Raw genomic sequence first — 55,303 nt, forward strand, 5'->3', positions numbered from 1 at the left:
CGAGGTAGGGCTCGGCGAGCGCCGCGGTCCGGTTCTCGGCGACGCCGTCGACCATGATCTTCACGGTCGAGGTGTCGAAGCCGCGGGCGGCGTTCCGGTCGCGGCGCCGCACGAGGTCCGCGACGAGCGTCGGGACGGTCGCGAGCGTGACGTCGCGCGGGATCCACAGCGCGCCCGAGACGCGGGCCGCGAGCGCGCCGTCCTCGATCAGGCTCCCGTAGGTGCCCGAGGAGTCGACGTGGCCGCCGTAGTCGCCCACGATCGCCTCCTGCCACGCGGTCACGCCCGCCCGGAGCAGGGCGTCGGCTCCCACGGCGAGGCCCGCGCGCAGCTCGTCCTCGGTGCGGGCTGGCAGGTGCGCGGAGACGAGCGCCATCGCGCCCTCGTGAAGCGTGCCGGTCGGGCGACCGTCGGCGTCGCGCTCGATCCGGCCGTCCTCGGGGTCGGGCGTGAAGGCGTCGATGCCGGCCGCGCGCAGCGCGGCGGTGTTGACCCACGCGCCGTGGTGGTCGGCGTTGACGAGGAACGCCGGCACGTCGCCGGTCGCCGCGTCGAGCGCCGCCGCGGTCGGGGTGCCGCCGTCGTAGTCCGCCATGTGCCAGCCGCCGCCGACGATCCACGCGCCGTCATGGACGGCGGCGTACGCGGCCACGCGTGCGAGGCACGCCTCGGCGCCGTGCGCGCCGCTCACGTCGAGGCCGAGCGACTCGAGACCGCCCATGGCGGTGTGGACGTGCGCGTCGGCGAAGCCCGGGTGGACGAGGCCGCCCGCGGCGTCGACGACCTCGGCGCCCGCCGCATCGTCCCTGGCCGCGAGCGCGTCGCCGTCGCCGAGCGCGCGGATGCGCCCGTCCACGACGAGCACGGCGTCGCCGTCGAGGCGCGCGCCGTCCGACCACAGGACGCCGTCGCGGATGAGCAGCGCGTCGGTCATCGCGTCACCATCCCGCCGCGTCGAGAGCGTCCGCGGCCACGGCGTCCGGAGTCCTGCCTGCGCCGTCGACGACCGCGTCCTCGACGGCGAGCGCCTCGAGCTCGCCATCCATCTCCACCGTCCGCGTCCGCGCCCATCCCAGCCATCGCTCGGAGAACTCGCGCCCCTCGAGCCGTCGGATGCGCTCCTCGGCGGGCGCCGCGAGGCGGACCACCGTCACCTCCGCGGGACCCGCGGACGTGCGGAAGGCGCGGGCGACGCGCGCCGGGTCCTCCGCATCGTCCATCACGAGCGGCAGGAGGACGTCGCCGTAGCCGCGTGCGCGGTAGAGCGGCGCGACCGCGCCGAGCGCGTCCCACAGCAGCCCGCGGTTGACGGGGTCGGCGGGTCCGGCGGGGTAGGCCTGGGTGAGGGCGTCGGCGTCGAGGTGCGCGGTGCGCGCGCCGCGCGCGGCGAGGAGCTCGTGCGCGGCGGCGGCGACCGTGGTCTTGCCCGCGCCGAGCGCGCCGGTGAGGACGAGCACCCGCGTGGGCAGGTCGAGGGCGTAGCAGACGGAGTCGGGCTCGTCCTTGTACTCGCCGTACGAGGCGATGCGGCGGTAGCCCAGCCGGTCGTAGAGAGCGAGCGCCTCGGGCTGCCCGGTCCCGGACTCGAGGACGATGCGGGTCGCGCCGGCGCGACGCGCGATCGCCTCCGCGGCGCCCATCATGACCTTCGAGTGGCCGTGGCCGCGGTGCCCGGGCCGGACGAACAGGCGCTTGAGCTCGAGCGAGCCGGCGCCCGTGGGGTACGGGGACCAGCGCAGCACGATGCTCGCGACCGGCTCGCCATCGTCGGCGTAGCCCACGAGCGAGGCGACGAGCGTCGCGAAGGAGGTCTCGAGCACGAGGTCCGGGGAGTCGTAGCGGCGGGCGAGGTCCTCCTGCTGCTCGGCCCACAGTGCGTGCGCGTCGGGGTGGTCGGGCGTGACGCGACGGACCGTGATCATGGGCTCAGGCTAGCGACGCGCCCGGTCCTCACCCGCCGACATTCCGCACGGAGTTGGCCGCGACACGCCGCGGATCGCGCGGGAGAATGGGCGGGAAGGCGGCGTGCCGGCTCGGAATCCGTGCGCACTGTCGGGCGTTGGCAGGCACGGACGTAGGACACGTCAACCAGAGGAGGCGCGCGTGCGCAACGTCGGATTCCTGTCGTTCGGGTGGTGGTCCGCCGCCCCGGGCTCGAAGGTGCGCACCGCCGGCGACGTCATGCAGGACACGATCCGGCTGGCCGAGGCCGCCGAGGACGCCGGCATCGACGGCGCGTGGATGCGCGTCCACCACTTCGAGCAGAACACCTCGTCGCCGTTCCCGCTGCTCGCGGCCATGGGCGCGCGGACGTCGCGGATCGAGCTCGGCACCGGCGTCATCAACATGCGTTACGAGAACCCGCTGTACATGGCCGAGGCCGCCGCGACCGCCGACCTGGTCGCGGGCGGCCGTCTGCAGCTGGGGGTCTCGCGCGGGAGCCCCGAGCCCGCCGCCGACGGCCCCGCGGAGTTCGGCTACCCGCTCGGCTTCGGCGACACCCCCTCCGCGGACGCGTCGCGCCGCATCGCGCGCTTCCGCGAGGCGATCGCGGGGGTCGGCATCGCGCCGGCCGGGCCGCGGGCCCACGTGCGCGCGGGCGAGCTCCTGCCGATCCAGCCGCACTCCCCCGGGCTGTCGGGGAGGATCTGGTACGGCGCGGGCGGCATCGAGTCAGGCCGGCGCACGGGCGAGCTGGGCATGCACCTCATGTCGTCGACGCTCGTGCTCGAGGCGACCGGCGAGCCGCTCGGCGTCGTGCAGGCGCGCCAGATCGAGGCGTTCCGCGAGGCGTGGCGCGAGGCCGGCCACGAGGGCGAGCCGCGCGCGTCGGTGTCCCGCAGCATCATGCCGATCGTCGACGAGACCACCGACACCTACTTCCATCCCTACCTCGAGCGGGACCGCCTCGGCGGCAACCGTGACCAGATCGGGGAGATCGACAACACCGTGTCGACGTTCGGCAAGACGTACGTGGGCGACCTCGACAAACTCGAGCGCGAGCTGCGCGAGGACGATGCGGTCATGACCGCCGACACGCTGCTCGTGACGATCCCCAACCAGCTGGGGGCCGACTTCAACCGCGTCACCTTCGGCGCGCTTGCCGAGCTGCGCGACCGGCTCGCGCGCTGAGCGCGCGTTCCACCCTTGAGCCAGGGACGATGCGCCGCTAGCGTCGGGGCATGATCACGGCCCTGGAGCGGCTCGCCGCGCCGCTCGCCGCCGCGTCCACCCTCGCCCTCGCGGGGGCGGGCGCGTGGTTCGCCGTCGATGCGTGGTCATCGCTCGACCCGGCGTGGCGGCCCGCCGTGGCGGCCTGCCTCGTCGCCGGCCTCGCCGCATCGGTGCTCGCGCTGATGTGGGCGGTGCGCGGCGAGTGGCTCCTGGTGGCACCGGCCGCGGTCGTGGCGCTCGTGGTCCCCACCGGCTTCGCTTACGTCGGCAACGCGCTCACGCTCGCGCTCGCCATCGTCGCGGGCGTGCTCGCCGTCGCGACCCGCGCCCGGCGGCGTCAGCCCGCGAGGTCGACCTCGCTGTAGTGCGGCACGGGCGGCAGCTCGACGTAGAACGGGTGCAGCAGCCGGCGCCACTCCTGGTAGTCGGCGGAGCCGCGGAAGCCCGTCTCGTGATCCTCGAGGCTCTCCCACTCGACCGTGAGGAGGTACGTCGACGGGTCCTCGATGCCTCGCTTGAGCGAGTGGGTGAGGCAGCCGCGCTGGCGCGCGATGATCGGCGAGGCCTCGCGGAAGGCCGCCTCGTACTCGACCTCGCGTCCGGGGTGGACGCGGAGGACCACGGACTCGGTGATCACGACAATCCTCCGAACGACACTGGTCTACCCCTGACGATCACGGATCTCGCGGAACCGACCACCACCGACCACGTGCGGGCGGGGGCGCCGGCGGCGAAGGCGGGATCAGGCGGTCGCGAGCAGGTTCTTGATCGCGGAGGTGAAGAACGCGAGGCCGTCGGTGCCGGTGCGGCCCGACTCGCGAGAGTCGGGGCCGAAGCCCGCCTCGACCGCGTGCTCGGGGTGCGGCATCAGGCCGACCACGTTGCCGCGCTCGTTGGTGATGCCGGCGATGTCGCGGCGCGAGCCGTTGGGGTTCCAGCCGACGTAGCGGAACGCGACGCGGCCCTCGGCCTCGAGCATGTCGAGCGTGTAGTCGTCCGCGACGTACTGGCCGTCCTGGTTCTTCAGCGGGATGACGATCTCCTCGCCGTCCCGGTACTCCGAGGTCCAGGAGGTCTCCGCGTTCTCGACGCGCAGCGTCTGGTCGCGGCAGATGAAGTGCAGGTGCTCGTTCTTGATCATCGAGCCGGGCAGCAGGTGGACCTCGGTGAGAACCTGGAAGCCGTTGCAGATGCCCAGGACCGGGAGGCCGCCGTTGGCGCCGTCCACGACCTTCTCCATGATGGGCGCGAAGCGTGCGATCGCGCCGGCACGCAGGTAGTCGCCGTACGAGAAGCCGCCGGGCAGCACCACCGCGTCGACGTCCTTGAGGTCGCCGTCGTTGTGCCACAGCGGCACGGCCTCGGCGCCGGCGAGGCGCACCGCGCGGGTCGCGTCGCGGTCGTCGAGCGTGCCGGGGAAGGTGACGACGCCGATGCGCGCGGTCACGCCGGCTCCTGCGCGACCGTCACCTCGACGACGTCCTCGATGACGGGGTTGCTCAGCAGCGTCTCGGCCGCCTGGCGGACCTTGGCGAGGACCTCGTCGGTCACCTCGCCGTCGACGGTGAGCTCGAAGCGCTTGCCCTGACGGACCTGCGCGACGCCGTCGAACCCGAGGCGGGGAAGGGCGGCGCCGACCGCCTTGCCCTGCGGGTCGAGGATCTCGGGCTTGGGCATGACGTGGACGAGGATCGTGGCCATGGCGTGGATTCTACCGGCGCGCGGGGGCGCACGTACCCTTGGGGGTCGCCCGAACGGAGAGCCCATGACCGACCTCGTCACCGCAGTCGCGCCCGACGCGATCCTCGAGCACGCGCTCGTCACGCTGCGCGTGGTCCTCGAGTACCTCGGCACGATCGCGTTCGCGATCTCCGGCGCCGTCGCGGCGAGCCGCCGGCGCATGGATCTCGTGGGCGCGGTCGTGCTCGCGAGCCTCGTCGCCGTCGGCGGCGGAACCATGCGCGACCTCCTCCTCCGCCAGCCCGTCTTCTGGATCGAGAACCCCACGCTCGTGCTCGTCGCCGTGGCGACGGCCCTCGCGATCGCTCCCGCCGCGCGCCGCCGCGACCTGGGCGCGTTCGCCCGCCACCGCATCGTCGAGTACTCCGACGCCGCGGGCCTCGCGATCTTCGTCGTCATCGGCACCGGCATCGCGCTCGACGTCGGCGCGAATCCGGTCGCCGCGATGATCGTCGGCGTCGCCAACGGCGTCGGCGGCGGCATCCTGCGCGACCTCTTCGCGGCGCAGGTGCCCGAGGTGTTCTGGAACGGCCAGCTCTACGCGACCGCGGCGCTCGGCGGCGCCTTCACGCTGTGGGCGCTGTGGGCGCTGGGCCTCCCGCCCGAGGTCGTGTTCTGGGTGCCGCTGCTGGTCATCCTCGCGTTGCGAGCCCTCTCGCTCACCCGCGGCTGGGGCGTGCCGTCGGTGGCCGTGGTCCAGAAGCGCGAGCTGCAGACCGAGAGCCACGCCTGAGGCTCAGCAGACCCAGGTGTACTCGATCTCCTGATCGGTGAGCCACGTGCGGATGTCGCCGCTGTCCGAGGCCCAGTAGGCGAAGCCACCCTCGTAGACGGTGAGCGTGCCCACGTCGTCGCCCGGGCCCGGCTCCGCGACCGCGGGCAGGACGATGCGCATCGTCCCCCCGCCGAGGCCGCCGCCCCGCGTCGCCAGCGCGGCGACCTCGGGGAACTCGTCGAGGTTGGAGGGCGTGAACGGGTACCAGGTGGTGCCGTCGACCGTGAGGGGCTCGTTGCCGCACGCCGGGTACGCCTCGACACCCTCGACGGTCTCGACGACGGCGCCGGGCACGCCGAAGTCGGCGCCGTTGCGATGGTCGTAGGGTCCCGGCGCGCACGCGCTCAGCAGCGCGCCGAGCACGAGCGCGCCGACGACCGCGAGCACCGCCACCTTCGGCATGCGTCCCATGCAGGGAGAACGTACTGGACGGACGCTTCGTTGGGGAGGGTCGCTCAGTGCTTCGCGAGCCGGTCGAAGGCCTCGACGTAGCGGGCGCGCGTGCGCTCGACCACGTCGTCCGGCAGCGCGGGCGGCGGCACATCCGACCTCTTGTCCCAGCCCGACTCGGGCGAGGTCAGCCAGTCGCGGACGAACTGCTTGTCGAAGCTCGGCTGCGCGTGGCCCGGCTCCCACTCGTCGGCCGGCCAGAAGCGGCTCGAGTCCGGGGTGAGGACCTCGTCGCCGAGGATGATCGCACCCGAACCGTCGCGGCCGAACTCGAACTTCGTGTCCGCGAGGATGATGCCCTTCGCCGCGGCGATCTCGTGGGCGCGCATGTAGAGCGCGAGCGTGAGGTCGCGCAGCGCGGTCGCGTCCTCCTCGCCGACGAGCGCCACGACGGCGTCGAAGTCGACGTTCTCGTCGTGCTCGCCGACCTCGGCCTTGGTCGCCGGGGTGAAGATCGGCTCCGGCAGGCGCGAGCCGTCGACTAGGCCCGGAGGCAGCGGGATGCCGCACACCGTGCCGCTCGCGTTGTACTCGACGAGGCCCGAGCCGGTGAGGTAGCCGCGCGCCACGCACTCGACGGGAAACATATCGAGGCGCTTGCAGACCATCGCGCGCCCCTCGACCTCGGCCGGCACGGGCGCCTCGACGGTGTGGTTCGCGACGATGTCGAGCACCTGGTCGAACCACCACAGGCTCAGCCCGGTGAGGATGCCGCCCTTGCCGGGGATCTCGGTCGGGAGCACCCAGTCGTACGCGCTGATCCGGTCGGACGCGACGACGAGGACCACGTCGCCGCGCGGGTGCGGCTCGACGGGCTCGTAGAGGTCGCGCACCTTGCCCGAGTAGACGTGGCGCCAGCCCTCGAGCTCGAGGTGCTGCGGCGGCGTCGCGTGACCGGGCATCAGGCGGCCCCGTCCGCGTCCGCGGCGGCCTTCGCCGCGATGTCGCCGCGGTGGTGGCTGCCCGGGAGGACGATGCGGTCGACGCCCTGGTAGGCGCGCCCGCGAGCCTCGGTGAGGGTCGAGCCGAGCGCCGTCACGCTGAGCACGCGACCACCGCTGCTCAGCAGCGTGCCGCGGTGGTCGAGGCTCGTCCCGGCGTGGAGGACGTGCACGGTGCCGACCTGCTCGGCCTCGTCGATGCCGGTGATCGGGTCGCCCTTGCGCGGCGTGTCCGGGTAGTTCTGGGCCGCGACGACGACGGTGACCGCCGCATCGTCCCGCCACTCGAGGGGCGGCAGCTGGGCCAGGCGGCCCTCGGCCGCGGCGAGCAGGACGCCGGCGAGCGGGGTCGCGAGGCGCGCGAGGACCACCTGGGTCTCGGGGTCGCCGAAGCGCGCGTTGAACTCGACCACGCGGACGCCCTTCGAGGTGAGCGCGAGGCCGCAGTAGAGGACGCCGACGAACGGCGTCTCGCGGCGGGCCATCTCGTCGACCGTCGGCTGCGCGACGGTGCGGACGACCTCGTCGACGAGGTCCGCGGGAGCCCACGGGAGCGGCGAGTACGCGCCCATGCCGCCGGTGTTGGGGCCGGCGTCGGCGTCGTACGCGCGCTTGAAGTCCTGGGCCGGCTGGAGCGGCACGACCGTCTCGCCGTCGCACAGGCAGAAGAGGCTGACCTCGGGACCGTCGAGGTAGTCCTCGACCACGACGACGCCGCCCGCGCCGAGGATGGCCTCGCCGTGCGCGAGCGCGGCGGCGCGGTCCTCGGTCACGACGACGCCCTTGCCCGCGGCGAGGCCATCGTCCTTGACCACGTAGGGGGCGCCGAAGGCGTCGAAGGCCTCCTCGAGCGCGGCGCTCGAGGTGCACACGCGCGGCTCGGCGGTCGGCACGTCCGCCGCGGCCATGACCTCCTTGGCGAAGGCCTTGGAGCCCTCGAGCATCGCGGCCTTGGCGCTCGGGCCGAAGACCGGGATCCCGGCGCCGCGCACGGCGTCCGCGACGCCCGCGACGAGCGGCGCCTCGGGGCCGACGACGACGAGGTCGGCCTTCACCGCACCCGCGAGCGCGGCGACCGCGACCGGGTCCGTCGCCTCGACGCCGTGCAGCGTGGCGGGGGTGCCGTCCGTGGTGCTCAGCGTCGCGATGCCCGGGTTGCCGGGCGCGGCGTGCAGCTGCGAGACCGCGGGGTCGAGGGACAGGGCGCGGGCGAGGGCGTGCTCACGGGCGCCGGAGCCGACGAGAAGGATGATCACGCGTGCGAGTCTAGGCGGTGCGGGGTGGGCGTCGGGTGTCGGGAGCGGCCTGCCGCCCGCCCCCCGCCGCCTGCCACCTGCCACTTGCCACCTGCCACCTGCCACCTGCCACCTGCCACCTGCCACCTGCCACCTGCCACCTGCCACCTGCCACCTGCCACCCGCCACCTGCCACCTGCCACAGCCATGGTCTCTCTCGCGTATTTCACGTCGGTGTGAAACAAGCGGCCTGCGCGGGGCCGCGGCGTGCGGGAGAGCGCCGCCGGGCCGACGCCTGTTTCACTCAGGAGTGACATACGGGAACGGACACACCCTCGGGCTCGCGGGTCGGGCCGCGCCAGCAGCTCGGGTCGGATCTGCGACTCGGCGGACCCGAGGGTTCTCCCCAGGCCGTGGCGGGCGTGCCGCGCCCCGCCTACCGTCGGCTCATGGACCTCGGCACGCGCGATGTGGATGCGGCGCTCGCCGCGCTCGCGCACCCGGTGAGGCGATCGATCCTCGAGTGGCTCGTGCCGGGCCCGGCGGCTGCTGGCGACCTCGCCGCATCGGCCTGCGCGGCCTTCGGGATCTCCCGCACGCGTGCCTCCCAGCACCTGGGCGTCCTCGCGCGCTCCGGCCTGGTCATGGTGTCGGTCGACGGCCCGTGGCGGTGGTACGCCCTGTCCGACGGATCCGCCGACGACCTCGACGCCTGGCTGCGCCGCCTTCGGCTCAGCACCTGCCGCGCACCGCGACGTTCGATCTGACCTCAGCCCTTGCGGGCTGACCATGCGTTCAGTAGCGTGAACATGTGGTCAGCACCGACGACCTCACGGCCCGCGCCAAGATCCGGGACTGCGCGCTCGCCCTCTTCGGGGAGCGCGGCCCGGACTCCGTCACGGTGCGCGACATCGCCGCGTGCGCGGGCGTCTCCCCCGCGCTCGTGCTCCACCACTACGGGAGCAAGGACGGCCTGCGCGAGGCGGTCGACGCGCACGTCGCCGGGATCTTCGACGGCCTGTTCGACCAGAGCGCCGAGAACCTCGACGCGATCGCGTCGGGCGGCGAGCGCGCGGCGGCGAGCTTCGCCGAGGTGCTGCTGGGCGGGCTGCCCGCCGGGTCCGCCATCCCCGCCTACCTGCGCCGGCTGCTGCTCACCGGCGACCCCGTCGGTCAGCGGCTGTTCCGCGAGTGGTTCGAGATGACCAGGGAGACGATGCGCGCCCTCGAGTCCGCCGGCGGCGTCCGGTCGACCGCGGATCCCGACGCGCGCGCCGCCTTCCTGCTGGTCAACGACCTCGCCGTGGTGCTGCTGCGCGACCACCTCGCCGACGTGCTCGGCGTCGACCCGCTCGCGCCCGACGGGCTGGCGCGCTGGGCCGCCGGCACGATCGACGCCTACTCCACGGGCGTCCTCACCCCCACCTCGCGAGAGGAACCGTCATGACCTCCACCGCCGTCACCACCGACCGGAGCGTGCGGCTCACGGGCGTCACCAAGACCTTCGGCGAGGGCGACGCGGCCGTCCACGCCCTCCGCGGCATCGACCTGGAGATCGCCTCCGGCGAGCTCGTCGTGGTCCTCGGCCCCTCGGGGTCGGGCAAGACCACGATGTGCAACATCATCGGCGGGATCGAGTCCGCGACAGCGGGCGGCGTCACGATCGCGGGCGAGGACATCTCCGACCGCCGGCCCGCGCAGCTCGCCGGCTTCCGGCGGGACCACGTCGGGTTCATCTTCCAGTTCTTCAACCTCATCCCCACGCTGACGGCCCGCGAGAACGTCGAGATCATCCTCGCGCTCACCGGGAAGAGCGACGGCCGGAGCGTCGACGAGCTGCTCGAGGCGGTGGGCCTCGCCGACCGCGCGGACAGCTTCCCCGCCCAGCTGAGCGGCGGCCAGCAGCAGCGCGTCGCCGTCGCCCGGGCGCTCGCGACGGATCCCGACATCCTGCTCGCCGACGAACCCACCGGCGCGCTCGACCTCCCGACCGGACGCCAGATCCTCGGCCTGCTCCAACAGCTCAACCGCGAGGGCCGGACGGTGGTCATCGTCACGCACAACTCGTCGGTCGCGCGCATCGCGCACCGCGTCGTCACGGTGGTGGATGGCGCGATCGAGTCCGCCGAGGTCAACCCGGCGCCCGCGGACGCCGCCGACGTCACCTGGTGATCGCGATGCGCGTCACGACCCGCAAGTCGCTCCGGGACCTCCGTCGGTCCCGCGCCCAGGTCGTCGCGGTCGCGGTCACGATCCTGCTCGGCGTGATGATCTTCGTCGCCACCGCCGGCGCCTTCGAGAACCTCACCGCCTCGTACCACCACACGTACGAGCGGCTCGCGCTCCCCACCTACATCGCCACGGGCGGCGACGTCGCGGCGGTCGCGAGCGCGGCGGACGATGCGGGCGCCGCCGCCACCGGCACTCGCGCCCAGTACGACCCGCCGATGCTCATCGCGGGCACCAAGCTGCTCGGCCGGGTGGTCGGCATGCCCGCCGGCGACCAGCCGGAGCTCGGCGCGATCGACGTGACCGAGGGCTCCTACCTGAGCGCGGGAGCCACCGACGAGGCGGTGGTCGAGACGCACGCCGCCTCGACGTTCGGCCTGGCCCCCGGCGACACGCTCCAGGTCTACGCGGCCGACGGCTGGCACGAGGTCACCGTGGTCGGCGTCGCCGTCTCCGCCGAGTACATCTGGCCGGCCCGAAGCCGCCAGGACGCCGTCTCCGATCCGCACTCCTTCGCCGTTCTCTACCTTCCGGAGGACACGGTGAACGCCTGGTTCGGCCCCGACAACCAGGCCCTCGTCGCGATGCCCGACCGGCTCACCGCATCGTCCGACAACGCGGTCACCCGGGCGATGGACGATGCGGGCGCGACCGCCATCCAGGCGTGGGAGGACATGCCGTCGCAGGCGACCCTCAACGAGGACCTCGACGGCTTCGACGAGATGTCCAAGGCCTTCCCGGCGCTGTTCCTCACCGCCGCGGGCGTCGCGTCGTACGTGATGCTGTCGCGGCGCATCCTCATGGAGCGACCCATCATCGCGACGCTCATGGCGGGCGGCGCGCGCCGCGGCCGGGTGCTGCGGATGTACCTGCTCCAGGGGCTGATGATCGGCACGCTCGGCGGTGTCGTCGGGGTGCTCCTCGGCGCTCTCGCCAACGGCGCGGTCACGTCCGCGTACACGTCGGCACTGGGCGTCCCCGACACGATCGTGGAGAACTACCCCTGGATGATCGCCAGCGGCGTGGTCTTCGGCGTGCTCGTCGGGCTGCTCGGCGCGCTCTTCCCCGCCCTCGCGGCGTCGCGCACCGAGCCCGCCGCGGCGATGCACGCCGCCGCCCCGCTGCGTCCGCCGGGGCCGTGGAGCAGGCTCGTGGCGCGGCTGCGCTGGATGCCGGTGCCGGCGCGCATGGCGCTCCGCGACATCGGGCGCAGCCCGCGCCGCACGATCGCGACGATGCTCGGCGCGGTGCTGTCGATGGTGCTGGTCCTCGCGTCCGTGGGCATCATGACGACGATGGTCCACGCGCTCGAGACCCAGTACGACGTCATCGACAACCAGGACGCGTCCGTCGCGGTCTCGGGCGGGACCGATGCGGCGGCGCTCGAGGCGGTCGACGGCGTCGATGCGGTGGAGGCCACCGTCGTGGGCCAGGTCACCGCGCGCGCCGACGGGACCGGCTACGCGACCGTGCTGCGGGGGTTCCGGACCGACACCGAGATGCACACGTTCCTGCTCGAGGACGGCACGACGACGACCCTGCCCGCCTCGGGCATCCTCGCCGGGGTGGGGCTTGCCGACGTGCTCGACGTGGAGGTGGGCGACCAGCTCACGCTCGTCACGGAGGCCGGCGACACCACGGTGACGCTCGAGGGCCTCCTCGCGGAGCCGATGGGGACGTACCTGTACGCCGCCGAGGACGTCGCCCGGGGCGCGCTGCCGGACGGCACCGTCGCGAGCTACGACGTGCTCTTCGCCGACGGCGTGGACCGGGACACGATGCGCGAGGACATCACGGCGCTCGACGGCGTGGTCGCCTACGAGGACTCGAAGGCCCTGCTCACGACCGTGCAGCAGTATCTGGGCCTGTTCTGGGCCTTCATCGGTGTGATGATCGCGCTCGGCGGGGTGCTCGCCCTGGCCGTCATGTACGTGACGCTCGCGGTCAACGTCGTGGAGCGGACGGGCGAGCTCGCGACGCTTCGCGCCGCGGGCGTGCCCGTGCGGAAGGTGGCCGGCACGATCAGCACGGAGAACGTCGTCGCAACGGCGCTCGGGCTGCCGTTCGGGCTGGTGGCCGGCACCATCGCGGCCGCTGGGTTCCTGTCGACCTTCTCGAGCGACCTCTTCACGTTCGAGCTGTGGTGGTCGTGGTGGGTGCCGTGGCTCGCGGCGGCCGGCGTCCTGGTCGCCTCGGCGCTGTCACGGATCCCCGCGGCGCGCGCGGTGCGCCGGGTCGACGTCGCGCGGGTCGTGAGGGAGCGGGCGGTCTGAGCCCGCGCGGGACCCTCCGCCGGCCCTCGCGCGCCGTCCCGGACCCCTGCGGGAAACCCGCCGACGTCGCCGAGGCATGGAAGAGGGCCGCGCCCGGGGAAGGACGCGGCCCTCGAGGGGGTCGACCGCTACTTGACCAGGACCTCGGTGTGAACCGCGTAGTACGGGTGGTACTCGAGGCCGGAGATCACGATCTTCTGCTCGACTGCATCGAAGGTGTAGTCGACGCCGAGCACCAGGTGCTCGAGGTTGACGTCCAGCTGCCCGGGCGCCGGGTTCTTGCCGTCGGTCGGAGCCGAGTCGTAGTAGCCGATGTGAACGGTGAGCGGATCGGAGAACTTCGCCTTCCACTCGTAGACATCGATGGTGATGCTGATCTTGCCGTCCGCGTCGGGTGGCGAGAACGACACGAAGCCGACCTTGTTCTCGGACTTCTTCGGGTTGCCAGCAATCAGGAAGTTGCCGCATGCGCAGGAGTACGGCGTGAACATCGCCCAGTTGGCGCCGCCCATCTCACCACCCTTGCCCCAGGCGGTCTCCTCCTTGGTGAATGTGGGCCCGCACGACACTTGGCACACATCGTCGGATGCCGCGGCAATACCTCCACCTCCGACAAGGAGCAGAGCGGACGCGAACAGGGTCGCCAGAATCTTCTTCATTGAAGTTCCCCCAGCTGTTTCGCCGGAGCGGCCCTCTGACGCCCCGCGGGGATCGTGTCCCATTTCGGACGCTATATCCGTTTTGTCACCGGCGCAATACGAGCGCGTTTCGTGTCCGCAGGGCTGGCGCCGATGCGCGACCGGGAGCGCGCGATCCCACCGCGCCCGCGCACGATTCGTGCGCACGACGGGCGACGCACCTCGCTCCCGACTATTTTAGGAATTGCTAAAACAGCGGAACCGGGCCAGGCGATCCCGCGGGGCGCACCCGGCGACGAGCCGCCGGTATGGACCAGCAGAAGGAGCGACCTCATGGACGCCGACCTCGACCGCGCCGCGCGCCTCGACGCGACGCTGGCCGCCCTCGCCGACCCCGTCCGCCGCCGCCTGCTCGAGCTGCTCGAGGTCGGTCCCACCTCCGCGGGCGACCTCGCCGCCTCGGCCGCGAGCCTCTACGGCATCTCGCACACGCGCGTGTCACAGCACCTCAAGGTGCTCGCGACCGCAGGCCTGGTCGACGTCGCGCCCGACGGCACGCACCGCTGGTACAGCCTCGTCGACGGCGCCGCCGACGACGTCGCCGACTGGCTCGCGAGTCTGCGGCTCAGCCGCGCTCGTGGAGCAGGTCGTTGATCTGGATGATCTCGTCGCGGCCCGGGCCCACGCCGATCGTGGAGATCCGACAGCCGGACAGCTCCTCGACCGCCTTGACGTAGTCCTGCGCGTTCTGCGGCAGGTCGGAGAACTCGCGGCAGCCCGAGATGTCCTCCTCCCAGCCGGGGAATGTCTCGTAGACCGGCTCGGCGGCCGCGAAGGCCGCCTGGTCGAGCGGCAGGTCCTGGTAGCGCACGCCGTCGACGTCGTAGCTCACGCAGACCGGGATCTCGTCGATGCCGGTGAGCACGTCGAGCTTGGTCAGCACGATGTCGGTGAGGCCGTTGATGCGCGACGCGTAGCGCGTGATGACCGAGTCGTACCAGCCGCAGCGGCGCGGGCGGCCGGTGGTGGTGCCGAACTCGTGGCCCACGTCGCGCAGGCGGTCGCCCCACTTGTCGAGCAGCTCGGTGGGCATCGGGCCCTCGCCCACGCGCGTGGTGTACGCCTTCGCGATGCCGATGACCGAGTCGATGCGGGTCGGGCCGACGCCCGAGCCGGTGCACGCGCCGCCCGCGGTCGCGGAGGACGAGGTGACGAACGGGTAGGTGCCGTGGTCGACGTCGAGCATCGTCGCCTGGCCGCCCTCGAACAGCACGGTCTCGCCGCCCTCGAGCGCGTTGTTGAGCACGAGCGACGTGTCGGTGACGTGCGGCGCGAGGCGGTCGCGGTACTCGAGCAGCTCGTCGGCGACCTCGTCGACCGTGATCGCGCGGCGGTTGTAGACCTTGACGAGCAGGTGGTTCTTCGCGACGAGCGCGCCCTCGATCTTGTCGCGCAGGACGGACTCGTCGAACAGGTCGCCCACGCGGATGCCGAGGCGGTTGATCTTGTCCGCGTACGCGGGGCCGATGCCGCGGCCGGTGGTGCCGATCTTGCGCTTGCCGAGGAAGCGCTCGGTGACGTTGTCGAGCGTGCGGGCGTACGGCGCGATGATGTGCGCCGCGTTGGACACGAGCAGGTCGGAGGTGTCGACGCCGCGCTCGTTGAGAGCGTCGAGCTCCTGGAACAGCACGCGCAGGTCGACGACGACGCCGTTGCCGATGACGGGCGTGCAGCCCGGGGTGAGGATGCCGGACGGCAGCAGGTGGAGCGCGAACTTCTGGTCGCCGATGACGACCGTGTGGCCCGCGTTGTTGCCGCCGTTGAACTTCACGACGTAGTCGACGCGCGAGCCGAGGAGGTCCGTCGCCTTCCCCTTGCCCTCGTCGCCCCACTGGGCTCCGACGATCACTGCTCCGGGCATCGTGCCCTCCCCTTCGCCCGGCATCCGGCCGGGACTTGAAATCTCGTGAGGCGCGAACGCCCCTCACAGGCTATCGGCCGATGCGCGCCGCACCTGCAGCGCGCATCGGCCCCGAACGTGCGGAGGCCCCCGCAGTCACGCGACCGCGGAGGCCTCCCTCACGATCAGGTGATTCAGATCTTCTTGCCGGCGGAACCGAGCTGCTGGCAGGCCTCGACGACGCGGGCCGCCATGCCGGCCTCGGCGAGCTTGCCCCAGGCGCGCGGGTCGTAGGCCTTCTTGTTGCCCCACTCGCCGTCGACCTTGAGGACGCCGTCGTAGTTCTTCATCATGTGGTCGACGACCGGACGCGTGTACGCGTACTGCGTGTCGGTGTCGATGTTCATCTTGATGACGCCGTGCGAGACCGCGGTCGCGATCTCCTCGGCGGTCGAGCCCGAGCCACCGTGGAACACGAGGTCGAACGGCTTCTCCTTGCCGAACTTCTCGGCAGCGGCGGCCTGGATGTCGCCGAGGATCTCCGGGCGGAGCTTGACGGCGCCCGGCTTGTACGCGCCGTGCACGTTGCCGAAGGTCATGGCCGTCATGTAGCGGCCCTTCTCGCCGAGGCCGAGACGCTCGATGGTGGCGATGCCGTCCTCGGGGGTCGAGTAGAGCTTGTCGTTGACCTCGGCCGAGTGGCCGTCCTCCTCGCCGCCGACGACGCCGATCTCGATCTCGAGGATCGTGTCCGCCGCCTGCGACAGCTCGAGGAGCTCCTCGGCGATGGCGAGGTTCTCGTCCATCGGCACGGACGAGCCGTCCCACATGTGCGAGTTGAAGATCGGGCCGTTGCCGGAGGCGATCGACTCGGCCTCGAGCTTGAGCAGCGGCTTCAGCCACTCCTCGAGGTAGACCTTGTGGCAGTGGTCGGTGTGCAGCGCGATGGTGACGCCGTACTTCTCGGCGACCACGCGGGCGTACGCGGCGAGGGCGAGCGAGCCGACGACGGCGTCCTTGATGGTCGAGCCGGAGGCGTACTGGCCACCGCCCACCGAGACCTGGATGATGCCGTCGGACTCGGCCTCCGCGAAGCCCTGGATGGCGGCGGTGACGGACGACGACGAGGTGATGTTGATCGCCGGGAACGCGTAGCCGCCGGCCTTGGCGGCGTCCAGCATCGCGGCGTACGACTCGGTGGTGGCGATAGCCATGGGTAACTCCTGAGCTTGTGCGGATGGAACCGCCTGCCATTCTGTCAGAAATCGATTCGTGCTGGGTGGCGAAGGTCCCAGAGCGCGGTGGCCGTCCGCGCAGGTAGGGACGATGCGCCACGCACCGGCCCGCGGTCAGGCGTGCCCGGCCTCGACGTCGCCGTGGAGGCGCACCCACGAGTGCATCGCGATCGCCGCGGCGGCGCCGGCGTTGATCGACCGCGTCGAGCCGTACTGCGCGATCGCGAGCGTCGCCTCGGCGACCTCGCGCACGGCGTCGGACAGCCCCACGGACTCCTGCCCGAAGACGAGCACGCACGCGCGCGGCAGCGCGTACGTCTCGAGCGGGACGGAGCCGGGCAGGTTGTCGATGCCGATGACGGGCAGCCCCTCCGCGACGGCCCACGCCGCGAGGTCCTCGACCGTGGGGTGGTGGCGGATGTGCTGGTACCTGTCCGTCACCATCGCTCCGCGGCGGTTCCAGCGACGGTTGCCGACGATGTGGACCTCGCGCGCGAGGAACGCGTTCGCGGTGCGCACCACGGACCCGATGTTGAGGTCGTGCTGCCAGTTCTCGATGGCGACGTGGAAGGGGTGCCGGCGCGCGTCGAGGTCCGCGACGATCGCGTCGTGGCGCCAGTACCGGTAGCGGTCGACGACGTTGCGGCGGTCGCCGTGCTCGAGCAGCTCGGGGTCGAGGCGCTCGTCCTCGGGCCACGGCCCCTCCCAGGGCCCGAGCCCGTGCGTCGGGGCCTGATCCGCATCGTCCACGCGCACGAGACTAGGTCACGCCCCCAGCTCGCGCCGCCCCGGCTCGTCCACCTTCCGCCCGAGGGAGATGTCCGCACGCTTGCCCGCCTCGGCCCCCTCGCCCCACCCCTCCGACGACGTGAGCACGCGGCGCCGCGCCGCCCGGAGGTTCGGGAACATCTCCTGATACGCGACCTCCACCTGCTGGGCGCGGTCGAGCAGCACCACCGCGGAGCCGGTGCCCTCCTCCTCGGCCTCGCGCAGCGCGCCCGCGTAGAAGGCCCGGAGACGCTCCGTCACGGTGCTCGTGTACGACCAGGCGAACGCCTTCTTGCGCGACTGCGAGCCGCCGTAGACGTCCATCTCCAGCCGCATCGCGGGCAGCAGCGTGTCCACCAGCGCCGCGACGATCGCGAGGTCCGAGGCGAAGCCGACCGCGGTGACGCGGCGGCCGCCGTGGATGACCGACCGGCACGAGAACACCCGCGCGATCCCGCACACGAGGATGATCTGGTCCTTGACGTACGGCGCCGCGAAGTCGAACGCGCGCGTGGTGGGCGTCTCGGCCTCCTCGCGGCTCATCCGCACGCCGGCCTCGTCGATCGCGTACCGGACCATCAGCCGCTCGGCCCTCTCGCGGGCGAGCTCCCGCTCGGCCGGGTACGGCGAGCCGCCGTCCGCGATCCGCAGGAGCGTCTGGATCTGGTCGAGGATGGCGTCGGGAGCGGTCACCCGACCAGCGTCGCACCGGGATCAGACAGCGGGCGGGTTCTCCACAGGCTCGATCAGGTCGATGCGCAGGGCCGCCGCGGCGTCCCGCGCGGTCGCCCGCGCCTCGTCCACGGACGCGCCGCGCGCGACCGTCACGGCGACGCGGCGGCGGCCGTCGACGCGGGGCTTGCCGAAGAGCCGCACGTCCGTGCCCGGCGCGGCCACCGCATCGTCCACGCCCGAGAACACGGGCACGCCGGAGCCCTCGGCGAGGACCGCGCACGACGCGCTCGGGCCGAGGGGCAGCACGGCCGGGACGGGCAGGCCGAGCACCGCGCGGGCGTGCAGCGCGAACTCGGACAGGTCCTGGGAGGCGAGCGTGACGAGACCGGTGTCGTGGGGGCGCGGGGAGACCTCGGAGAAGAGCACCTCGTCGCCGCGGACGAAGAGCTCGACGCCGAAGACGCCGCGGCCGCCGAGCGCCTCGGTGACGGCGCCGGCGACGCGGCGCGACTCGGCGAGCGCCGCGTCCGACATGGGCTGCGGCTGCCAGGACTCGCGGTAGTCGCCGTCGACCTGGACGTGGCCGATGGGGTCGAGGAACGTCACTCCGCCTGAGTGACGGACGGTGAGCTGCGTGATCTCGTAGTCGAAGTCGACGAAGCCCTCGACGATGATGCGGGTCCCGCCGGCGCGGCCGCCCTCGACCGCGTAGGTCCACGCGGCGTCGACGTCGTCGAGGCTGCGGATCACCGACTGCCCCTTGCCGGACGAGGACATCACGGGCTTGACCACGCACGGCAGCCCGACCTCCGCGACCGCGCCGCGCAGCCCGTCGACGGTGTCGACGAAGCGGTAGGGGGACGTCGGCAGGCCCAGCTCCTCGGCGGCGAGGCGGCGGATGCCCTCGCGGTCCATCGTGAGGATGGTGGCGCGCGCGGTGGGGATCACGGTGGCGTCGCCCGCGGCCTCGACCTCCGCGAGGACGTCGGTCGCGATCGCCTCGATCTCGGGGATGATCAGGTGCGGCCGCTCCTCGGCGATGAGCGCGCGGAGCGCCTCGGGGTCGAGCATGTCGAGCACCCGCGCGCGGTGCGCGACGTGCATCGCGGGCGCGTCGGCGTAGCGGTCGGCGGCGATCACCTCGACTCCGAGCCGGGTCAGCTCGATCGCGACCTCCTTCCCGAGCTCGCCGGAGCCGAGCAGGAGGGCGCGCGTCGCGGTGGGCGTGAGCGGGGTGCCGAGGGTGACGGTCATGCGCCCATCGTCCCAGCCGCCGGCCGGGACCGTGCGCGCGGCGGGACGATGCGGCGGGTCAGAACTGCACGTTCGGCGCCTGGCGCGCGGCGTCCTCGGTCTCGAAGTACTCCTCGCGGTGGAAGCCGAACATGTTCGCGATGAGCACGGTCGGGAACGTCTCGATGCGCGTGTTGAGGCTGCGCACGTTCGCGTTGTAGAACCGGCGGCCCGCGGCGATGCGGTCCTCGGTGTTGGTGAGCTCCTGCTGGAGCTGCATGAAGTTCTGGTTGGCCTTGAGGTCCGGGTAGGCCTCGGCGACGGCGAACAGGCGGCCTAGCGCCTGCGTCAGCACGTTCTCCTGCGCGGCCTGCTCGGCGGGCGAGGAGCCCGGCGCGGCGGCGATGGTGCGCGCCTGGGTGACCGCCTCGAGCGTCTCGCGCTCGTGCTTGGCGTAGCCCTTGACGGTCTCGACGAGGTTGGGGATGAGGTCGTGCCGGCGCTGCAGCTCGACGTCGATCTGGCGCCAGGCCTCCTGGACCAGGTTCCGCAGGCGGACGAGCCCGTTGTAGGCGGTGATCGCCCACAGGACGATGAGCACGAGGATCACGCCGAGCGCGATGAGGAACCATTCCATTGTGTCTCTCCTGACGTCTGTGGCGACTCTAGCGGGGCCCGGCCGGACCCTCCAGGGTCACGCGCGGGGCGGCCCCGCCTCGGGCTCCGGGTCGGTCGCCGTCCACTGCTGCGCCTCGTCGCTGCCGATGCCGGTGTACCGGCGCGAGTTGAGGACGCCGGGGGTGGTGGCCCACGCGGGCCCCGCGAGCGGCGCGTCGGGATCGCGCATCGCGGCGCCGGCCTGCGCGTAGCGGCGGAGGACGTGGTCGGGGATGCGGCGGGCGACGCCCGCGACCACGTCGAGCCGCTTGGCGAGCGTGTCGACGCCCTCGCGACCCGGGCTCCACATGAGCACCGCGCCGCCGTCGATGCGCAGCGAGCAGCCCTCGACGTCGTACGCGAGCAGCCGCTCGATCATCCGGGGGTCGACCACGTCGTGGCCGTACCTGCGGTCGCGCGCGATGACCCGCCAGCGCGAGTTGAAGGCGTGCGACTCGACCTCGATGTCGACGCCGCCGAAGGCCTGCGCGAGATGGTGACCCACGTGCTCGGGCACGATGTCGAGGCGCGGCAGCCGCACGGGCAGCTCCGCGAGCGTCACCTGGAACACCTGCGCGGAGGACCGCTCGCCGTCGGACTGCTGCTCGACCACGTGGGTGAACGTCGCGCACGGGACGCCGCCGTACCTGCCCTCGAGCACGTCCTCCTGGCGCACGCTCGACCCGCGCTGGTCGAAGGGCGTGCCCGTGAAGCGCAGCGAGTACTTCGCCGTGCGCGGCGTGTGCGACCAGCCGTGCTCGAGCGCGAAGCGCGCGACCTCGTCGCGATGGCGCGCATGCTCGACGTACTCCCACACCACGAGGCCCGCGAGCGCGGCGCCCAGGAGCAGCAGGATCCACGCCGCCTGGCCGCCGAACACGTACGCGAGCACGCCGAGGGCGACGAGCGCGCCCGTGCCGAGGCGCATCGACGTGATCCCTCGCATGGCCGCCACCCTAGCGACGCGGGCGCGGCGCGTGAAGGGCGGGCTCGCTCGCACGGGGCCCGGAAGCGGACGCGCCCGCGGCAGGCCCGCGGGGGCGAGGCTCAGCTGAGGCCGAGGTCCTCGAGGCCGTAGAGGTAGAGGTAGGGCAGGCCCTCGGCCTCGATCCTCTCCTTGGCGCCGGTGTCGCGGTCGACGATCACGGCCACGGCGACCACCTCGGCACCCGCCTCGCGCAGCGCCTCGACGGCGGTGAGGACCGAGCCGCCGGTGGTCGAGGTGTCCTCGACCGCGACGACCCTGCGGCCCGCGACGTCGGGCCCCTCGATGCGGCGCTGGAGGCCGTGCGCCTTCGACTCCTTGCGGACCACGAACGAGTCGAGGTCGAGCCCGCGGGACGCGGCGGCGTGCATGAGGGCGGTCGCGACCGGGTCGGCGCCGAGCGTGAGGCCGCCGACCGCGTCGACGTCGGCGGGGCCGTATCCGGCCTCCTCGAGCGCGTCGAGCAGCACGTGGCCCACCAGCGGCGCGGCGCGGTGGTGCAGCGTGATGCGGCGCAGGTCGACGTAGTAGTCCGCCTCCTTGCCCGACGCGAGGGTGATGCGGCCGTGGACGACGGCCAGCTCCGTGATGAGGTCGCGCAGCTGCTCGCGCGGGGTGCCGGTGGTCATGGGGTCAAGGGTAGCCGGGGACGATGCGCGGGCTCAGTCGCGCTGCTGGCTGCGGCGGCCGCGGGTGAGCCGCTGCGGCACGGCGCGCAGCATCGTGCCCGCGAGCGCGTACCCGACGGACGGCGTCACGACCGTCTGGCCGCGGCGCACGGCCGCGAGCGCCGAGGCCACCACGCGCTCGGGGTCGAGCCACACGGGCTCGGGGAACTCGTGCCGCATGTGGCTGAGCGCGTCCGAGTCGTGGAAGCGGGTGCGGACCAGGCCGGGCAGCACCGCGGTCGCCGTCACGCCGGTGCCGTCGAGCTGGCCCGCGAGCGCCTGCGTGAAGTCCACCGCCCACCGCTTGTGCGCGGCGTACGTCGAGTTGCCGAGGTGCGCGGCGACCGACGAGACGTTGAGGATCGCGCCGTGCCCGCGCGCGACCATCCCGGGCAGGGCGGCGTGCGCGAGCCGCAGCGGCGCGGTCACGTGGATGTCGAGCAGCGCGCGCTCCTGGTCCCACGTCGAGTCGAGGAACGATGCGCCGATGCCGAAGCCGGCGTTGTTGACGAGCAGGCTGACGGGCCTGTCCTCCGTCGCGAGCCGCGACGCGACGGCCTCGCGGCCCTCCGGCGTCGTGAGGTCGGCGGGGAGGAGCTCCGCGCCGCGCCCGGTCGCGGAGGTGAGCACCTCCGCGACCTCGCTGAGGCGGTCGCGCGAGCGCGCGACGAGCACCACGTCGTGTCCCGCGGTGGCGAGCTGCCACGCGAACTCCTCGCCGAGCCCGGCGGAGGCTCCCGTCACCAGTGCGATGGCCATGCGACGAGGCTACCGGCGCATCGTCCGCCGGTAGTTTGGTGCCCATGCGACTCGCCACCTGGAACGTGAACTCCATCCGCGCCCGCGTCGACCGTGTGGTCGACTGGCTCGAGCGGTCCGACACCGACGTGCTCGCCATGCAGGAGATCAAGTGCAAGCCCGAGCAGTTCCCGCGCGAGGCCTTCGAGGCCGCGGGCTACGAGCTCGCGATCCACGGGCTCAACCAGTGGAACGGCGTCGCGATCGCGTCGCGCGTGGGCCTGACGGACGTCGAGACGTCCTTCCCCGCGCAGCCCGGCTTCGCCAAGACCGGCGACCCGATCGTCGAGGCGCGCGCGCTCGGCGCGACCGCGGGCGGCGTGCGCGTGTGGAGCCTCTACGTGCCCAACGGCCGCGGCCTCGCGGACCCGCACTACACGTACAAGCTCGACTTCCTCGCGCGCCTGCGCGACGCCGCCGCGACGTGGTCGGACATGCCGACCGCGCTGGTCGGCGACTTCAACGTGGCGCCGCTCGCGACGGACATCTGGTCCGAGGAGGACTCGGAGGCCGTCACGCACGTGACCCCCGAGACCCGCGCGGCCTTCCACGCGTTCGAGGAGGCGGGCTACACCGAGCTCTCGCGCCGCTTCATCCCCGCCGAGCGCACGTACACGTTCTGGGACTACAAGGCGCTGCGCTTCCCCAAGGGCGAGGGCATGCGGATCGACTTCGTGTACGCGTCCGCGCCGCTCGCCGAGCGGGCGACGGGCGCCACCATCGTGCGCGACGAGCGCAAGGGCAAGGGCGCGTCCGACCACGTGCCCGTGGTGGTCGAGCTCGCGGACGCGTGATGACGGGCGACGGCTTCGCGCCGCCGCCCACGCTGGGCGAGCCTCGGACCGCGCCGGCCGCGACGCCGCCGGCAGTCCCTGCGCCCGCCGCGCGAGCGCATCGTCCTCGGCGCCGGTCCCGGCTCGCGTGGATCGTGGGAGGCGCGGCGGCCGTCGCGATCGCGGGCGGCGTGATCGCCGATGTCGCCCTCGAGGCACGGGCGCGGACGGTCGAGCCCGCGCAGCGCGGCGACACCGGGGCGCTTGCATCGGTCGCGGTGGTCGCGGGGCTGTGCCTCGCGGAGGCGCCCGCGGACGGCCCGACCGCGGGCCGCGTGACCGCCGTGCGGTGCGCCGAGCCGCACCGGGCCGAGACCGTCGCGGACCACACGTTCGCCGACGGCGCGTGGCCCGGTGCGGACGCGATCGCGGAGGAGTCCCTCGCCTTCTGCGCCGCGCGCGTGGCGCGGGTCGTCCCCGCGGACCTCGCAGCCGACCTCGGATGGCGGGTCTGGGCGCCGTCGCGGGAGACGTGGGCCGCGGGCGACCGGCTCGCCGTGTGCGTCGTGACGTCGGCGACGCCGCTGGTGGGATCGCTCGAGCGCGGCGACGCGGCGCCGGCCTGAATCAGGCGGCGTCGGCCAGGGTGCCCTCGAACGCGACCGGCTCCCCGGAGTCCGGGTCCGGCGCGTACACCGCGCAGACCGCGAGCCTGTCGCCCTCCGCCCACGCGTCCTCGAGCGGGTACGTGTAGAAGACGTCGAGCGCGGAGGTCCGGTACGGCTCGCCGACGTAGGCGTCGAAGCGGTCGACGCAGGCCTCCTCGACCTCCGCGATCACCGCGTCCTCGTCGTACGAGCCCGAGTCGAGGTCGAAGGCCGCGTAGACCTCCGCCTCGTGGACGCCGTCGCAGTCCACGACGGGCACGTCGCCGACCGTGTCGCCCGTGCCGGAGATCGTGAGGCAGTCCCCCACCGCGAGCTCCTGGCGCTCGCCGTCGGAGCAGCCCGCGAGCGCGAGCGCGGCGGCGAGGGACAGGGCGATCGGGCGCAGCATGCGTGCGACAGTACCCGGTCAGCCGAGCAGGCGGCCGCGCGCCGAGATCGCGGCGAGCACGGCCGGCTCGCCCTGCTCGATGAGCCACTGGAGCAGGCTCGCCGGGGCGGACGGGTTCGCGGCGATCGCGGGACGCAGCTCGGGACGCGAGTAGGCGAGCTCGGAGAGCTCCGCGGCGGTCGCGTACGGGCTGGCCGCGAGCAGGCGCTCCGCGCCGGCGCCCGCGGCGCCGAACGGCACGGCGGGCCCTGCGGCCGCGGCGGCGGGCGCGGCGTCCCCGCGCGCGGCGGGCGCCTGATGCGACGTGTGGAGGATCCGGCGGACGATGACGAAGATCACCGCGACCGGGACGAGCGGGAGCACGAGCACGATGGCCGGCACCGACATGTCGAGCACGTACTCGGCGAGGAGCGCGAAGCCGATGAAGGAGACGGCGCCGACGAGGAAGACGATCCTCGAGCCGACGGTCAGGGCCACGCGAGAGTGGAGAGAGGCGATGACGACGAGTGCGAGCATTCCCCCCGTGACGACGAGAGCCACAGACTCCGTCGACCAGCCCATCACCCGAACCCCTCTCCACCTCCCGCGTGAACCTCGACACGAGGTTCCCGTGACGGGACGGCCCGGACAAGCCCCCATTTATGGGGGTAGGCGCCCCGATCGCACGCGCTTCCAGGGATGTCGCCCGCGATTCGACTAGAATTCCGTGCCAGGGAAGGGGGGCCGTCATGACCGCCGCGAAGGAGCGCCGGGTCATCGCACTCGTCGAGGACCACGCGCTCATCTCCATCGGATTCCGCGACCTCGTCGAAGGCGCGCAGGACCTCGAGCTCGCCGGGCTGGTCGAGGGGGTCGACGCGCTCCCGGGCCTCGGCCGCACGCTCGACCTCGTCGTGCTCGACCTGCGGCTCGCGGACGGGTCCACGCCGGAGTCCAACATCGCCGCCATCCACGAGATGGGCGCGCACGTGCTCATCTACACGGGCGGCGAGGACCGCCGTCTCATCCAGTCCGCGGCGCGTGCCGGGGCGCTCGGGCTCATCCGCAAGTCCTCGGAGCCGGACGTGCTGCTCGACGCGATCCGCACGGCGGCCGCGGGCCAGGAGGTCTTCGGCACCGACTGGGCGGCCGCGATCGACTCGGACGACTCCCTCGCGGACGCCCGCCTGAGCGCGCGCGAGCGCGAGATCCTGTCGCTCTACGCCTCGGGCCTGACCGCCTACTCCGTCGCCCGCCACCTGGGCGTCTCCCGCGAGACCGTCGCCGACTACGTGAGCCGCATCCGCCGCAAGTACGCGGACGCGGGCCGGCCCGCCCAGTCGCGCGTCGACCTCTACAAGCGCGCGCTCGAGGACGGGCTGCTCGAGGGCCCCCAGTGAGCACGGTTCGCGCGTGACAGGCGCCGCGAGACCGGCCCGGGAGCGCATCCAGCGCACCCTCCTGCTCGCGGTCGGCATCGGCGCGATCATCTTCGGCGCCCTGCTGTCGTCCGGGGCGAGCGGCTTCCTGCGGCAGGTCGACCAGCTCCACGCGCCGTTCGGGATCCTCACCGTCGTCGTCGGCGTCGTCGTGCCCGCGCTCTACACGGTGCTGTCGCGCGTGCTCCCCATCCGGCCGCTGCTGCTCATCGCCGGCTGGACGTCCATGGTGTTCATGGCGATCCAGATCACGTGGCCGCTGCTGATGAAGGAGCCCCTGCTCGCGGACGACGCGACGCCGTGGACCCAGGGCATCAACGCCATCCACGCGACCGCCGCCGCGATCGCGTGGCCGCGCATCGCCGGCTGGGTGTACCCGCTCGTGCAGGGGCCCGTGGTGGCCTTCACGCAGATGCAGGTCCGCGACGACGCGGCCCTCGAGGCGACGCTCGACGGCCTCGGCGCGATCATCTACTGCCTCATCCTGTGCGGCGTGTCGATCGCGATGATCTCCGCCGGCGACCGGCAGGACGCCGCCGCGGCGCATGCGCGCGAGCAGGCCGCGCTCGAGGCGAGCCGGCGCACGCGCGAGGCCGAGCAGACCCGCATCAACGCGATCGTCCACGACGACGTCATGTCGGTGCTGCTCGCCGCCTCCCGGCCCACCCCGCCCGCGTCGCTCGCGGAGCAGGCGCGCCACGCGATCGCGAGCGTCGAGTCGCTCGTGAGCGGGCAGACCGAGTCGCGCGACTACGACCCCGAGGAGTTCGTCGCGGTGATCCGCTCGACCGCCGCGACCGTCGACCCTGCCGTGCCGGTGCGCTACGCGGTCGACGGCGAGTCGCCGCTCCCGGCCGGGGTGGTCGCGGCCTTCGCGGAGGCCACGGCCGAGGCCCTGCGCAACGCGCTCGGCCACGGCGGCCCGGGCTCCGACCCGAGCGTCGAGTGCGACGTCGCCGACGACTCCGCGCGCGTGGTCGTGTCGGATCACGGCCGGGGCTTCGCCGCGGGGCGCGTGTCGCAGCGCCGGCTCGGGATCAGGGTGAGCATCCTCGAACGCATGCGCACCGTCACCGGGGGCGACGCCGACGTATCGTCGACGCCCGGCGTCGGCACCACCGTCGTCCTCAGCTGGAGCCGCCCATGAGCGTCGGTCGCACCGCTCCCCCGCAGGCCTCTCGCACCGTCGACGTCAGCCGCCTGCTCGCGCTCAGCTCGGAGGGCGCGAGCCTGGTGCTGGGCATCTTCATCGTGACGAACGTGGTCTTCACGATCTCGACGATCCACTCGGTCAGCCCGCGGTGGCCCGCGTACGTCGCGGCGGTCATCGTCAGCGCGGCGGGCGTCCTGCTCGCGCGACCCCACCCGGACCCGTTCCCGCTGCGCGACTCATGGCTCGTCGTCGGGGCCGTCGTCGCGTCGACGCTGCTGATCTCGTGGACGCTGCCGACGGAGGGGCCGACCGGCCGCGCCTCCTGGCATCTCGGGTCGAACACGTGGCTCCTGTGGTTCCTCATCCTCCGCGGCCGGACGGCGCTCGCGTGGGGCGCGGCCGCGGCGATGGCCGCGATCACCGCCGTCTGGACGGCCACCACCGGACGCTCGGCCCTCACTGGCCTGCTCATGGTCGACACGCAGCTGGGACTCCTCGTCGTCGCGACGCTGTTCGTCACGAGCCTGCGGCGGACGGCCCGCCGCATCAACGAGCTGACCGAGCGCTCGGTCGACGCGGCCGCAGCCGCCGCGACCGCGGAGGCGAGCCGTCAGGTGCGGCTCCAACGCGCGGCGGAGGTCGCGGCGGCGTCGCTGCCGCTGCTCGAGCGCGTCGCCTCCGGTGCGCCGCTGTCGGACGACGAGCGCGGCCGCATGCGCGAGGCCGAGGCGCGGCTGCGGGACGGGGTGCGCGGGCGCGCCCTCGCGACGCCCGCGGTGCTCGACGCCGCGGCCGCGGCACGCGCGCGGGGCGTCGACGTCACGCTGCTCGACGACCGGGGCTCGGGCCTCGGCTCCGGCGAGGCGATGGCGCGGGTGGACGATGCGGTCGCGGCGGCCCTCGCGGCGGCCACCGGCACCGTGACGGTGCGCCTGCTGCCGCCCGGCCGCGACGAGGCGCTCACCATCGTGAGCGTCGACGGCGACCGGGTGAGCCGCACCGTGCTCGACGCCGCGGGAAGCACGACGGCGGCCTGACCCCGAGGGGCCGGACCGCCGTCTGCGTGTGGGGCGGGACGCTCAGCCGAGCGCCTTCGCCTTGAGCTTGTCGAACTCCTCCTGGGTGATCGACCCCGAGTCGAGCAGCTCCTTGGCCGCCTTGATCTCGCCTGCGGAGCCCGCCTCGCCCATGAGGCCCTTGGTGTACTCCACCTGCGCCGAGCGCATCGACTTCGCCGCCTCGACGTCGCGCTCCGCCATGCCGCGGCCGCGCGCGAAGATGTAGATGAGCGCACCGATGATCGGCACGAGGACGAGCAGCAGCGTCCACAGGATCTTCCCGAACACGGAGAGGTTCTCGTCACGGAAGACGTCGAAGACGAACCGGATGATGAGGAAGATGAACGAGATCCAGATCGCGAACCACAGCGACCACAGCAGGATGTTGAGGAAGTTCTCGAGGAAGTCCATGGCAGACCCTTTCCGCAGCGGGGCTCCATGCCCGGGCTGTCAATCACCACATTAGCGGGGGCGATGCGCGGTCGCGCGTGCATCGGCGAGGCGCGTCCGCGATGGCTGCGCGCGGCCCGACGCAAGGGACCATCGTCCCGAGCCTCGTCACGAGCCTCGTCACGCCCGACGGCGCTCCCGCCAGCGCGCGACCTCCGCCTCCACGTCCCGCACCAGGGTGACGAGCGGCGGCCCGTCGGCGGGTCGGCATCGTGCGGTGAGGACCCGCGCGTTGAACTCCTCGACCGCGTCGCGCACCGCCGCCTCGTCCCACAGCGCGTCGAGCCGGCCGTCGAGCGCGGCGTCCTCGCGCCGCAGCAGCACGGACTCCGGCGCGAGGTCGGACAGCCTCTCCCGCTCGATCAGCGCCTTGGTCCACCAATCGGGGTCGCCGCTCGTGAGGCCCGGGATGGGCTTGCCGGCGAGCGGCAGGTCGTCGAAGTCCCCGCGCTCCTGCGCCTCGACGATGCGCCGCTCGACCCACAGGTGCTGGGTCGCGGCGCGATCGCGGCGGCGACGTTCCGCGCGCCGCTCCTCGCGCTCGCGCTCCTCGTGCTCGGCGGCACGATGCGCGACGTCCACCGGGGTGTCGGCGGCGCGGTTCGCATCGTCCCTCGCGGCCGCGTAGCGCGCGGCATCGCGCACCGGGTCCGGAGCCTCGCAATCACGCATCGTCCCATGCTCGCACGCGACGAGCTCGGCGAGAACGGCCCGCCGCGCGCCCGTCGCCGACCGGGCATCGACGCCGGTCGGCGACGGACGACGCTCAGCGCTCCGGCGCCTCGTCCGGCCGCTTCCGCAGCACGACGGCGAACGTGTGGGAACGGGGGTCGTACGGCGCCCCGCCGACATCGCCGAGCACGCGCTCGACCTCGAAACCGGCGGCGGCGGCCTCGTCCGCGACCTCGCCCGGGGTCAGGCAGTGGATCCAGTTCCAGAACTCGCGCGTCCGCCCCTCGCGCTCGATGACGTAGTGGTCCACGGCGAGGCGCAGATCGTCGTAGCGCCAGGTCTCGCGCGTGCCGATGTAGGGCGTCGGCGCCCAGAACCCGCCCATGAGGTCGGGTTCGGTCACCCGCCCCTCGGCGAGGGTGTCGAAGCGGGGCGCGGCGGTCATGTCGGCGAGCATCACGCCGCCGGGCCGCAGCGCGGCGTGGACGCGGCGCAGCAGCCGCGAGCGCTGGTCCGGGCTGAGCGCGCAGTAGTCCTCGTAGATCATGATCGCGGCGTCGTGGCCGCTGCCGAGGTCGACGTCGAGGTAGCTGCCGTGCACGAAGGAGGCCGGCAGGCCTCGCTCGTCGGCGGCCTCTCGGGCGTGGGCGAGCGACCGTGCGGACACGTCGATCCCGAGCACGGTCGCGCCGTTCGCGGCGAGGCGCTCGGCGTACAGCCCGGGACCGCATCCGAGGTCCAGGACGCTGGAGCCGTGCCCGAGGCCGAGCTCGCGCGCGATCCAGGCCGCCGAGGCGTCGATGAACGAGTGGGGGCGCGAGGCCGGGACGGCCTCGGGGTCGAGATGGAAGGCGAGCATCCGCACGGAGATGTGCGGGTCGTTCCAGAACTCGGGCGTGGTGTAGGCGCTGAAGGGCGCCGGCTTGCTGGTCATGAGGTGCTCCTGTCAGGGGTGGTCGGATCGCGACGCGGCGGGGCGTCGGGCGGGATCTGACCTAGGAGCGCATGGGGCGAGGCTAGCACCGCGGCCGCCGGTGCCGGCGGGACCATCGGCACGCCGCGGAACGCACCGATGCTCGCGCGCGGGGACGGCGCGCACGCGCCCGGGCGCCGACCGGTCCGGAGACGACGAAAGGCCGGACCTGACGGTCCGGCCTTCGCATCTGGCGCGCCCGGAGGGATTCGAACCCCCAACCTTCTGATCCGTAGTCAGATGCTCTATCCGTTGAGCTACGGGCGCGTGACCCTCGCGGGCCGAGACACAACTATACAGGGTTCTGAGCGTGCCTCCGTACACACTCGTCCCCGCTCCGCACCCCGCCCCCCGGCGCACGCACGATCGCCACCCGAAGCCCCTGCTCCGCAGCGCAAATCTGGACAAACCACTTCACAATCCGGCCGTGATGGGGGCATGATCGGGAGTGATCGGACGGACCACGAGGGAGCCGACCGGTCAGGTCGCTGGGGATCTCGGAGGGGGCCGGAGATGACCGACATGTGGCAGGGACGTTCATGCCTGGTGACGGGCGGGGCGGGGTTCGGCGGGAGCCACCTCGTCGCGGAGCTCGTGAGCAGAGGGGCGGAGGTCACGGTCATCGACCGCGATCCGATCGAGGGCAAACCCCTCGAGGACATGGGCGTCGAGGACGACATCGACTTCGTGCTGGGCGATCTGCGTGACGGCACGCTCGTCCAGGACGTCGTGGGGGATGGCGCGTTCGACGTCGTGTTCCACCTCGCCGCGGACCCGATCATCATGAACAGCCTGAGCAAGCCCGCGTCCGTGGTGGACGACAACGTGCGTGCCACCACGCTCGTGCTCGAGGCCTGTCGCACCGCCGGGAACGACCCCGTCTTCGTGTTCGCGTCGAGCGGCGCCTACTACGGCGACAGCTTCGAGCCCGAGCCCATCCCGGAGACGCGCGAGCCGCGCCTCGCCTCGAACCTCTACGGGCCGTCGAAGATGGCCGCGGAGATGATCGTGCGCGGGTACGGCACCACGTTCAAGATCCCGCACGCCTCGTGCCGCTTCATGAACACCTACGGACCGGGCGATCGCCATGCCTCGCGCCTGGTCCCCCGCGCGCTGTCGCAGCTCGCGGCGGGAGACGGCTACGACTTCGGGGACCGCGACGACGGCTCGACCCGGCTCGACTTCCTCTACGTGGGTGACATGGCACGCGCGTACATGAGCGCGGCCGACCACCTCATCGCCGGCGGTGAGCCCGGGGCCTTCAACTTCGGCAACTCGACGCTGAACTCGGTGCGCGACGTGGCGGAGCGTGCGAGCCTCGCCTACGACGGCATCGCTCGCGAGCCGCAGTTCCGCGGCGTGCGCACCGGCCCGCCGCGGCAGCGGTGCCTGGACGTGACGAAGGCGCGGGACGTGCTCGGCTGGAGTGCGTCGACGCCGCTCGACGAGGGCCTGGCGAAGACGGTCGCGTGGTTCCGGGCGGGCGTCCCCGCCTCCTGAGACTCCTCCCGGGGATGACGTGGGCCTCGCGGCCCACGTCCGGCGTCCGCGTTGCTGCGGGGCTACAGTCGAAGGACCGGGACGACGGCGTTCGGGAGGCGGCGATGACGCACGACACGGGCATCCAGGGACCCACCGGGGCGAGGCTCCGGCTCGAGCAGGAGGAGCACGCGCTCGCGGCGGCGGCGCTGGACGAGATCAGGCACGGCGGCTGGCGGGACAGCTCGCTCGCTCGCGTCGCGGACGCGGCCGGTCTCACCCTTGCTCATGCGCGCGAGGTCTACCCCGACGAACGCGAGCTCCTGGTCGACGCGCTGCGCCTGCGGGACGACCTGGGCATCGAGCTCCTTCCCGACAGCCCGCGCGACGGGCGGGGCCTGCTGCAGGCCTTCATCGACATCGCCCGCTTCGGCACCGAAACCCCCGGCACGCTCGAGCTCTTCGGGACGCTCGCCACGGCCGCGACGGCGCCCGACCATCCGGGGCACGAGTACTTCCGCGCGCGCTACGCATGGCTGCGCGGCCTGCTCGTCGACGCGCTGCGCGAGCTCGAGGAGGAGGGCGAGCTCAAGCGCCGCTGCGACCCGCAGGGCGTTGCCGCGCAGGCGATCGCGCTGCTCGACGGGCTCCAGATCCAGTGGCTGCTCGACAGCGAGGCGATCGACGTCGAGGGGCTGCTGCGGTCCTTCCTCGACCGCTACCTGCACGAGCCGCTCGAGCCGGCCCGTCCCATCGTCGCCCCGGACGTGGCGGCGCAGGCCTGAGCCCGGACGCCACGAAGGCCCCGACGGTGTCGGGGCCTTCCAATGGCGGAGACGGTGGTGTCTGGTGTCGCGACATCGTTCACTGATGTGTCGCGACATCGTTCACAGGCCTGGTGCTTCGACGATGGGCCATGGCGGATGCAGACAAGAACCGGGTCATCGTGCTGGCGGTCGTCGAGGGCGGCCTGTCCGTCGCCGAGGCGGCGCAGCGGTTCAAGGTCTCCAGACGGTGGATCTACGCCCTCCTGACGCGCTACCGAGCGGAGGGCGTTGCGGGTCTGGAGCCGCGCTCACGCGCCCCACGCACGTCGCCACAGGCCACGCCCGCACCGGTGCGGGCCAGGATCGTGGAGCTGCGCGACGCGCTGACGGGCGAAGGACTCGATGCGGGGGCGGAGTCCATCGCGGACCGGCTCGCCCGCGAGGACCTGACGGTGCCGGCGACGTCGACGATCTGGCGGATCCTGCGTGAAGGCGAACGCGTCACGGCGCAGCCACGCAAACGTCCCCGCTCGTCGTGGACCCGCTTCGAAGCCGCCACCCCCAACGGCTGCTGGCAGTCCGACATGACCCACTGGCACCTGGCCGACGCCACCGAGGTCGAGATCATCTCCTGGCTCGACGACCACTCCCGGTTCCTGCTGCACATCTCCGTCCATGCGGTCGTGACCGCGCCGATCGTGACCACCACGTTCCTGACCACCGCACGTGAGCACGGTCTACCAGCGTCGACGCTGACGGACGACGGGCTGATCTACACCACCCGGTTCGCCAACTACAAAGGCGGCCCCAACCACTTCGAGCACGTCATCGCATCCCTAGGCGTCAAGCAGAAGAACGGCCACCCGGGCCACCCCCAGACCCAGGGCAAGATCGAACGCTTTCACCAGACCCTGAAGAAGTGGCTCGCGGCCAGGCCCGACGCCGACACGATCGACGCGATGCAACACGTGTTGCACACCTTCCAGCATGTCTACAACCACGAGCGCCCCCACCGGTCGCTCGCACGGCGCACCCCTGCCGAGGCCTACACCGCGCTACCCAAGGACCAGCCCTCGATCGAGCTCCTCGAGCGCCATTGGCGCGTCCGCCACGACATCGTCGACCCCGGCGGCACCATCACCGTGCGCTGGGCCGGCAAGCTACGCCACCTCGGCATCGGACGCGCCCACCGCGGAACCGACATCGTGCTCCTCATGGCCGGCCGCGACACCCTCGTCATCGACCGCACCACCGGCGAGATCATCGCAGAACACCACCTCGACGAAACCCGCGACTACCAGCCCAAGAAACACCAAAGGCCCCTCCCGAAGGAGGGGCCTTTGTGAACGATGACCCGAGACATCTGTGAACGATGTCCCGACACATCACAAATGGCGGAGACGGTGGGATTCGAACCCACGGATGAGTTGCCCCATCACATCCTTAGCAGGGATGCACCTTCGGCCGCTCGGTCACGTCTCCTGGGCGCGCGGGCCGGGGACCAGGGTACCGGTCCCGCGCGGTGCCGGGCAACGCGCGCCCTGCGCGCGCCGCCGGAGCGGAGAGTGTGGGATTCGAACCCACGGAGACGGGTTACGCCTCAACGGTTTTCAAGACCGTCACCTTCGGCCGCTCGGTCAACTCTCCCTGGCGCCTACGCGCCGGTCACATTGTGCCAGCCGGGAGCGAGGCCCGGGCTCAGCACCTGCAGCTCGTAGAGCTCGGCCGCCCGCGCGAGCTCGGCGTCGTACGTGAGGATCGCGTGGATCTGCGGGTGCGCGACCGCGGCCCCGAGGTGCAGCGCCGCGAACGGCTTGAGCACCGCGACCGCGTGCGTCGACACCGACACGTTGTGCTCGGAGAAGCGGATCACCGGGATGGAGCTGCGCACCATCTCGACCACGTCGAAGGCCTTCGCCTTCTGCTCCCGCGGATACAGCTCCGCGGCCTGGCGCAGCTCGGTGAAGCCGAGCTGCGTGGTCGCGAGCTCCTGGATCCGCGGCACCGCGAAGTCGTTGAACTCGTCGAAGTAGCGCACGCCCGGCAGGAACCGGCACAGGGCGGAGCCGTCGACGTAGATCACGCTAGAAGGGTAGCGCCGCTCGCACGCGGGCCCCGCGCACGTCGCCGGGAAGGGACGATGCGCGGGGCCCGGGAGCGGGAATGGGAGAGCCCCCGCGATGCGGGGGCTCTCCCGGCCTCAGCTGGGGTTCTGCGGGTCAGCGGTCGCGGATGCGGCGCATCGCGAGCTGGACGACGGAGATGAGCGCCTGCTTGGTGGCGGCCTTCTCGCGGGCGTCGGTGTACATGACCGGGACGTCGGCGGAGATGCCGAGCGCCTCGCGCACGTCCTCGAGGGTGTGGCGGGCTACGCCGTCGAAGCAGTTGACGCACACGACGAACGGGATGCCCCGGCCCTCGAAGTAGTCGACCGCAGGGAAGCACTGGTCGAGACGCTCGGTGTCGACGAGCACGACCGCGCCGATCGCGCCGCGCACCAGGTCGTCCCACATGAAGAGGAAGCGGTCCTGGCCCGGCGTCCCGAACAGGTAGAGCCACAGCGAGCCCGGCAGCGCGATGCGGCCGAAGTCCATGGCGACGGTGGTGGTGGTCTTGCGGTCGGTGACGCCGCCCGCGTCGTCGACGCCCACCGAGTGCTCGGTCATCGCGGCCTCGGTGTTGAGCGGGTCGATGTCGGAGATCGAGCCGATGAAGGTCGTCTTGCCGACGGCGAAGCCGCCCGCGATGACGATCTTGACGACGGTGGGCGCGGTGGTGGCCGCCGGCGCGGCCACGGCCGCGTTAGAGGGCTGCGATGCCATCGAGGACACTCTCCAGGAGACTGAGGGACAGGCCGCCGGACTCGTCGTGCGTGGTCGAGTCGTCGGCCGTGCCGCCTACGTGGATCTTCAGATAGTTGACTTCGGCAAGATCCGTCACCAGCACCCGGACCACACCCAGCGGAAGGCGGGTGTGGGCCGAGAGCTCGGCCACGGACTGGAACTGACCCTGAGCGAGCTGCAGGATCTTCTTCTTCTCCGGGGTGAGCCCGGAGGAAGCCTGGGGATCGGCCGTCGCCTCGACCAGCGCCTCCATCGGGAGGTCCTTGCTGGCGGCGCTCACGCGCCCGCCGGTCATGGCGTACGGACGGACGGTGTACGCCTCTTCCTCGCCGTCGTGCGGCATCGTGGCATCGGTCATGATCAGACCCGGGTCTGGCCGTCCGTCGGCAGGTTCTGCCGCATCTCGGTGATGAGCTGCGGGGTGAGGGCGTTCTCGAAGCGCGAGACGAGCAGCGTCATCTCGTAGCCGACGAGGCCCACGTCGCAGGTCGAGTCCGCCGCGACCGCCAGCACCGAGCCGTTGGAGACGCTCATGAGGAAGAGGAACAGCTCGTCCATCTCGACGATGGACTGGCGCACCTCGCCGGCGTTGAGCTGGCGGGCCGCGCCGCGCGTGAGGCTCGACATGCCGGCCACGATCGCGGCGAGCGTGTCGCCCTCGGTGCGGTCGAGGTTCTTCGACATCGCCATGAGGAGGCCGTCGGCGCTCACCACCAGCGTGTGGCGCGTGCCGGGCACGGACTCGACGAAGTTGTCCAGGAGCCACCCGAAATTGGTGGCCTCGGTGCTGAGGGCGGTCACTTGTGCTCCTTGTGGGTGGTGCGGGGCCGGTCGGCCTGAGGGGTGTCGTGGGTGGTCATGGTGCTACTCGTTCGCCGGCTGCGGGGACGAGTGGAGGTCGAGCTCCGCGGCGTCGGTGCGGGCCCGCTGGGTGCCCGAGTAGAAGCTGCTGAAGCGGCTGCGGACCGCCTCCGCGTCGCGCTCCTTCGGAGACAGGGTGACCTCGTCCTCGAGGGGCGTGGCCTCGACCGGGGTCTCCTCCGGACGGCGACGCTTCTGGAGGCCCGCCTTGGTCTTCTCGACCTTGGGGCGGGAAGCCGACAGCGAGCTGAGCTCGGAGAACACCGCGTGCTGCAGGTCCGCGTCGTCGTCCCAGGTACGGCCGGACGAGTGCTCGGTGTCGAGCACCGGCGCGTAGCTCGTCTCGACCGTCTCGTCCGTCGCGGCGGCCAGCGCCGACGCACCGGCGGCCTCCCAGCCGTGCGCCTCCGCGAGGTCCTCCGGGGAGAACTGCTGCGGCTCCGGACGGAAGAGCTGCGACTCGGGCATCTGCGCGTGACCGGCATCGGCCGGCGCGGGCTCGAAGGCCTGCGCACGGAACGGCTCCGGCTCGGGCGCGGGCTCCGGCTCCGGCTCGGGCGCGAGCTCGGGGACGGGCGCGGCCGGCACGGGCGGCGTGTACGACCACTGCACCTCGGGCAGCTCCTCGCCCGGCTCGAAGGCGGCGGGCTCGAAGGAGGTGGGCGCGGCGGGCTCGATCACGGGCGCGGGCTCCGGCTCGGGCTCGGGCACGACAGCGGCGGGCTCGAAGGCGGCGGGCTCGGGTGCGGGCTCGGGTGCGGGCTCGGGTGCCGTCGGCTCGGGCTCGGCCGGCGCGAAGGCGGCGGCCTCCGGCTCGGGCTCGACGGGCACGGGGGCGAAGGGCGCGCGGCTCGGCAGCGCAGCCTTCGGCGCCGCGTCGTCGTCGCGCTTGCCGCGTCCGAACAGGCGTCCGAAGAAGCCGGAACGGCCGGACTCCTCGCCCGAGGCCTGCGCGATGATGTCGTCGAGGCTCGGGTGGGCGGCGCCGTCGGTGGCGAACGGGTCGTCGAGCGCGACGTCCGACACCCCCACGCCCTGATCGTCCGCGGGGACGTAGGGCGCCGGCTCGTCGGCGGGCTCGTGCGCGGACTCGTGAGCGGCGGCCGCGGCGGCGAACGCGGCGGCGTCCATCCACGGGGCGGGCTGCTCGGCCTCCGGCCCGGCCTCCGCGGCGACGGCCTCGACCGCCTCGACGGGCTCGGGCTCCAGCATCGGCGCGGCAGCCTCGGCGGCCGGCTCCGGGTCGGGCTCGAGGGTCGGCTCGGAGGACGCCGCCCACGGCGCCGGCGGCGTCCAGGGCGACTCGGCGGGCTCGGGCAGGTCCACCTGCGTGACGCTCGCCCACGGCAGCGCGGGCGCGTCGTCCTCGAGCGCGGGCACGGCGTCCGCGGCGCCGTCCTCGGGCTCGAGCGACGGGATCGCGAGCGGACCCTCCGGCTCCGCCGCCGCCTCGGGCTGCGGCTCGGGCTCGGGGGCGATCTCGGCGGCGGGCTCGATCGCGGGCGTCGGCTCCTGGTCGGGCTCCGGCACCGGCGCGGCGAAGGCCGCGCCGTACGGCGACCGTGCGAACGGCGAGGCCGGCGTGAGCCGCTCGGCCGTCACGACGGGGATCTCCGCGGTCGCGAGCTTGGGCATCGAGAAGGTGGGCAGCGCGGGCGCGGCGGGCTCCTCGACTGCCACCGGCGCATCGTCCGGCTGCGCGACCTCGAAGGCCTGCTCGGCCTCGGCGGCGGGAACGGCGTCCTCGTCCGGCTCGAGCCCCACGGGCTCGATGACGGCGGTCTGGTCGGCGGGCTCCTCGGAGGGAACGTCCTCGCGGCCCATCGCCTCGGAGGCGCGGCGGATCGCGTCGAAGGCGGCGAACGCGCCGCCCGCCGCACGCGTCGGCAGCGCGGGCGCCTGCTCATCCTCGGCCGGCTGCGGGGCCTCGCCGAGCGCGTCCGCCATCACGGGCGGGACCGCGTCAGGCAGCGGCTGAGCCGGCGCGGCCGTCTCGTCATCGCGGCGCGAGTGGAAGCCGCGGAACATCGACGCGCGCTCCTCGGGGGTCTGCGGCGCGACCTCGGCGGCGGCGACCGGCGGCGTGAAGGCGGAGGCCTCCGCGTCGAGCGCGTCCAGCTGGTCGGCGGTCGCGCGGACCGGCAGGCCGATGACCTCCTTGCGCTCCTCGGCCTCCTCGGCCGCGGGCTCCTCGCTGCGGCGGCGGCGGGTCGGAAGCCCGCCGGACGTGGTGCCGGAGGTGAGCTCGGGTCCGGACACGGCCTCGGCGACCGGCGCCGCGGCGGCGTCGGCGGCGATGAGCGCCTCGATGCCGGCGGGAAGCGGGATCGAGTCGTCGTCGGCGACGGGCTCCTCGTCGGCGGAGCGGCCGGAGAGGCTCGCGCCCTCGACGACGGTCGTGGGCGCGTACGCCTCGATCTGGGGCGCCTCGTCGCGGGCCGGCGCGGCGGCGGGCGCCTGCTCGACCTCGTCGACCGCCTGGAACAGGGACGACGGCAGCAGGACGGTCGCGACGGTGCCGCGGCCCTCGACCGAGGACACCGCGACCTGCGCGTCGAGGCGGCGGGCGATGCGGCCGACCACGAAGAGGCCGAGGCGCTGCGCGCCGAGGATCTCGGATGCGGCGGACGACTGGACGCGGCTGTTGGCCTCGGCGAGCTCCGGGACGGTCATGCCGATGCCGGTGTCGATCACCTCGACGGTGAAGCCCTCCGCGGTGCGCCCGGTGCGGACGACCACGCGCGAGCCGGGGTCGGAGAACACGGTGGCGTTCTCGAGCAGCTCCGCGAAGAGGTGCGCCGCGGTGAGGGCCTGGTGGCCGTGCATCGCGGGGTCGACGACGAGGTCGAGGTCGACGCGCTCGTACAGCTCGATCTCGGACGACGCGGTGCGGATCACGTCGGACAGCGGCATCGGGCGGCGCAGGCGGCGGCCGGTGTCGATGCCCGCGAGGACGAGCAGCGACTCCGAGTTGCGGCGCATCCGGGTCGCGAGGTGGTCGAGCGCGAACAGGCGGGTGAGGCGGTCGGGGTCGTCCTCGGTGCGCTCCATCTCGTCGATGCTCGAGAGCTGACGGTTGAGGAGCACCTGGTCGCGGCGGGCGACGTTGACGAACATCTCGGAGATCGATCCGCGCAGGGCGGCCTGCTCACGGGCGATCTCGATGGTGGCCGCGTTGACTCCGTTGAACGCCTCCGCGAGGCGTCCGACCTCGTCCTGCGACTCGACGGAGATCTGCACCTCCGACACGTCGACGTCCTCGCCCGGCTGCGCGACGCGCTCCACCAGGCGGGGCAGCTCCTCGCGGACCGCGGTCGCCGTCGTGGTGAGGCGGCGCAGCGGGTTGACGATGCGGCGGGAGATCGCGAACGCGATGAGCAGCGAGCCGATGACGGCGCCGATGCCGATGGCGAGCGTGATGTACGTGGCGCCGAGCGCGTTGCGGGTGTTCGTGGTGATCGCGCTGGTGGTGCGGTCCCACGCCTGGTCGCGCAGCGGGAGGTACTGCTCGAGCTCGAGCTGGACCTTGCCGGGCCAGTCGGCGGAGCGCGCCGTGACGAGCGACGAGTCGAGGCCGGTGAGCACCGAGTTCTGGATCGTCGTGAAGGACGTGCCGGTGGTCGCGGCCGAGGCGCCGAGGTCGGGCACCTCGATCGCGGGCGACAGGCCGGCGCCGCGGGCCTGGGCCTCGTCGAGCGCGATCTTGGTGCGCTCCACCAGGGTTCGGGTGCCCGCGATCTCCGCGGTGACGAACGAGCCCTGGCGGATGAGGCGCTCGAAGACGTCGCCCTCGTAGCGCATGCGCTCGACCAGCATGTCGAGCGCCGCGTACGCCTGCAGCGTCGCGACGATGTTGCGGTCGGGGACCGCGAGCGCGACCGCGTCGGTGGCGCCGACGAAGGTGTCGATGACCTCCGTGTAGTAGTTGAGGATCGTCGAGGTGGACACCTGCGCGGTGCGCACGCCCGCACGGATCTGGGGCAGCGAGTCGCGCAGCTGGCTGCCCGCGGCGACCGCGGCGAGCGCGGCGGTGTTCTCGTCGGTCGCCTCGACCGCGGCGGCCGCGGCGGCGATCTGGTCGAGGCCCGCGTCGACCTGCGGGAAGGTCGCGTCGAGGGCGTCGCGGTACTCGAGGGTGTCCGCGTACAGCGTGTGCGCGTACGTCGACTCCTGCTCGACCGCGTAGGCGAGCGCGGCGAGCGGGATGCCGAGATCCAGCGTGTCGGGGGCGCCGGCGGCGATCTCGTCGAGGCCGGCGACCGCGTCGGCGTAGGCCGCGTCCATGGTCGCGATCTCGTCGGTCGACGGCATGGTGAGCCAGCCGCCCTCCGACTCGGGCGCGGAGATCTCCAGCGCACGCGCATCGGCGAGCGTGCTCGCGCCGGTGCCGCCGAGGGCGTCGTCCACGCTCGCGAGGACCGCGTCGGCGCGGTCGTCCTCGCTGCCGGCGACCGCGTCGGCGAGCGTCGCGTAGCGGACGGCCACCTCCTCACGGGCAGCCGTGAGCTTCGTGGTCGTGTCCTGGAGCACGTGCACGAACCGCAGCGCCGCGGTGCGCTCGTCCTGCAGATCGGCCTCGGTCTCGCGTGCCTGCCCCAGCGCGTCGATCAGCCTCTCGGCGTTCGAGTTCTCGCTGTAGTCGTTGACCGCGCTCAGGGTGATGTAGCTCACCGCCGAGACGAGGACGAGAACGGGCACCATGACGACCGCGAGGAGCTTTCCTCGAATGCCGAGCCTCTGAAGCATGGACCTTTCCCTCCCGAGCCGCCGCACAGGTTGACGTCTCTGCGCATGGAGTCAAGCGACTGCTCCCCCGGTTTATCGGCCGCACCTGGGGGAACATGAGCCATCATCCTCGCGCGATGTTCGTTGAGAGGATATTGGCGGCGCGCTATGACGGAGGAAATCGAAGAAAGTGATGAAGGCCACTATCGCGACCACGCCCGGCGGTCCTGAGGCGTTGTCCCTGGAAGATGTGCCCGCACCCGTCCCCGGCGCGGAGGACGTTGTGATGCGGATCACAGCGGCCGGCGTCAACAGGGCGGACGTCCTGCAGCGCGAGGGCCGCTACCCGCCCCCGCCGGGTGCCCCGGACTGGCCCGGCCTGGAGGCCGCGGGCGTCGTCGAGTCGGCCCCCGCATCGTCCCCGTGGACGCCCGGCGACCGGGTCTGCGCGCTGCTGCCCGGCGGCGGCTACGCGGAGCGCGCGGCCGTCCACGCCTCGCTCCTGCTGCCCGTCCCCGACACCGTCACGGACGTCGAGGCCGCGTCGCTCGTCGAGGCGGCGTGCACCGTCGTGTCGAACCTCGACGCCGCGCACGCGCGCGCCGGCGAGACGATCCTGATCCATGGCGGCTCGGGAGGCGTCGGCACCGCCGCGATCCAGATCGCCAAGGCGCGCGGGCTGCGCGTCCTCACGACGGCGGGCGGGCCGGAGCGCGTGCGGCGCTGCCTCGAGCTGGGCGCCGACGCGGCCTTCGACCACCGCGGCGAGGACTGGGAGGCGGGCGTGCGCGCGCTCGGCGGCGCGGACATCGTCCTCGACGTCGTGGGCGCCGCCTACCTCGCGTCGAACGTGGCGGCGCTGCGCACCGGGGGCCGGCTGGTCGTCATCGGCATGCAGCGCGGCCGCCGCGGCGAGCTCGACCTGGGCGCGCTGCTCACGCGGCGCGCCTCCGTCATCGGGACCACGCTGCGGGCGCGGCCGCTCGCGGAGCGGGCCGCGATCGTGGCGCGCGTGCGCGAGGAGGTGTGGCCGCTCGTGCCCGACCGCGTGCGGCCCGTCGTCCACGCGACGTTCCCGCTCGCGCGCGCGGCGGACGCGCATCGTGTGCTCGAGGCGGGCGAGGTGTTCGGGAAGGTCGTGCTGACGGTCGGCTGACGCGCCGCTACAGGACGGCGAGGCGGTCCGGGTCGATGAGCCGGTCGAGGACGGTGAGGATGCCGTCCTCCTCGACCGAGCCCACGACCTCGTCGGCGGCCTCCTTGACGTGCTCGGGCGCGGTGCCCATCGCGGCGGACCGTCCGGCCCACTGCAGCATGTCGATGTCGTTGTTGCCGTCGCCGGCCGCGACCGTGTGGTCGGGGTAGACGCCGAGGTGACGGCGCAGCGTCTCGAGCGCCGAGGCCTTCGAGACGCCCGGCGGGGTGAGGTCGAGCCACGCGGACCAGCCGACCGCGTAGGTGACGTCGCTGAGGCCGATGCGGTGGACCAGCCCGTCGAAGTGGGACACGTCGACGCCCGGGGCGCGGATGACGACGCGGGTCGCCTCGTCGTGGCACAGCTCGTCGAAGTCGGAGACGACGCGCTGGCGGCCGATGAGCTCGCCGTCGGGGAACTCGCGGTTGACGAGGAAGCCGACGCCGAGGTCCTCGACCGCGTAGAACGCGTCGGGCAGCTCCTCGCGCACGAGCTCGAGCGCGGCGCGCGGGTTGAACGTGACCTTCTCGACGATGTCGTAGCCGCCGGGCGAGGCCGGGTTGAGCTTGACTGTGACCGCGCCGTTCGAGCACACCGCGTAGCCGCGCCGGATGCCGAGCTGCTGCGCGACGGGCAGCATGCCGAGCACGTTGCGGCCCGTGGCGAGCACCACGTGGTTGCGGCACATGCGGGCGCGCTCGACCGCGTCGACGACGGCCGGGGAGATCTCCCCGCCCCAGTGCATGAGCGTGCCGTCGATGTCGAGGCCCACGAGACGCCAGAGGTCCGGGGACAGCGGGGGACGCATGTCGCGGTCGTTCATGAGTCGACCATACGATGCGCGCCGCGCCCCTCCGGCCACGGGCGGGTGACGGTCGGGTGAACGGGCGCGGCGGGGATCAGCGCACCGGCTCGAGGCGCTCGACACCGCCGAGGTACGGGCGCAGGACCTCGGGGACGTGCACCGAGCCATCGGCCTGCTGGTGGTTCTCGAGCAGCGCGACGATCCATCGGGTGGTGCCGATGGTGCCGTTGATGGTCGCGACCGGCGTGGTGCCGTTCTCGACGCGCTCCCGGGTGTTGAGGCGGCGCGCCTGGTACGTGGTGCAGTTCGAGGTCGAGGTGACCTCCATCCAGCGCTCCTGCGACGGCAGCCAGGCCTCGCAGTCGAACTTGCGCGCGGCGCTGGACCCGAGGTCGCCCGCGGCGGTGTCGATCACGCGGTACGGCAGCTCGAGGGCCTGGAGCATCTCCTCCTCGATGCCGAGGAAGCGCTCGTGCTCGGCGGCGGCGTCCTCCGCGTGCGCGTACGCGAACATCTCCACCTTGTGGAACTGGTGCACGCGGATGATGCCGCGGGTGTCGCGGCCGGCGGACCCGGCCTCGCGGCGGTAGCAGGCGCTCCAGCCCGCGTAACGCAGCGGTCCGTCCGAGAGGTCGACGATCTCGTCCGAGTGGTAGCCCGCGAGCGCGACCTCCGACGTGCCGACCAGGTAAAGGTCGTCGCGCTCGAGGAAGTAGATCTCGTCCGAGTGCTTGCCGAGGAAGCCGGTGCCGGCCATCGTCTCGGGGCGCACGAGCGTGGGCGTGATGGTCGGGCTGAAGCCGCGGCGGTACGCGAGGTCCATCGCGGCGTTGAGGACCGCGAGCTCGAGGCGCGCGCCGATGCCGGTGAGGAAGTAGAAGCGCGCGCCGGACACCTTCGCGCCGCGCTCCATGTCGATCGCCTTGAGGCCCTCGCCGATCGCAAGGTGGTCCTGCACCTCGACGCCCTCGGCCGCGAAGTCGCGCGGGGTGCCGACGTGCCGCAGCACCGTGAAGTCGTCCTCGCCGCCCGACGGGACGCCCGGCTCGGGGATGTTGCCCAGCGAGCGCGCGAGCTCGATCGCGCGGGCGGCCGCCGCATCGGCCGTGGCCTGCAGCTCCTTGACCTTCGCGGAGAGCTCCTTGGTGCGCGCGAGCAGCGCCTGCTTCTCCTCGCCCTGCGCGCGGGCGACGTCCTTGCCGAGCGCCTTCTGCTCGGCGCGCGCGACCTCGAACTCCTTGAGCGCGGCGCGGTTCGCGGCGTCGGCCTCGAGGACCTGGTCCACGACGCCCGGGTCGTCGCCGCGGGACCGCTGGCTGTCCCTCACGACGTCGGGCTGGGCACGCAGGAGCTTGAGGTCGATCATGCCCGCCAGTCTATCGACGGCGGACGTAGGCTCTCCCCATGGCCCTCGAGACGACGATCGCGCTGATAGCGCTGCTGATCGCGCTCTTCACGCTCGTCCTCACGGTGAGCGTGACGCGGCACATCGGCAAGCGCGACCCGGTCGCCGTGCCCCGCAGGTGGCGCCGCCTGCTCCTCATCAAGCCGATGCCGACGATGGAGCTCGGCGCGGCCACCGACCGCTCGGACGCCCGCGAGCGCGTGGCCTTCATCGCCAACCCGACCAAGGACGGGGTCGCGGAGCTGCGCGAGCAGGCGCTCCGCGCGTGCGCGATCCGCTACCTGCCGCAGCCGATGTGGCTCTACACGACGCCCGAGGACCCGGGCACCGAGGTCACGCGCGAGGCGATCGCTGCGGGCGCGGACCTGGTGGTCGCGGTCGGCGGCGACGGCACCGTGAGGGCGGTCGCCGAGGGCGCGGCGGGCACCGGGGTGCCGATGGCGATCCTGCCGATGGGCACGGGCAACCTGTTCGCGCGCAACCTCGACCTGCCGCTCGGCGACACCGCGGCGCTCCTGCGCACCGCGCTCGAGGGCTCCGAGCGCCGCTCCGACGTCGGCTGGCTGCAGCTGATCCGCACCCCCGAGGGGGAGGGCGAGGGCGAGCGGCACATCTTCCTCGTCATCGCGGGCGCGGGCCTGGACGCGGAGATGGTCGCGGGCGCCAACGACCGGCTCAAGCAGCGCATGGGCTGGGTCGCCTACTTCTTCGCCGCGGTGCGGCACCTGGGCAAGCGGATGGAGGCGCGGATCACCGTCGACGACGGCGAGCCCGTGACGAGCCGGATGCGCACGGTGCTGCTCGCGAACGTGGGCAAGCTCCCCGCCGGCATCCAGCTCATCCCCGACGCGACCTACGACGACGGCAACCTCGACGTCGCGACGCTCGACGCGCGCGGCGGCATCGTGGGCTGGACCGAGCTCTTCGGCACGGTGGTGGCGCAGGGCGCTGGCATCCGCGAGCCGTGGCTGCTGCGCGTGTGGAAGACCTCGCGCATCGACCACGTGCGCGGCCGGACCGTCGAGATCAAGGTCACCGAGCCGCAGAAGGTGCAGGTCGACGGCGAGTCCCTGGGCAGGGCGACGCGGATCCGCGCCGAGATCGATCCCTCGGCGCTGGTGCTCCGCGTGCCGCGCACGAGCGCCGCGTCCTCGGCCGGCGAAGGCGAGGCCGCCGAGCGGAGGAGGCAGGCGAAGGCTCCGGCTCCCGCCGTCACCGAGGCGGAGGGCGACGCCGAGGCCGGGACCCACGCGCCCGACGAGCCCGAGGCAGGGGTGGCCGAGGAGCCGGCGGACGAGCCCGTCAAGGAGACGGCCGAGCACTAGGAGCCGTCGCCGGGGCCGCCGGACCCTGTCGCGTCCGCCACGGAGCCCGCGGGTGCCTGACCGGTGGCGGCGCGACGCGCGTCACCCCTCGATGCGATCGCCCACGCACGTGCGCGAAATTCGAGATCCGCGGGTGGAAAAGCGGAGGTTGTCTCCCGGAATCCTCAAAGTTCGCGCTGCAGGCGCGGCAGGCGACGCAGAAGGTGCGAGGCGAACGATGGGGGCGCGGCGGACGCGACGCAGAAGACGCGCGAGGCGCGGCAGGCGAGGTGGACGATGCGCGGGGACGGGACCCCGCGGGCGACCAGGCCCGGCGGACGTCAGTGGCGTCCGGAGCGCAGTCCCTGGACCCAGGTGCGGGCCTCGGCGAACTCCTCCTCCGAGGTTCCCGGCGTCACGGGCGTCGGGTAGCCCGACGCCGCGGGGTACGAGCCGAGGAAGACCACGACCGGGTTGGTGCGCTTGAGGCCCACGAGCGCCTCGGCGACGCGCGGCTCGTCGATGTGGCCGAGCGCGTCGATCGAGAACGAGTACTCGCCGGGCCGGTCGGACCGCGGCCGGCTCTCGATGCGCGAGAGGTTGACGCCGCGCGCGGCGAACTGCTCGAGCATCGCCAGCAGCGCGCCGGCGCGGTCGTCGGGCAGGTGCACGACGAGCGTGGTCTTGTCGGCGCCGGTCGCGGGCGGCACCGCGGTGGGGCGTCCCACCTTGACGAAGCGCGTCGCGGAGTGAGGGTTGTCGGCGACGCCGGCCGCGAGCACCTCGAGCCCGAGGCGCGCGCCGAGTCCCGGGGGCGCCAGCGCCGCGTCGAAGCCCGCGACCCCCTCCGCGAGCTCGCCCGCGGCGGCGGCGTTCGACGTCGCGGCCACCTGCACGGCGCCGGGCACGCGGTCCGCGAGCCAGCGGCGGCACTGCGCGAGGCCGTGCGAGTGCGCGGCGACCGCGCGGATGTCGTCCATCGAGGTGCCGGGACGGGCGACGAGCTCGAAGCTCACGGGCAGCACCACCTCGCCGAGGATGACGAGCGGGGCGCCGTTCGCGAGGGTGTCGAGCGTGGCGGTGACCCCGCCCTCGACGGTGTTCTCGATCGCGACGACCGCGAAGTCGACGTCGCCGGCCCGCACCGAGGCGAGAGCGGACAGCACGTCGATGGCGGGCACCATCTCGACCTCGTCGGCGTCGACCATCGCGCGCAGGGCCGCCTCCGTGAACGTGCCGGAGGGTCCCAGATAGGCGTACCGCGGCAGCGTCACGCGTCCTCCCTGGTGTCGGGGCCGTCGCCCGTCGTGGGCCGCAGGCGGTGGCCGACGGCCGAGCGGGCGGTGTCGACCCGGCCCCGGATCCGCCGCGCGCTCACCGCCGTCAGCACCTCACGGTACCGGTTGGCCCTGCCCATGGGGCTGCGGTCCTCGATGGAGGGGCCCTTGTGCCGGATCTCGCACTCGATCTCGGTGATGGTGAGGCCGGCGTGCAGCACGTCGAGGGTCATGGCCGGTTCGAGCCCGTTGCCGCGGGCGAGCGGGATCGACGCCTCGAGCGCCTCGCGCGTGAGGCAGCGGATGCGCCCCAGCGGCTGGCGCGGCGACCAGCCGGTCGCCCGCTCGACCGCCGAGCGCGCGATCTTCGACGGCACGCCCGGCGCGACCGCCTGGGCGTCGGTGAGGGCGACGGCGAGGTCGCACGCGCCCTCGAGGACGGCGGGCACGAGCGGCGCGGCGCCGATCGCGTAGTGGCCGAGGTTGGGGTCGAGCAGCAGCACGCCGCGGGGCGTGCGGCCGGGCTCGTCGCGCATCGCGATGACCGAGGCCCCCGTCTCGACCGCCGCGGAGCGTCCGCGGACGTGCGAGTGGCGGACCACGACGGCGCCGGCGCGGCGCGCGAGCTCCTGCGTGTTGTCGGTCGACCCGTCGTCGACGACGAGCACGAGGTCGACGCCCGGGATCGCGAGCGCGGCGCGGACGGTCGCGGCGATCCGGCGGGCCTGGTCGTGCGCGACGATCAGCGCGGCGACCGACGGGCCGGGCGGCGGCGGCGCGGCGGCGCGGCCCCGCGCACGGCGGGCCCGCGCGCGGGCCAGGGCGTCGGCGGACGCCTTCCGCGGCTCGGCTCCCTCGGCTGCTGACACGTCGCCCAGCCTAGTCACTCGTGACCCTCCCTGGTACCACCCTTTGCCTCGGCCTTACCTGGCACTGACCGTCCTGTGGGGCGAGCGTGCCCTGGCACTCGCCCGGGGCGCGTGGAAGAGTAGGCCTCATGCATGAGCGCGCTGGCACCCTTGCCCTTCCCGAGGATCTCATCGACGTCGACGCCCTGCTCGGCGACTACTACGACAAGGTGCCGGACCCCACGGTCGCCGGCGAGCGTGTCGCCTTCGGCACCTCCGGCCACCGCGGCAGCGCCTTCGACACCGCCTTCAACGAGGCGCACATCGTCGCGACCACCGCGGCCATCGTCGAGTACCGCACCGCCCAGGGCTTCGACGGCCCGCTGTTCATGGGCAAGGACACGCACGCGCTGTCGGGGCCCGCGTGGGAGACCGCGCTCGAGGTGCTCGCGGCGGCCGGCGTGCGCGTGATGATCGACGCGCGCGGCGGGTACACCCCGACGCCCGCGGTGAGCCACGCGATCCTCGTCGCGAACGGCGCGACCTCGCCCGCGGGGTTGCGCACGTCGGGCCGCGGCCTCGCCGACGGCATCGTCATCACGCCGTCGCACAACCCGCCGCGCGACGGCGGCTTCAAGTACAACCCGCCGCACGGCGGCCCCGCCGACACTGACGCGACCTCGTGGATCGCGAACCGCGCGAACGAGATCCTCGCGGGCGGGTGGAAGCAGGTCCCGCGCTTCCAGCTCGCCAAGGCCGTCGCCGCGGACACCACCGAGAAGTACGACTTCATGGCCGCGTACGTGCGCGACCTGCCGTCGGTCATCGACATCGACGCCATCCGCGAGGCGGGCGTGCGCATCGGCGCGGACCCGCTCGGCGGCGCGGCCGTCGACTACTGGGGCGCGATCGGCGAGGAGCACGGGCTCGAGCTCACCGTCGTCAACCCGACGGTCGACCCGCGCTGGGCCTTCATGACGCTCGACTGGGACGGCAAGATCCGCATGGACTGCAGCTCCCCGTCCGCGATGGCCTCGCTCCGCACGCTCATGGAGGGCGCCTCCGCGCCCTACGACATCGCGACCGGCAACGATGCGGACGCGGACCGCCACGGCATCGTCACCCGCGACGGCCTCATGAACCCCAACCACTACCTCGCCGCGGCGATCGCGTACCTCTACGGCGGCGCGCGCCCGCAGTGGTCGCCCGACGCCCGCATCGGCAAGACCCTTGTGTCGTCGTCGCTCATCGACCGCGTCGGCGCAGACCTCGGCCACCCCGTGCTCGAGGTGCCCGTGGGCTTCAAGTGGTTCGTGCCCGGGCTGCTGTCGGGCGAGGTCGCGTTCGGCGGCGAGGAGTCCGCCGGCGCCTCGTTCCTGCGCCGCGGCGGGGGCGTATGGACCACCGACAAGGACGGCATCCTGCTGTGCCTCCTCGCCTCGGAGATCACCGCGGTCACCGGCGCCTCCCCCGCGGCCCTGCACCGCGACCTCGTCGACCGGCTCGGCGAGAGCTGGTACGCCCGCGTCGACGCGGCGGCCACCAAGGAGGAGAAGGCGCGCCTGGGCGCGCTGTCGCCCGAGCAGGTGCCGGCCACCACGCTCGCCGGGCAGCCGATCACGGCCAAGCTCACCGCGGCGCCGGGCAACGGCGCCAAGATCGGCGGCCTCAAGGTGACGACGGACGATGCGTGGTTCGCCGCGCGCCCGTCCGGCACCGAGGACGTCTACAAGATCTACGCGGAGTCCTTCGTGTCGGAGGCGCACCTGGGCGAGGTCCAGGGGGCCGCGCGCGAGGTGGTGTCGGAGGCGCTGCAGGGCTGACGCCGCGCGGCGTGGCGCACATGACACCGTCACCCCTGCTATGCCAGGGTGCTCCGCATGGCCTCACGTCTTCGCATCCTCGGCGTCCTCGCGGTCGCCACCGTCGCGCTCGCCGGCTGCCTGCGCGTCGAGATGAACATCGCGCTCAACCCCGACGACACCGCCGACGGCAGCTTCCTCATGGCGATCGAGAAGGGCGCGGGCGAGGCCTTCGAGATGTCGGACGAGGACCTGCTCGAGCAGTTCTCCGCCGACTCGGAGGGCGACTTCGAGACCGGCGCCGTCGAGCCGTACGAGGACGAGGACTACATCGGCACGCGCGTCGTCTTCGACGGTGAGCCGCTGGACTCGTTCGCGGGCGAGACGGGCGACGACCTCGCCATCGTGCGCGACGGCGACGACTACGTGGTGTCGGGATCGATGTCCGGCTCGGAGGACGAGGACCTCGGCTCGCTCCCGGGTGCGGACATGGTGCTGAGCATCACCTTCCCGGGCGAGGTGTCCGACCACAACGGCACGCTCGAGGGCACGACGGTCACGTGGGACCTCATGGACGCCCCGGACGAGCTGCTCGCGCGCGGCTCCGCGTCGCCCCCGTCGGACTTCCCGGCGTGGGCTTGGGTCGCGATCGGCGCGGGGGCGCTGGCGATCGTCGCGATCGCCGTCGTCGCGCTGCTGCGCCGCGGTTCCGCGGAGGCCGCCGCAGACGGGGAAGACACGGTCGCGCTGCCCGTCGAGACGGTCGCGTTCGAGCCCGGTCCCGCGCCCGCCGGTGCGCCCGCGGACGCCCCGACCGCCGAGCTCCCCGCCCCCGCGGATACGATCGAGCTGGGGTCCGTCGAGGGCACGGACGGCGAGGAGGACCATCCGCGATGAGGAGGCTGGGTGCCGCGCTCGCCGTCGCGGCCGTCGCGCTCACCGGCTGCGTGAGGGTGTCGACCGACACCACCTTCGGCGAGGACGACACCTTCTCCCAGCACGCGGTGGTCGCGATGACCTCGCAGGCGCGCATGGTGCTGGACCAGCAGCTCGGCCAGCTCACGGACCAGCTGCCGGACGGCGTCGAGGCGCCCGACACCGGCCTCGACCCGGGGGCGATCCTCGACCCCGACGCGGTGCGCGACCAGCTCGCCCCGCTCGAGGAGGCCTACCCGGGCTCGGTCGAGGTCGACGCGTACGAGGACGAGGACGGGCTCGAGGGGGTCGAGATCACCCTCACCGACGTCCCGCTCGACGCGCTGGACGATGCGGCGGGCGCCTCCCCTCTCACCGGCGGCACCGCCGTGACGCACGAGGGCGACGAGTACGTCGTCGAGATCCAGACCGGCGCGGCGAGCGGGCTCGCCTCCGCGGGGGTGTCCGTCGACCAGCTGGGCCTCGTCGGCTCGGCGGTCGACGTCGCGGTCGCGTTCACGTTCCCGGGGCTCGTGCGCTCCGCGAGCGCGGGCGAGATCGAGGGCAACACGGTCACGCTCGGGCTGGCGGACCTGCTCGGCGCGGACAGCATCCGCATCGTCGGCGGCGCGACCACCGAGCGCGACTGGGGTCCGCTGCTGCGCTGGGGCCTCGTCGTGCTCGGCGCGATCGTCGTCGTGGGCGGCGCGACGGCGCTCGTGATCCAGGACCGCAGGCGTCGCCACCGCACCCACCTGCCGCCGCCGCGCGAGGGCGGCGAGGGCGGGCCCGGGACGCTCGGCGGCGAGCCGGGACCCCCCGCGCCCTAGGCCCCGCTCACTCCCTGCCGCGTCGCGCGACCAGCACGAGCGCGCCCGCGACCATGAGCAGGCCCGCGAGCCCGAGCGGCCACCAGGAGCCGAAGCCGGTGCTGCCGAGGCCTCCGGTCGGGGGCGCCGCGAACCAGTTGCGGGCCGTCACGGTCACGGCGGAGCCGGCCTCGACCGTGACGGTCGCGCTATCGGGGTCCGAACGGTCGGGCAGGACGAGCACGTCGTCCGCGCCGCCCGAGTCGGTCTCGGTCACCACGCACTCGGAGCCGGAGGCGATGGTGTCGAGCGTCGCGGTGAGCGGGTCGCCGCCGCCGAGCGACACCTCGTCGTCCCACGTGACGATCTCGCCGCCGGGCTGGTCCAGCGTGCAGACCACGGAGAACACGAACGGGCCCGAGCCGAGCTCGTCAGCGCCGGGACCCGCGACGGTCTTCTCGATGACGAGCTCGCCCGCGTCGAACGAGTTGGTGAAGGTGACCGAGTTCTCGCCGTCCGGCACGAGCTCGACCCACCCGCCGGTGCCGTAGGTCACCGAGGAGATGTCGCCCATCGTCGACACGACCTGCGTGTCGATCGCGCCCGCGTCGTCGAGCTCGGTGACGGTGCACTCGGCGCCCGCGGGCAGCCCCTCGATGGTCCACGTCTCGCCCGCCGAGACCTGCCCGATCATCGGCTGGCCGGATCCGTACCCGTCGCCCCAGACCTCCTCGCCCAGGAAGGTGCACTCGACGCTCATCGTGAACGGGCCGTACGCCGGCACGTTCCCGTCGGAGTCGAGCGCGTCGGACTCGACCTCCTTCGTGACCTCGAGCGCCGCGAGCTGGTAGTCGTTCGTGACGAACACCTCGTCGTCCTCGCCGACGATCGCCGTGCCGGGCACGATCGTCGTCGACGTCTGCCCGGCGTCCTCCTCGGTCACCACGCACTCGGCGCCGTACGGGATCTCGTCGGTGATCGACACGGAGTAGCCGTTGCCGGGGCCGAGCGTGTACGACTCCTCGAAGACCGTCTCGCCGTCGACGGTGCACACGACGGACACGTCGAACGCGTCGGGCGCGTAGTCGTGGCCGGGCCCGGTGATGCGCTTGCGGATCGCGAGCGTGCCGACCACGAACTCGTTGGTCGCCGTGACGGTGACCTCGTCGTCGGCGCCGATGATCACCGTCGCGGACCCCTCGTCGCCGTTCGAGGGCTGGACGTCCACGCTGTCGGCGTCGCCGTCGTCGGTCTCGGTCACCACGCACTCCGAGCCGGCGGCGATGTCCTCGATCGAGACCGAGGTGGCATCCGGGAAGGCGATCTCGACCTCGCCCTCCCACGTGACGAGCTCCCCGCCCGCCTGGTCGAGCGTGCACACGACCGAGAACACGAACGTCTCCTCGATGATGGTCTCCCCGCCGCCGGTCACGACCTTGTCGATGGTGAGGTCGCCCACGTCGTACGCGTTGGTGACGAGCGCGGTGTTGTCCCCGTCGGCCTCGGGCACGAGCATGAGCGTGCCGCTGTCGCCGTCGTTCTCGACCGGGTCGTCGTCGCCGGCGGTCGTGGTGACGGTGACCGTCGCGGCGCCCGACGTGCCCGTCTCCGTCACGGTGCACTCGGCGCCGGCGGGCAGCCCGTCGACGGCGAAGGTCTCGCCGTCGCTCAGGGTCGCGTCCATGGGGTTGTCCGCGTCGTAGCCGGTTCCCCACACCTCCTCGCCGAGGAAGGTGCAGCGCACCTCGATGTCGAACGGCCCGTACTCGAGGGGGTTGCCGTCGGCGTCGACCGCGTCGGACTCGACGGCCTTGGTGACCTCGAGCCCGGCCAGGTCGTACGTGTTGACGAGCGTCACCCGGCCGAGCGGCTCGTCGTCCTCGCGTCCGACGATGCCGGTGGTCACCTCGGAGGACGTCTCGCCCGCGCCGGTCTCGGTCATCGTGCACTCGGCGCCGTACGGCAGGTCCTCGATGGTGACGACCTCGCCCACGGGCAGGGTGAGGGTCTCGTCGTAGACCGTCTCGTCGAGGGAGGTGCAGACCACGTTCACGGTCACCTCGTCGGGAGCGAACTCGGCGCCGTCGCCGGTGACCTCCTTGAGCAGCTCGATGGGCCCGGTCGCGAGCGCGACGCCCACCCGGTTGCCCTCGGTCGGCAGCAGCTCGCCGCCCGCGGAGGTGACTCCGCCGGTCGCGACCGAGTTGTACGCGACGGTGTCGGCGCCCGGGGTGTCGGACAGCGCGGGGGTCTGCGTCTGCATGTCGAGGGTGATGTACTCGCCCGGCTGGAGCGGCTCCTCGAAGACGATGTCGTACTGCAGCGCGGTGACCGTCTCGAGGTCCGCGATGTCGTCGATCGGCACCCAGTCGCCGTCGGGGCACGGCGTGTTCGGGGTGAGGTCGTCCGTGCAGATCGGGTCGTCGGTGGTGCCGTACACCTCGACCGTGGCGGCGGGGCCCGCGTAGGCCACGAGCGCGTCGACGAGGATGGGGTCCCACTGCGAGCCGCGGTCCGTGGTGTTGATCGCGCCGGTGTCGCCGACCGTCGGCAGGAGGTCGATCGCGACCACGCGGTCGAGCGGCACGGTGCCCGTGTTCTGGAGCAGCATCCGCCAGGTCTCGGTGTCCCCGGGCGCGGTGATGGGCGTGCAGTTCGGACCGTAGAAGTCCTCCAGGTACGGCTCGCAGTCGGCCGGCTCGACGCCGAGGAAGTCGTCGTCCGCCTTGACCAGCTTGCCGGACCGCAGCGCCCCGGCGATGCCGAGCTCGACCGTGGTGTCGGCCTGGCACTCGCCCGTCTCCTCATCGAACGTGCCGTCGCACTCGTCGAAGGGACGCTCGCCGACGATGCCGAAGCTGTTCGTCATCGGCACCTCGGCGGCGACGCCGGGCCGCGGGAACAGCGTGATGGTGATCGTGTAGGTCTGTCCCACCTCGAGGACCGTGCCCGGCGGGAACGTGAACGCGATCTCGGAGCCGTCGCCGGACACCGTCGCGGTGACGTCGGCGGGGTCCGTCGGCATCGGCAGCCCGGTCGCCGGGTCGGGGGCCGCGCCGGTCAGACCGTAGGAGTACGGGTCGTCGTCGCCGAGCGCGAACTCGAGCATCGGGCCGTCCTCGTCCGTGGGGAGGCGGTCCGTGATGACGGGATCGATGATCGGCCAGTCGCCCGTGTTGGTGATCGTGAGGACGAAGTCGGTGGTGCTGCCGGGCGGGATCGTGCCCGTCGGGTCCTTCTCCACGGACACGGCGGTGGTCGCATGCTCGTACAGCACGGAAGCGGTGTCGTCCTCGGACTGGACGGTGATGAGCGGGTTGCCGCTCGTGTCCTCGAGGTACGAGCTCACGATGCCGTCGATCGTGTTGGTCGAGCGGCCCGGCTCGGTCTCGCCGGGTGCCGGGTCGTTGCCCTCCATGTCGGTGGGCACCTCGCCGCCGGTGAGCAGCTCGTCGCGCCGCTGCACGACGATGGGGATCTGCTGGTTCGGCGCCTCCGAGTTCTCCCACTGGGTGCCGTCCTCGCGCGTGTAGATGACGCGGATGCCCTGGACGTCCTCCGGGTCGACCCCCGTGGGGAGCGCAGGGAGGGGGCCGGGCTCGCCTTCCACCCAGTCGGCCCCGGTCACCACGACGTCGCCGTCCACCTCGGTGAACGTGCCCCCGGTGAGCACGTCGATCTGCACCTGGTCGATCGGATCGTCGAAGGAGAAGTCGCCGAAGCCGACGAACTCGTACGCGTTCCAGAAGGTCTCGTCCGTGTCCCGGATCTGCAGCATGCCGATGCGGGCGGAACCGGTGGGGTGCGCCGTCAGCAGCATCCCGAACGGGCTCTGGTCGGGTTCGGTCTGCGAGAAGCCGTCCTGGGTCCAGTCGCTGCCGTCCAGCGGGCCGAACTGCTTCTCGACCGTGAGGCCCAGGTCGAGTCCGGTGATGTCGATGGTCGCGGTGTCGTCCACCGTGGGCGGGTCGGGCTGGACCTCGGGGTCGCGGCCCGCATCGTCCACCGTCGCGGTCGCGCCGTTGGGGATGGTGAGGACGTCGGGCTCGATCGGCGCGACGATGTCCTCGCCTGTGGTGCGGTTGGTTGCGCGCAGCTGCAGGTCGAACACGAGCACCGCCTGCGCGTCGGGCTCGATGCGGCCCTCGTAGTCGATCGACAGCCCCACGACGTCGAGCAGGTCCGCCCGCGCGAGGTCCGTGAGCGGCGTGACGTCGTCCGGGTCGCCCGGCGTCGACGAGATCACCGTCGTGGTGTCCGCGACTCCGTCGCCGTTGCTGTCGACGTCGAGCGTCATGGTCCACGACTCGGTGCCGTCGGGCACCTCCATGCTCACGAAGC

The 55,303-nt window shown here is 73.0% G+C and carries 54 protein-coding genes and 3 tRNA genes (2 of these 57 cut by a window edge); 21 read left to right on the plus strand and 36 right to left on the minus strand.

Features of this window, described 5'->3' with window-relative positions; translation table 11 throughout:
* On the minus strand, positions 1-934 hold the 5' portion of the coding sequence (locus AOM07_RS09515) for an amidohydrolase (RefSeq protein ID WP_062313180.1). It extends 731 nt beyond the left edge of the window; 934 of the gene's 1,665 nt are visible here — the first part of the coding sequence; the start codon lies at positions 932-934; its stop codon lies beyond the left edge, outside the window.
* A gap of 4 nt (positions 935-938) precedes the next feature.
* Positions 939-1,922, minus strand: a complete 984-nt coding sequence (locus AOM07_RS09520; protein ID WP_062313182.1) for a GNAT family N-acetyltransferase — start codon at positions 1,920-1,922, stop codon at positions 939-941.
* Positions 1,923-2,103: 181 nt separating this feature from the next.
* Between AOM07_RS09520 and AOM07_RS09525 the strand changes: the two genes are divergently transcribed.
* Positions 2,104-3,132 carry an LLM class flavin-dependent oxidoreductase gene (locus tag AOM07_RS09525; protein WP_062313184.1) on the plus strand — a complete coding sequence of 343 codons (1,029 nt, stop codon included), beginning with the start codon at positions 2,104-2,106 and terminating at the stop codon, positions 3,130-3,132.
* Between the two features lie 50 nt (positions 3,133-3,182).
* Positions 3,183-3,539 (plus strand): hypothetical protein, encoded by a 357-nt coding sequence (locus AOM07_RS09530; RefSeq protein ID WP_062313186.1) that lies wholly within the window; start codon positions 3,183-3,185, stop codon positions 3,537-3,539.
* Here AOM07_RS09530 and AOM07_RS09535 read toward each other — a convergent pair.
* The 3 genes from AOM07_RS09535 to purS form a co-directional block, all read right to left on the minus strand.
* Positions 3,512-3,811 carry an antibiotic biosynthesis monooxygenase family protein gene (locus AOM07_RS09535; protein ID WP_062313189.1) on the minus strand — a complete coding sequence of 100 codons (300 nt, stop codon included), beginning with the start codon at positions 3,809-3,811 and terminating at the stop codon, positions 3,512-3,514. The two genes, AOM07_RS09530 and AOM07_RS09535, sit on opposite strands and share 28 nt — an antisense overlap.
* Before the next feature lie 105 nt (positions 3,812-3,916).
* Positions 3,917-4,621 carry a phosphoribosylformylglycinamidine synthase subunit PurQ gene (gene purQ / locus AOM07_RS09540; protein ID WP_062313191.1) on the minus strand — a complete coding sequence of 235 codons (705 nt, stop codon included), beginning with the start codon at positions 4,619-4,621 and terminating at the stop codon, positions 3,917-3,919.
* Positions 4,618-4,875, minus strand: a complete 258-nt coding sequence (gene purS, locus AOM07_RS09545; RefSeq protein ID WP_062313193.1) for a phosphoribosylformylglycinamidine synthase subunit PurS — start codon at positions 4,873-4,875, stop codon at positions 4,618-4,620. The genes purQ and purS overlap by 4 nt, the downstream gene beginning before the upstream one ends.
* 64 nt (positions 4,876-4,939) lie before the next feature.
* On the opposite strand from purS, the gene AOM07_RS09550 reads away from it, so the two are divergent.
* Positions 4,940-5,647, plus strand: coding sequence for a trimeric intracellular cation channel family protein (locus tag AOM07_RS09550; RefSeq protein ID WP_062313195.1), 708 nt, complete (start codon positions 4,940-4,942; stop codon positions 5,645-5,647).
* 3 nt (positions 5,648-5,650) lie between these two features.
* Here AOM07_RS09550 and AOM07_RS09555 read toward each other — a convergent pair whose 3' ends face one another.
* Genes AOM07_RS09555 through purD form a run of 3 tightly spaced genes read right to left on the minus strand, consistent with a single transcriptional unit; the run spans position 5,651 to position 8,336 of the window.
* Positions 5,651-6,100 carry a hypothetical protein gene (locus tag AOM07_RS09555; protein WP_062313197.1) on the minus strand — a complete coding sequence of 150 codons (450 nt, stop codon included), beginning with the start codon at positions 6,098-6,100 and terminating at the stop codon, positions 5,651-5,653.
* A gap of 44 nt (positions 6,101-6,144) precedes the next feature.
* The gene (locus AOM07_RS09560) at positions 6,145-7,041 is read right to left on the minus strand and encodes a phosphoribosylaminoimidazolesuccinocarboxamide synthase (protein WP_062313199.1); all 897 of its coding nucleotides are present in this window, start codon (positions 7,039-7,041) and stop codon (positions 6,145-6,147) included.
* Positions 7,041-8,336, minus strand: coding sequence for a phosphoribosylamine--glycine ligase (gene purD / locus AOM07_RS09565; RefSeq protein WP_062313201.1), 1,296 nt, complete (start codon positions 8,334-8,336; stop codon positions 7,041-7,043). The genes AOM07_RS09560 and purD overlap by 1 nt, the downstream gene beginning before the upstream one ends.
* A 428-nt stretch (positions 8,337-8,764) precedes the next feature.
* Between purD and AOM07_RS09570 the strand changes: the two genes are divergently transcribed.
* The 4 genes from AOM07_RS09570 to AOM07_RS09585 are packed head-to-tail and all read left to right on the plus strand — an operon-like array spanning position 8,765 to position 12,817.
* A complete protein-coding gene (locus AOM07_RS09570) occupies positions 8,765-9,082 on the plus strand; it encodes an ArsR/SmtB family transcription factor (protein ID WP_156171901.1) in 318 nt (105 codons plus the stop codon).
* 44 nt (positions 9,083-9,126) lie between these two features.
* Positions 9,127-9,762 carry a TetR/AcrR family transcriptional regulator gene (locus tag AOM07_RS09575; RefSeq protein WP_062313205.1) on the plus strand — a complete coding sequence of 212 codons (636 nt, stop codon included), beginning with the start codon at positions 9,127-9,129 and terminating at the stop codon, positions 9,760-9,762.
* On the plus strand, positions 9,759-10,487 hold the full coding sequence (locus AOM07_RS09580; protein ID WP_062313207.1) for an ABC transporter ATP-binding protein: 729 nt from the start codon (positions 9,759-9,761) through the stop codon (positions 10,485-10,487). The genes AOM07_RS09575 and AOM07_RS09580 overlap by 4 nt, the downstream gene beginning before the upstream one ends.
* A gap of 5 nt (positions 10,488-10,492) precedes the next feature.
* Positions 10,493-12,817 (plus strand): ABC transporter permease, encoded by a 2,325-nt coding sequence (locus AOM07_RS09585; protein ID WP_062313454.1) that lies wholly within the window; start codon positions 10,493-10,495, stop codon positions 12,815-12,817.
* Positions 12,818-12,945: 128 nt separating this feature from the next.
* On the opposite strand, the gene AOM07_RS09590 is transcribed toward AOM07_RS09585, so the two are convergent.
* Positions 12,946-13,476 carry a hypothetical protein gene (locus AOM07_RS09590; RefSeq protein ID WP_156171902.1) on the minus strand — a complete coding sequence of 177 codons (531 nt, stop codon included), beginning with the start codon at positions 13,474-13,476 and terminating at the stop codon, positions 12,946-12,948.
* 312 nt (positions 13,477-13,788) lie between these two features.
* On the opposite strand from AOM07_RS09590, the gene AOM07_RS14750 reads away from it, so the two are divergent.
* Positions 13,789-14,109 carry an ArsR/SmtB family transcription factor gene (locus AOM07_RS14750; protein WP_062313211.1) on the plus strand — a complete coding sequence of 107 codons (321 nt, stop codon included), beginning with the start codon at positions 13,789-13,791 and terminating at the stop codon, positions 14,107-14,109.
* On the opposite strand, the gene AOM07_RS09600 is transcribed toward AOM07_RS14750, so the two are convergent.
* From AOM07_RS09600 to AOM07_RS09640, 9 genes are all read right to left on the minus strand, one after another.
* Positions 14,081-15,376 (minus strand): adenylosuccinate synthase, encoded by a 1,296-nt coding sequence (locus tag AOM07_RS09600; protein WP_062313213.1) that lies wholly within the window; start codon positions 15,374-15,376, stop codon positions 14,081-14,083. The two genes, AOM07_RS14750 and AOM07_RS09600, sit on opposite strands and share 29 nt — an antisense overlap.
* 173 nt (positions 15,377-15,549) lie before the next feature.
* The gene (fbaA, locus tag AOM07_RS09605) at positions 15,550-16,569 is read right to left on the minus strand and encodes a class II fructose-bisphosphate aldolase (protein ID WP_062313215.1); all 1,020 of its coding nucleotides are present in this window, start codon (positions 16,567-16,569) and stop codon (positions 15,550-15,552) included.
* 135 nt (positions 16,570-16,704) lie between these two features.
* A complete protein-coding gene (locus AOM07_RS09610; protein ID WP_228374425.1) occupies positions 16,705-17,340 on the minus strand; it encodes a TrmH family RNA methyltransferase in 636 nt (211 codons plus the stop codon).
* Positions 17,341-17,355: 15 nt separating this feature from the next.
* A complete protein-coding gene (locus AOM07_RS09615) occupies positions 17,356-18,051 on the minus strand; it encodes a DUF2786 domain-containing protein (RefSeq protein ID WP_062313219.1) in 696 nt (231 codons plus the stop codon).
* A 21-nt stretch (positions 18,052-18,072) separates the two neighbouring features.
* Complete coding sequence (gene purT, locus AOM07_RS09620) at positions 18,073-19,287, minus strand: formate-dependent phosphoribosylglycinamide formyltransferase (protein WP_062313221.1); 1,215 nt, start codon at positions 19,285-19,287, stop codon at positions 18,073-18,075.
* A gap of 58 nt (positions 19,288-19,345) precedes the next feature.
* Positions 19,346-19,903, minus strand: coding sequence for a LemA family protein (locus tag AOM07_RS09625; protein ID WP_062313223.1), 558 nt, complete (start codon positions 19,901-19,903; stop codon positions 19,346-19,348).
* Between the two features lie 57 nt (positions 19,904-19,960).
* Positions 19,961-20,869 carry a hypothetical protein gene (locus tag AOM07_RS09630; protein WP_062313225.1) on the minus strand — a complete coding sequence of 303 codons (909 nt, stop codon included), beginning with the start codon at positions 20,867-20,869 and terminating at the stop codon, positions 19,961-19,963.
* Between the two features lie 101 nt (positions 20,870-20,970).
* Positions 20,971-21,537, minus strand: coding sequence for an orotate phosphoribosyltransferase (gene pyrE / locus AOM07_RS09635; RefSeq protein WP_062313227.1), 567 nt, complete (start codon positions 21,535-21,537; stop codon positions 20,971-20,973).
* A gap of 33 nt (positions 21,538-21,570) precedes the next feature.
* Positions 21,571-22,335, minus strand: coding sequence for an SDR family NAD(P)-dependent oxidoreductase (locus AOM07_RS09640; protein WP_062313229.1), 765 nt, complete (start codon positions 22,333-22,335; stop codon positions 21,571-21,573).
* A gap of 44 nt (positions 22,336-22,379) precedes the next feature.
* On the opposite strand from AOM07_RS09640, the gene AOM07_RS09645 reads away from it, so the two are divergent.
* Both AOM07_RS09645 and AOM07_RS09650 read left to right on the plus strand, forming a co-directional pair.
* Positions 22,380-23,168: an exodeoxyribonuclease III gene (locus tag AOM07_RS09645; RefSeq protein ID WP_062313231.1), complete on the plus strand. Its 789-nt coding sequence runs from the start codon at positions 22,380-22,382 to the stop codon at positions 23,166-23,168.
* On the plus strand, positions 23,168-23,773 hold the full coding sequence (locus AOM07_RS09650; RefSeq protein ID WP_062313233.1) for a septum formation family protein: 606 nt from the start codon (positions 23,168-23,170) through the stop codon (positions 23,771-23,773). The genes AOM07_RS09645 and AOM07_RS09650 overlap by 1 nt, the downstream gene beginning before the upstream one ends.
* A gap of 1 nt (position 23,774) precedes the next feature.
* Here AOM07_RS09650 and AOM07_RS09655 read toward each other — a convergent pair whose 3' ends face one another.
* Both AOM07_RS09655 and AOM07_RS09660 read right to left on the minus strand, forming a co-directional pair.
* Positions 23,775-24,203 carry a septum formation family protein gene (locus AOM07_RS09655; RefSeq protein WP_062313235.1) on the minus strand — a complete coding sequence of 143 codons (429 nt, stop codon included), beginning with the start codon at positions 24,201-24,203 and terminating at the stop codon, positions 23,775-23,777.
* 18 nt (positions 24,204-24,221) lie between these two features.
* Positions 24,222-24,680, minus strand: a complete 459-nt coding sequence (locus AOM07_RS09660; RefSeq protein WP_156165399.1) for a variant leucine-rich repeat-containing protein — start codon at positions 24,678-24,680, stop codon at positions 24,222-24,224.
* Between the two features lie 251 nt (positions 24,681-24,931).
* On the opposite strand from AOM07_RS09660, the gene AOM07_RS09665 reads away from it, so the two are divergent.
* From AOM07_RS09665 to AOM07_RS09675, 3 genes are read left to right on the plus strand one after another with little or no spacing between them, the layout of a single operon-like run.
* Positions 24,932-25,582 carry a response regulator transcription factor gene (locus AOM07_RS09665; RefSeq protein ID WP_062313240.1) on the plus strand — a complete coding sequence of 217 codons (651 nt, stop codon included), beginning with the start codon at positions 24,932-24,934 and terminating at the stop codon, positions 25,580-25,582.
* 13 nt (positions 25,583-25,595) lie between these two features.
* The gene (locus AOM07_RS09670; RefSeq protein ID WP_062313242.1) at positions 25,596-26,768 is read left to right on the plus strand and encodes a sensor histidine kinase; all 1,173 of its coding nucleotides are present in this window, start codon (positions 25,596-25,598) and stop codon (positions 26,766-26,768) included.
* Positions 26,765-27,811 carry a DUF8320 family protein gene (locus AOM07_RS09675; protein WP_062313245.1) on the plus strand — a complete coding sequence of 349 codons (1,047 nt, stop codon included), beginning with the start codon at positions 26,765-26,767 and terminating at the stop codon, positions 27,809-27,811. Before AOM07_RS09670 ends, AOM07_RS09675 begins: the two co-directional genes overlap by 4 nt.
* 42 nt (positions 27,812-27,853) lie before the next feature.
* Here AOM07_RS09675 and AOM07_RS09680 read toward each other — a convergent pair whose 3' ends face one another.
* From AOM07_RS09680 to AOM07_RS09695, 4 genes are all read right to left on the minus strand, one after another.
* Positions 27,854-28,243, minus strand: a complete 390-nt coding sequence (locus tag AOM07_RS09680; RefSeq protein ID WP_062313247.1) for an SHOCT domain-containing protein — start codon at positions 28,241-28,243, stop codon at positions 27,854-27,856.
* 159 nt (positions 28,244-28,402) lie between these two features.
* Positions 28,403-28,954 (minus strand): DnaJ family domain-containing protein, encoded by a 552-nt coding sequence (locus AOM07_RS09685; protein ID WP_156171903.1) that lies wholly within the window; start codon positions 28,952-28,954, stop codon positions 28,403-28,405.
* A 94-nt stretch (positions 28,955-29,048) separates the two neighbouring features.
* The gene (locus tag AOM07_RS09690; protein WP_062313251.1) at positions 29,049-29,888 is read right to left on the minus strand and encodes a class I SAM-dependent methyltransferase; all 840 of its coding nucleotides are present in this window, start codon (positions 29,886-29,888) and stop codon (positions 29,049-29,051) included.
* A gap of 230 nt (positions 29,889-30,118) precedes the next feature.
* Positions 30,119-30,194 (minus strand) — tRNA-Arg (locus AOM07_RS09695).
* 246 nt (positions 30,195-30,440) lie between these two features.
* On the opposite strand from AOM07_RS09695, the gene AOM07_RS09700 reads away from it, so the two are divergent.
* The 3 genes from AOM07_RS09700 to AOM07_RS09710 all read left to right on the plus strand — a co-directional run bounded on the left by AOM07_RS09700 (position 30,441) and on the right by AOM07_RS09710 (position 33,519).
* Positions 30,441-31,427: an NAD-dependent epimerase/dehydratase family protein gene (locus tag AOM07_RS09700; RefSeq protein WP_169748148.1), complete on the plus strand. Its 987-nt coding sequence runs from the start codon at positions 30,441-30,443 to the stop codon at positions 31,425-31,427.
* A gap of 104 nt (positions 31,428-31,531) precedes the next feature.
* Positions 31,532-32,191 carry a TetR family transcriptional regulator C-terminal domain-containing protein gene (locus AOM07_RS09705; protein WP_062313253.1) on the plus strand — a complete coding sequence of 220 codons (660 nt, stop codon included), beginning with the start codon at positions 31,532-31,534 and terminating at the stop codon, positions 32,189-32,191.
* A 131-nt stretch (positions 32,192-32,322) separates the two neighbouring features.
* Positions 32,323-33,519: an IS481 family transposase gene (locus AOM07_RS09710; protein WP_062313254.1), complete on the plus strand. Its 1,197-nt coding sequence runs from the start codon at positions 32,323-32,325 to the stop codon at positions 33,517-33,519.
* Positions 33,520-33,565: 46 nt separating this feature from the next.
* Here the strand turns inward: AOM07_RS09710 and AOM07_RS09715 are convergent.
* The 7 genes from AOM07_RS09715 to AOM07_RS09745 form a co-directional block, all read right to left on the minus strand.
* A tRNA-Ser gene (locus tag AOM07_RS09715) sits at positions 33,566-33,655 on the minus strand.
* A gap of 77 nt (positions 33,656-33,732) precedes the next feature.
* Positions 33,733-33,820: transfer RNA gene (locus AOM07_RS09720), tRNA-Ser, on the minus strand.
* A gap of 7 nt (positions 33,821-33,827) precedes the next feature.
* Positions 33,828-34,256, minus strand: a complete 429-nt coding sequence (locus AOM07_RS09725) for a PIN domain-containing protein (protein ID WP_062313255.1) — start codon at positions 34,254-34,256, stop codon at positions 33,828-33,830.
* A 136-nt stretch (positions 34,257-34,392) separates the two neighbouring features.
* The gene (locus AOM07_RS09730) at positions 34,393-34,995 is read right to left on the minus strand and encodes a GTP-binding protein (protein ID WP_062300051.1); all 603 of its coding nucleotides are present in this window, start codon (positions 34,993-34,995) and stop codon (positions 34,393-34,395) included.
* Positions 34,976-35,374 (minus strand): DUF742 domain-containing protein, encoded by a 399-nt coding sequence (locus AOM07_RS09735; protein WP_228374426.1) that lies wholly within the window; start codon positions 35,372-35,374, stop codon positions 34,976-34,978. The genes AOM07_RS09730 and AOM07_RS09735 overlap by 20 nt, the downstream gene beginning before the upstream one ends.
* 2 nt (positions 35,375-35,376) lie before the next feature.
* Positions 35,377-35,817 (minus strand): roadblock/LC7 domain-containing protein, encoded by a 441-nt coding sequence (locus tag AOM07_RS09740; RefSeq protein WP_062313256.1) that lies wholly within the window; start codon positions 35,815-35,817, stop codon positions 35,377-35,379.
* 63 nt (positions 35,818-35,880) lie between these two features.
* Positions 35,881-40,623, minus strand: coding sequence for a sensor histidine kinase (locus tag AOM07_RS09745; RefSeq protein ID WP_084830234.1), 4,743 nt, complete (start codon positions 40,621-40,623; stop codon positions 35,881-35,883).
* A 172-nt stretch (positions 40,624-40,795) separates the two neighbouring features.
* Here AOM07_RS09745 and AOM07_RS09750 point away from each other — a divergent pair, with 172 nt between their 5' ends.
* Positions 40,796-41,758: an NAD(P)H-quinone oxidoreductase gene (locus tag AOM07_RS09750; RefSeq protein ID WP_062313260.1), complete on the plus strand. Its 963-nt coding sequence runs from the start codon at positions 40,796-40,798 to the stop codon at positions 41,756-41,758.
* Between the two features lie 7 nt (positions 41,759-41,765).
* Here the strand turns inward: AOM07_RS09750 and AOM07_RS09755 are convergent, their stop codons facing one another.
* Both AOM07_RS09755 and serS read right to left on the minus strand, forming a co-directional pair.
* On the minus strand, positions 41,766-42,620 hold the full coding sequence (locus AOM07_RS09755; protein ID WP_228374427.1) for an HAD family hydrolase: 855 nt from the start codon (positions 42,618-42,620) through the stop codon (positions 41,766-41,768).
* Between the two features lie 76 nt (positions 42,621-42,696).
* Positions 42,697-43,968 carry a serine--tRNA ligase gene (gene serS / locus AOM07_RS09760; RefSeq protein ID WP_062313261.1) on the minus strand — a complete coding sequence of 424 codons (1,272 nt, stop codon included), beginning with the start codon at positions 43,966-43,968 and terminating at the stop codon, positions 42,697-42,699.
* A gap of 38 nt (positions 43,969-44,006) precedes the next feature.
* Here serS and AOM07_RS09765 point away from each other — a divergent pair, with 38 nt between their 5' ends.
* A complete protein-coding gene (locus AOM07_RS09765) occupies positions 44,007-45,332 on the plus strand; it encodes a diacylglycerol/lipid kinase family protein (protein WP_062313263.1) in 1,326 nt (441 codons plus the stop codon).
* Positions 45,333-45,652: 320 nt separating this feature from the next.
* Here the strand turns inward: AOM07_RS09765 and pheA are convergent, their stop codons facing one another.
* Positions 45,653-46,585, minus strand: coding sequence for a prephenate dehydratase (gene pheA, locus AOM07_RS09770; protein WP_062313266.1), 933 nt, complete (start codon positions 46,583-46,585; stop codon positions 45,653-45,655).
* Positions 46,582-47,457 (minus strand): glycosyltransferase, encoded by an 876-nt coding sequence (locus AOM07_RS09775; RefSeq protein WP_156165398.1) that lies wholly within the window; start codon positions 47,455-47,457, stop codon positions 46,582-46,584. The genes pheA and AOM07_RS09775 overlap by 4 nt, the downstream gene beginning before the upstream one ends.
* 128 nt (positions 47,458-47,585) lie before the next feature.
* Here AOM07_RS09775 and pgm point away from each other — a divergent pair, with 128 nt between their 5' ends.
* The 3 genes from pgm to AOM07_RS09790 are packed head-to-tail and all read left to right on the plus strand — an operon-like array spanning position 47,586 to position 50,983.
* Complete coding sequence (gene pgm / locus AOM07_RS09780) at positions 47,586-49,259, plus strand: phosphoglucomutase (alpha-D-glucose-1,6-bisphosphate-dependent) (protein WP_062313270.1); 1,674 nt, start codon at positions 47,586-47,588, stop codon at positions 49,257-49,259.
* Positions 49,260-49,316: 57 nt separating this feature from the next.
* A complete protein-coding gene (locus tag AOM07_RS14755) occupies positions 49,317-50,135 on the plus strand; it encodes an LppM family (lipo)protein (RefSeq protein WP_062313272.1) in 819 nt (272 codons plus the stop codon).
* Positions 50,132-50,983, plus strand: a complete 852-nt coding sequence (locus tag AOM07_RS09790) for an LppM family (lipo)protein (RefSeq protein ID WP_062313274.1) — start codon at positions 50,132-50,134, stop codon at positions 50,981-50,983. Before AOM07_RS14755 ends, AOM07_RS09790 begins: the two co-directional genes overlap by 4 nt.
* Positions 50,984-50,990: 7 nt before the next feature.
* Here AOM07_RS09790 and AOM07_RS09795 read toward each other — a convergent pair whose 3' ends face one another.
* Positions 50,991-55,303: the 3' portion of a DUF5979 domain-containing protein gene (locus tag AOM07_RS09795; protein WP_084830236.1), read on the minus strand. It continues 3,028 nt past the right edge of the window; the window shows 4,313 of its 7,341 coding nt (coding positions 3,029-7,341); the start codon falls outside the window, past its right edge; its stop codon occupies positions 50,991-50,993.

The sequence above is a fragment of the Demequina rhizosphaerae genome, from assembly GCF_000971255.1.
Taxonomy (GTDB): Bacteria; Actinomycetota; Actinomycetes; order Actinomycetales; family Demequinaceae; genus Demequina; species Demequina rhizosphaerae.

Bases quoted from the DNA above. Each gene is read 5' to 3' on its own strand.
- AOM07_RS09520 (WP_062313182.1), bottom strand. From the start codon at position 1,922: ATGATCACGGTCCGTCGCGTCACGCCCGACCACCCCGACGCGCACGCA.
- AOM07_RS09530 (WP_062313186.1), top strand. From the start codon at position 3,183: ATGATCACGGCCCTGGAGCGGCTCGCCGCGCCGCTCGCCGCCGCGTCC.
- purS (WP_062313193.1), bottom strand. From the start codon at position 4,875: ATGGCCACGATCCTCGTCCACGTCATGCCCAAGCCCGAGATCCTCGAC.
- AOM07_RS09550 (WP_062313195.1), top strand. From the start codon at position 4,940: ATGACCGACCTCGTCACCGCAGTCGCGCCCGACGCGATCCTCGAGCAC.
- AOM07_RS09555 (WP_062313197.1), bottom strand. From the start codon at position 6,100: ATGGGACGCATGCCGAAGGTGGCGGTGCTCGCGGTCGTCGGCGCGCTC.
- AOM07_RS09560 (WP_062313199.1), bottom strand. From the start codon at position 7,041: ATGCCCGGTCACGCGACGCCGCCGCAGCACCTCGAGCTCGAGGGCTGG.
- AOM07_RS09570 (WP_156171901.1), top strand. From the start codon at position 8,765: ATGGACCTCGGCACGCGCGATGTGGATGCGGCGCTCGCCGCGCTCGCG.
- AOM07_RS09580 (WP_062313207.1), top strand. From the start codon at position 9,759: ATGACCTCCACCGCCGTCACCACCGACCGGAGCGTGCGGCTCACGGGC.
- AOM07_RS09585 (WP_062313454.1), top strand. From the start codon at position 10,493: ATGCGCGTCACGACCCGCAAGTCGCTCCGGGACCTCCGTCGGTCCCGC.
- AOM07_RS09590 (WP_156171902.1), bottom strand. From the start codon at position 13,476: ATGAAGAAGATTCTGGCGACCCTGTTCGCGTCCGCTCTGCTCCTTGTC.
- AOM07_RS14750 (WP_062313211.1), top strand. From the start codon at position 13,789: ATGGACGCCGACCTCGACCGCGCCGCGCGCCTCGACGCGACGCTGGCC.
- AOM07_RS09600 (WP_062313213.1), bottom strand. From the start codon at position 15,376: ATGCCCGGAGCAGTGATCGTCGGAGCCCAGTGGGGCGACGAGGGCAAG.
- fbaA (WP_062313215.1), bottom strand. From the start codon at position 16,569: ATGGCTATCGCCACCACCGAGTCGTACGCCGCGATGCTGGACGCCGCC.
- purT (WP_062313221.1), bottom strand. From the start codon at position 19,287: ATGACCGTCACCCTCGGCACCCCGCTCACGCCCACCGCGACGCGCGCC.
- AOM07_RS09625 (WP_062313223.1), bottom strand. From the start codon at position 19,903: ATGGAATGGTTCCTCATCGCGCTCGGCGTGATCCTCGTGCTCATCGTC.
- AOM07_RS09630 (WP_062313225.1), bottom strand. From the start codon at position 20,869: ATGCGAGGGATCACGTCGATGCGCCTCGGCACGGGCGCGCTCGTCGCC.
- pyrE (WP_062313227.1), bottom strand. From the start codon at position 21,537: ATGACCACCGGCACCCCGCGCGAGCAGCTGCGCGACCTCATCACGGAG.
- AOM07_RS09640 (WP_062313229.1), bottom strand. From the start codon at position 22,335: ATGGCCATCGCACTGGTGACGGGAGCCTCCGCCGGGCTCGGCGAGGAG.
- AOM07_RS09645 (WP_062313231.1), top strand. From the start codon at position 22,380: ATGCGACTCGCCACCTGGAACGTGAACTCCATCCGCGCCCGCGTCGAC.
- AOM07_RS09650 (WP_062313233.1), top strand. From the start codon at position 23,168: ATGACGGGCGACGGCTTCGCGCCGCCGCCCACGCTGGGCGAGCCTCGG.
- AOM07_RS09655 (WP_062313235.1), bottom strand. From the start codon at position 24,203: ATGCTGCGCCCGATCGCCCTGTCCCTCGCCGCCGCGCTCGCGCTCGCG.
- AOM07_RS09665 (WP_062313240.1), top strand. From the start codon at position 24,932: ATGACCGCCGCGAAGGAGCGCCGGGTCATCGCACTCGTCGAGGACCAC.
- AOM07_RS09675 (WP_062313245.1), top strand. From the start codon at position 26,765: ATGAGCGTCGGTCGCACCGCTCCCCCGCAGGCCTCTCGCACCGTCGAC.
- AOM07_RS09680 (WP_062313247.1), bottom strand. From the start codon at position 28,243: ATGGACTTCCTCGAGAACTTCCTCAACATCCTGCTGTGGTCGCTGTGG.
- AOM07_RS09685 (WP_156171903.1), bottom strand. From the start codon at position 28,954: ATGCGTGATTGCGAGGCTCCGGACCCGGTGCGCGATGCCGCGCGCTAC.
- AOM07_RS09690 (WP_062313251.1), bottom strand. From the start codon at position 29,888: ATGACCAGCAAGCCGGCGCCCTTCAGCGCCTACACCACGCCCGAGTTC.
- AOM07_RS09700 (WP_169748148.1), top strand. From the start codon at position 30,441: ATGACCGACATGTGGCAGGGACGTTCATGCCTGGTGACGGGCGGGGCG.
- AOM07_RS09705 (WP_062313253.1), top strand. From the start codon at position 31,532: ATGACGCACGACACGGGCATCCAGGGACCCACCGGGGCGAGGCTCCGG.
- AOM07_RS09710 (WP_062313254.1), top strand. From the start codon at position 32,323: ATGGCGGATGCAGACAAGAACCGGGTCATCGTGCTGGCGGTCGTCGAG.
- AOM07_RS09730 (WP_062300051.1), bottom strand. From the start codon at position 34,995: ATGGCATCGCAGCCCTCTAACGCGGCCGTGGCCGCGCCGGCGGCCACC.
- AOM07_RS09735 (WP_228374426.1), bottom strand. From the start codon at position 35,374: ATGACCGATGCCACGATGCCGCACGACGGCGAGGAAGAGGCGTACACC.
- AOM07_RS09745 (WP_084830234.1), bottom strand. From the start codon at position 40,623: ATGCTTCAGAGGCTCGGCATTCGAGGAAAGCTCCTCGCGGTCGTCATG.
- AOM07_RS09750 (WP_062313260.1), top strand. From the start codon at position 40,796: ATGAAGGCCACTATCGCGACCACGCCCGGCGGTCCTGAGGCGTTGTCC.
- AOM07_RS09755 (WP_228374427.1), bottom strand. From the start codon at position 42,620: ATGAACGACCGCGACATGCGTCCCCCGCTGTCCCCGGACCTCTGGCGT.
- serS (WP_062313261.1), bottom strand. From the start codon at position 43,968: ATGATCGACCTCAAGCTCCTGCGTGCCCAGCCCGACGTCGTGAGGGAC.
- AOM07_RS09765 (WP_062313263.1), top strand. From the start codon at position 44,007: ATGGCCCTCGAGACGACGATCGCGCTGATAGCGCTGCTGATCGCGCTC.
- pgm (WP_062313270.1), top strand. From the start codon at position 47,586: ATGCATGAGCGCGCTGGCACCCTTGCCCTTCCCGAGGATCTCATCGAC.
- AOM07_RS14755 (WP_062313272.1), top strand. From the start codon at position 49,317: ATGGCCTCACGTCTTCGCATCCTCGGCGTCCTCGCGGTCGCCACCGTC.
- AOM07_RS09790 (WP_062313274.1), top strand. From the start codon at position 50,132: ATGAGGAGGCTGGGTGCCGCGCTCGCCGTCGCGGCCGTCGCGCTCACC.